67 protein-coding genes and 4 pseudogenes (2 of these 71 running past the window's edge) are annotated in these 55,212 nt (G+C 45.3%); 9 read left to right on the top strand and 62 right to left on the bottom strand.

What is annotated here, in order from left to right:
* The 27 genes and pseudogenes from VSQ61_RS10405 to VSQ61_RS10280 form a co-directional block, all read right to left on the bottom strand.
* Positions 1-325, bottom strand: partial view of a DKNYY domain-containing protein gene (locus tag VSQ61_RS10405; RefSeq protein ID WP_334344357.1) — the start only. It extends 641 nt beyond the left edge of the window; 325 of the gene's 966 nt are visible here — the first part of the coding sequence; it begins with the start codon at positions 323-325; its stop codon lies off the left edge, out of view.
* 185 nt (positions 326-510) lie between these two features.
* On the bottom strand, positions 511-837 hold the full coding sequence (locus VSQ61_RS10400) for a hypothetical protein (RefSeq protein WP_160564984.1): 327 nt from the start codon (positions 835-837) through the stop codon (positions 511-513).
* 76 nt (positions 838-913) lie between these two features.
* Positions 914-1,348, bottom strand: a complete 435-nt coding sequence (locus VSQ61_RS10395) for a DUF6985 domain-containing protein (RefSeq protein WP_502877031.1) — start codon at positions 1,346-1,348, stop codon at positions 914-916.
* 100 nt (positions 1,349-1,448) lie between these two features.
* Complete coding sequence (locus tag VSQ61_RS10390; protein ID WP_160564989.1) at positions 1,449-2,168, bottom strand: hypothetical protein; 720 nt, start codon at positions 2,166-2,168, stop codon at positions 1,449-1,451.
* A gap of 39 nt (positions 2,169-2,207) precedes the next feature.
* On the bottom strand, positions 2,208-2,591 hold the full coding sequence (locus VSQ61_RS10385; protein ID WP_334344355.1) for a hypothetical protein: 384 nt from the start codon (positions 2,589-2,591) through the stop codon (positions 2,208-2,210).
* 164 nt (positions 2,592-2,755) lie between these two features.
* Entirely contained in the window at positions 2,756-4,201 is a 1,446-nt protein-coding gene (locus VSQ61_RS10380) for an SMI1/KNR4 family protein (protein ID WP_334344354.1), read from the bottom strand.
* A 12-nt stretch (positions 4,202-4,213) separates the two neighbouring features.
* Entirely contained in the window at positions 4,214-4,795 is a 582-nt protein-coding gene (locus tag VSQ61_RS10375; protein ID WP_334344353.1) for a hypothetical protein, read from the bottom strand.
* A 216-nt stretch (positions 4,796-5,011) separates the two neighbouring features.
* Entirely contained in the window at positions 5,012-5,695 is a 684-nt protein-coding gene (locus VSQ61_RS10370; protein WP_334344352.1) for an SMI1/KNR4 family protein, read from the bottom strand.
* 11 nt (positions 5,696-5,706) lie between these two features.
* Positions 5,707-6,942 carry a tetratricopeptide repeat protein gene (locus VSQ61_RS10365; RefSeq protein WP_334344351.1) on the bottom strand — a complete coding sequence of 412 codons (1,236 nt, stop codon included), beginning with the start codon at positions 6,940-6,942 and terminating at the stop codon, positions 5,707-5,709.
* Positions 6,935-8,161, bottom strand: a complete 1,227-nt coding sequence (locus VSQ61_RS10360; protein ID WP_334344350.1) for an MraY family glycosyltransferase — start codon at positions 8,159-8,161, stop codon at positions 6,935-6,937. Before VSQ61_RS10360 ends, VSQ61_RS10365 begins: the two co-directional genes overlap by 8 nt.
* A 46-nt stretch (positions 8,162-8,207) precedes the next feature.
* Positions 8,208-9,089 carry a hypothetical protein gene (locus VSQ61_RS10355; RefSeq protein WP_334344349.1) on the bottom strand — a complete coding sequence of 294 codons (882 nt, stop codon included), beginning with the start codon at positions 9,087-9,089 and terminating at the stop codon, positions 8,208-8,210.
* 4 nt (positions 9,090-9,093) lie between these two features.
* On the bottom strand, positions 9,094-10,017 hold the full coding sequence (locus VSQ61_RS10350) for an SMI1/KNR4 family protein (protein ID WP_334344348.1): 924 nt from the start codon (positions 10,015-10,017) through the stop codon (positions 9,094-9,096).
* 230 nt (positions 10,018-10,247) lie between these two features.
* Positions 10,248-10,826, bottom strand: coding sequence for a hypothetical protein (locus tag VSQ61_RS10345; RefSeq protein ID WP_334344347.1), 579 nt, complete (start codon positions 10,824-10,826; stop codon positions 10,248-10,250).
* A 190-nt stretch (positions 10,827-11,016) separates the two neighbouring features.
* The gene (locus VSQ61_RS10340; protein ID WP_334344346.1) at positions 11,017-11,898 is read right to left on the bottom strand and encodes a DUF4299 family protein; all 882 of its coding nucleotides are present in this window, start codon (positions 11,896-11,898) and stop codon (positions 11,017-11,019) included.
* A gap of 126 nt (positions 11,899-12,024) precedes the next feature.
* Positions 12,025-12,486: an Imm51 family immunity protein gene (locus VSQ61_RS10335; protein WP_334344345.1), complete on the bottom strand. Its 462-nt coding sequence runs from the start codon at positions 12,484-12,486 to the stop codon at positions 12,025-12,027.
* 356 nt (positions 12,487-12,842) lie between these two features.
* Positions 12,843-13,190 carry a hypothetical protein gene (locus VSQ61_RS10330; RefSeq protein WP_334344344.1) on the bottom strand — a complete coding sequence of 116 codons (348 nt, stop codon included), beginning with the start codon at positions 13,188-13,190 and terminating at the stop codon, positions 12,843-12,845.
* A 48-nt stretch (positions 13,191-13,238) separates the two neighbouring features.
* Entirely contained in the window at positions 13,239-13,829 is a 591-nt protein-coding gene (locus tag VSQ61_RS10325) for a hypothetical protein (RefSeq protein WP_334344343.1), read from the bottom strand.
* Positions 13,830-13,859: 30 nt separating this feature from the next.
* On the bottom strand, positions 13,860-14,192 hold the full coding sequence (locus VSQ61_RS10320) for a hypothetical protein (protein WP_334344342.1): 333 nt from the start codon (positions 14,190-14,192) through the stop codon (positions 13,860-13,862).
* 93 nt (positions 14,193-14,285) lie between these two features.
* A complete protein-coding gene (locus VSQ61_RS10315) occupies positions 14,286-15,404 on the bottom strand; it encodes a hypothetical protein (RefSeq protein WP_334344341.1) in 1,119 nt (372 codons plus the stop codon).
* Between the two features lie 747 nt (positions 15,405-16,151).
* Positions 16,152-16,505, bottom strand: coding sequence for a hypothetical protein (locus VSQ61_RS10310; RefSeq protein WP_334344340.1), 354 nt, complete (start codon positions 16,503-16,505; stop codon positions 16,152-16,154).
* Positions 16,495-16,824 (bottom strand): type II toxin-antitoxin system RelE family toxin, encoded by a 330-nt coding sequence (locus VSQ61_RS10305; protein WP_334344339.1) that lies wholly within the window; start codon positions 16,822-16,824, stop codon positions 16,495-16,497. The genes VSQ61_RS10310 and VSQ61_RS10305 overlap by 11 nt, the downstream gene beginning before the upstream one ends.
* A complete protein-coding gene (locus VSQ61_RS10300; protein WP_334344338.1) occupies positions 16,821-17,144 on the bottom strand; it encodes a type II toxin-antitoxin system Phd/YefM family antitoxin in 324 nt (107 codons plus the stop codon). Before VSQ61_RS10300 ends, VSQ61_RS10305 begins: the two co-directional genes overlap by 4 nt.
* A gap of 367 nt (positions 17,145-17,511) precedes the next feature.
* Positions 17,512-17,823, bottom strand: a pseudogene (locus tag VSQ61_RS22940) (IS1634 family transposase); the annotation flags it as partial.
* A 112-nt stretch (positions 17,824-17,935) separates the two neighbouring features.
* Positions 17,936-18,247 (bottom strand): hypothetical protein, encoded by a 312-nt coding sequence (locus tag VSQ61_RS10295; protein ID WP_334344337.1) that lies wholly within the window; start codon positions 18,245-18,247, stop codon positions 17,936-17,938.
* Positions 18,248-18,518: 271 nt separating this feature from the next.
* Complete coding sequence (locus VSQ61_RS10290; RefSeq protein WP_334344336.1) at positions 18,519-18,698, bottom strand: hypothetical protein; 180 nt, start codon at positions 18,696-18,698, stop codon at positions 18,519-18,521.
* An 18-nt stretch (positions 18,699-18,716) separates the two neighbouring features.
* Positions 18,717-18,956: a hypothetical protein gene (locus tag VSQ61_RS10285; RefSeq protein WP_334344335.1), complete on the bottom strand. Its 240-nt coding sequence runs from the start codon at positions 18,954-18,956 to the stop codon at positions 18,717-18,719.
* A 64-nt stretch (positions 18,957-19,020) separates the two neighbouring features.
* Complete coding sequence (locus VSQ61_RS10280; protein ID WP_334344334.1) at positions 19,021-19,266, bottom strand: hypothetical protein; 246 nt, start codon at positions 19,264-19,266, stop codon at positions 19,021-19,023.
* A 146-nt stretch (positions 19,267-19,412) separates the two neighbouring features.
* On the opposite strand from VSQ61_RS10280, the gene VSQ61_RS10275 reads away from it, so the two are divergent.
* The 3 genes and pseudogenes from VSQ61_RS10275 to trxA form a co-directional block, all read left to right on the top strand.
* The gene (locus VSQ61_RS10275) at positions 19,413-19,610 is read left to right on the top strand and encodes a 4Fe-4S binding protein (RefSeq protein WP_334344333.1); all 198 of its coding nucleotides are present in this window, start codon (positions 19,413-19,415) and stop codon (positions 19,608-19,610) included.
* Positions 19,607-20,200, top strand: a complete 594-nt coding sequence (locus tag VSQ61_RS10270) for a 4Fe-4S binding protein (protein WP_334344332.1) — start codon at positions 19,607-19,609, stop codon at positions 20,198-20,200. Before VSQ61_RS10275 ends, VSQ61_RS10270 begins: the two co-directional genes overlap by 4 nt.
* A 45-nt stretch (positions 20,201-20,245) precedes the next feature.
* Positions 20,246-20,560, top strand: a pseudogene (gene trxA / locus VSQ61_RS10265) (thioredoxin); the annotation flags it as partial.
* A gap of 82 nt (positions 20,561-20,642) precedes the next feature.
* Here the strand turns inward: trxA and VSQ61_RS10260 are convergent.
* The 13 genes and pseudogenes from VSQ61_RS10260 to VSQ61_RS10200 form a co-directional block, all read right to left on the bottom strand.
* On the bottom strand, positions 20,643-21,317 hold the full coding sequence (locus tag VSQ61_RS10260) for a Crp/Fnr family transcriptional regulator (RefSeq protein ID WP_334344330.1): 675 nt from the start codon (positions 21,315-21,317) through the stop codon (positions 20,643-20,645).
* Positions 21,318-21,584: 267 nt separating this feature from the next.
* Positions 21,585-22,238 carry a TetR/AcrR family transcriptional regulator gene (locus VSQ61_RS10255; RefSeq protein WP_334344329.1) on the bottom strand — a complete coding sequence of 218 codons (654 nt, stop codon included), beginning with the start codon at positions 22,236-22,238 and terminating at the stop codon, positions 21,585-21,587.
* Positions 22,239-22,358: 120 nt separating this feature from the next.
* Positions 22,359-23,693, bottom strand: a complete 1,335-nt coding sequence (locus tag VSQ61_RS10250; RefSeq protein WP_334344328.1) for an MATE family efflux transporter — start codon at positions 23,691-23,693, stop codon at positions 22,359-22,361.
* Positions 23,690-24,529 carry a GNAT family N-acetyltransferase gene (locus VSQ61_RS10245; RefSeq protein ID WP_334344327.1) on the bottom strand — a complete coding sequence of 280 codons (840 nt, stop codon included), beginning with the start codon at positions 24,527-24,529 and terminating at the stop codon, positions 23,690-23,692. Before VSQ61_RS10245 ends, VSQ61_RS10250 begins: the two co-directional genes overlap by 4 nt.
* A gap of 110 nt (positions 24,530-24,639) precedes the next feature.
* Entirely contained in the window at positions 24,640-25,410 is a 771-nt protein-coding gene (locus VSQ61_RS10240) for a sulfite exporter TauE/SafE family protein (protein WP_334344326.1), read from the bottom strand.
* Positions 25,411-25,421: 11 nt separating this feature from the next.
* Complete coding sequence (locus VSQ61_RS10235; RefSeq protein WP_334344325.1) at positions 25,422-25,862, bottom strand: MarR family winged helix-turn-helix transcriptional regulator; 441 nt, start codon at positions 25,860-25,862, stop codon at positions 25,422-25,424.
* Positions 25,863-26,042: 180 nt separating this feature from the next.
* On the bottom strand, positions 26,043-27,281 hold the full coding sequence (locus tag VSQ61_RS10230) for an ATP-binding protein (protein ID WP_334344324.1): 1,239 nt from the start codon (positions 27,279-27,281) through the stop codon (positions 26,043-26,045).
* Positions 27,282-27,570: 289 nt separating this feature from the next.
* Positions 27,571-27,876: a hypothetical protein gene (locus VSQ61_RS10225; protein ID WP_334344323.1), complete on the bottom strand. Its 306-nt coding sequence runs from the start codon at positions 27,874-27,876 to the stop codon at positions 27,571-27,573.
* Positions 27,877-27,912: 36 nt separating this feature from the next.
* Positions 27,913-28,803: a hypothetical protein gene (locus VSQ61_RS10220; RefSeq protein ID WP_334344322.1), complete on the bottom strand. Its 891-nt coding sequence runs from the start codon at positions 28,801-28,803 to the stop codon at positions 27,913-27,915.
* 231 nt (positions 28,804-29,034) lie between these two features.
* Positions 29,035-29,910, bottom strand: a pseudogene (locus VSQ61_RS10215) (ABC transporter ATP-binding protein).
* 135 nt (positions 29,911-30,045) lie between these two features.
* Positions 30,046-30,504, bottom strand: coding sequence for a hypothetical protein (locus VSQ61_RS10210; protein ID WP_334344321.1), 459 nt, complete (start codon positions 30,502-30,504; stop codon positions 30,046-30,048).
* 105 nt (positions 30,505-30,609) lie between these two features.
* The gene (locus tag VSQ61_RS10205; RefSeq protein ID WP_334344320.1) at positions 30,610-31,008 is read right to left on the bottom strand and encodes a hypothetical protein; all 399 of its coding nucleotides are present in this window, start codon (positions 31,006-31,008) and stop codon (positions 30,610-30,612) included.
* A 15-nt stretch (positions 31,009-31,023) separates the two neighbouring features.
* Positions 31,024-31,941, bottom strand: coding sequence for a histidine kinase dimerization/phospho-acceptor domain-containing protein (locus VSQ61_RS10200; protein WP_334344319.1), 918 nt, complete (start codon positions 31,939-31,941; stop codon positions 31,024-31,026).
* 278 nt (positions 31,942-32,219) lie between these two features.
* Between VSQ61_RS10200 and VSQ61_RS10195 the strand changes: the two genes are divergently transcribed.
* Positions 32,220-32,621 carry a bacteriohemerythrin gene (locus tag VSQ61_RS10195; protein WP_334344376.1) on the top strand — a complete coding sequence of 134 codons (402 nt, stop codon included), beginning with the start codon at positions 32,220-32,222 and terminating at the stop codon, positions 32,619-32,621.
* Between the two features lie 203 nt (positions 32,622-32,824).
* Here the strand turns inward: VSQ61_RS10195 and VSQ61_RS10190 are convergent, their stop codons facing one another.
* The 13 genes from VSQ61_RS10190 to VSQ61_RS10130 form a co-directional block, all read right to left on the bottom strand.
* Positions 32,825-33,385: a response regulator transcription factor gene (locus VSQ61_RS10190; protein WP_334344318.1), complete on the bottom strand. Its 561-nt coding sequence runs from the start codon at positions 33,383-33,385 to the stop codon at positions 32,825-32,827.
* Between the two features lie 29 nt (positions 33,386-33,414).
* The gene (locus tag VSQ61_RS10185; protein WP_334344317.1) at positions 33,415-35,382 is read right to left on the bottom strand and encodes a LysM peptidoglycan-binding domain-containing protein; all 1,968 of its coding nucleotides are present in this window, start codon (positions 35,380-35,382) and stop codon (positions 33,415-33,417) included.
* A gap of 200 nt (positions 35,383-35,582) precedes the next feature.
* The gene (locus tag VSQ61_RS10180) at positions 35,583-35,993 is read right to left on the bottom strand and encodes a type II toxin-antitoxin system VapC family toxin (RefSeq protein ID WP_334344316.1); all 411 of its coding nucleotides are present in this window, start codon (positions 35,991-35,993) and stop codon (positions 35,583-35,585) included.
* Complete coding sequence (locus VSQ61_RS10175) at positions 35,977-36,243, bottom strand: hypothetical protein (protein WP_334344315.1); 267 nt, start codon at positions 36,241-36,243, stop codon at positions 35,977-35,979. The genes VSQ61_RS10180 and VSQ61_RS10175 overlap by 17 nt, the downstream gene beginning before the upstream one ends.
* Before the next feature lie 233 nt (positions 36,244-36,476).
* The gene (locus tag VSQ61_RS10170) at positions 36,477-36,716 is read right to left on the bottom strand and encodes a Uma2 family endonuclease (protein WP_334344314.1); all 240 of its coding nucleotides are present in this window, start codon (positions 36,714-36,716) and stop codon (positions 36,477-36,479) included.
* Positions 36,717-37,044: 328 nt separating this feature from the next.
* Positions 37,045-37,863 (bottom strand): hypothetical protein, encoded by an 819-nt coding sequence (locus VSQ61_RS10165; protein WP_334344313.1) that lies wholly within the window; start codon positions 37,861-37,863, stop codon positions 37,045-37,047.
* Positions 37,864-38,101: 238 nt separating this feature from the next.
* The gene (locus VSQ61_RS10160; RefSeq protein WP_334344312.1) at positions 38,102-38,371 is read right to left on the bottom strand and encodes a hypothetical protein; all 270 of its coding nucleotides are present in this window, start codon (positions 38,369-38,371) and stop codon (positions 38,102-38,104) included.
* Positions 38,372-38,521: 150 nt separating this feature from the next.
* The gene (locus VSQ61_RS10155) at positions 38,522-39,163 is read right to left on the bottom strand and encodes a UbiX family flavin prenyltransferase (RefSeq protein ID WP_334344311.1); all 642 of its coding nucleotides are present in this window, start codon (positions 39,161-39,163) and stop codon (positions 38,522-38,524) included.
* Positions 39,154-40,320 carry a UbiD family decarboxylase gene (locus VSQ61_RS10150; protein WP_334344310.1) on the bottom strand — a complete coding sequence of 389 codons (1,167 nt, stop codon included), beginning with the start codon at positions 40,318-40,320 and terminating at the stop codon, positions 39,154-39,156. The genes VSQ61_RS10155 and VSQ61_RS10150 overlap by 10 nt, the downstream gene beginning before the upstream one ends.
* Before the next feature lie 46 nt (positions 40,321-40,366).
* Positions 40,367-41,203 carry an MBL fold metallo-hydrolase gene (locus tag VSQ61_RS10145; RefSeq protein WP_334344309.1) on the bottom strand — a complete coding sequence of 279 codons (837 nt, stop codon included), beginning with the start codon at positions 41,201-41,203 and terminating at the stop codon, positions 40,367-40,369.
* A 26-nt stretch (positions 41,204-41,229) separates the two neighbouring features.
* A complete protein-coding gene (locus tag VSQ61_RS10140; protein ID WP_334344308.1) occupies positions 41,230-41,994 on the bottom strand; it encodes a ChbG/HpnK family deacetylase in 765 nt (254 codons plus the stop codon).
* Complete coding sequence (locus VSQ61_RS10135; protein ID WP_334344307.1) at positions 41,994-42,299, bottom strand: hypothetical protein; 306 nt, start codon at positions 42,297-42,299, stop codon at positions 41,994-41,996. Before VSQ61_RS10135 ends, VSQ61_RS10140 begins: the two co-directional genes overlap by 1 nt.
* Positions 42,296-42,988 carry a PTS sugar transporter subunit IIC gene (locus VSQ61_RS10130; protein WP_334344306.1) on the bottom strand — a complete coding sequence of 231 codons (693 nt, stop codon included), beginning with the start codon at positions 42,986-42,988 and terminating at the stop codon, positions 42,296-42,298. The genes VSQ61_RS10135 and VSQ61_RS10130 overlap by 4 nt, the downstream gene beginning before the upstream one ends.
* Positions 42,989-43,055: 67 nt before the next feature.
* On the opposite strand from VSQ61_RS10130, the pseudogene VSQ61_RS10125 reads away from it, so the two are divergent.
* Both VSQ61_RS10125 and VSQ61_RS10120 read left to right on the top strand, forming a co-directional pair.
* Positions 43,056-43,214 (top strand): annotated as a pseudogene (locus VSQ61_RS10125) (hypothetical protein); the annotation flags it as partial.
* Positions 43,200-43,868 carry a MurR/RpiR family transcriptional regulator gene (locus VSQ61_RS10120; RefSeq protein ID WP_334344375.1) on the top strand — a complete coding sequence of 223 codons (669 nt, stop codon included), beginning with the start codon at positions 43,200-43,202 and terminating at the stop codon, positions 43,866-43,868. The pseudogene VSQ61_RS10125 and the gene VSQ61_RS10120, both read left to right, overlap by 15 nt.
* On the opposite strand, the gene lpdD is transcribed toward VSQ61_RS10120, so the two are convergent.
* Positions 43,865-44,230, bottom strand: a complete 366-nt coding sequence (gene lpdD / locus VSQ61_RS10115) for a prenylated flavin chaperone LpdD (RefSeq protein ID WP_334344305.1) — start codon at positions 44,228-44,230, stop codon at positions 43,865-43,867. The two genes, VSQ61_RS10120 and lpdD, sit on opposite strands and share 4 nt — an antisense overlap.
* A gap of 231 nt (positions 44,231-44,461) precedes the next feature.
* Entirely contained in the window at positions 44,462-45,793 is a 1,332-nt protein-coding gene (locus VSQ61_RS10110; protein WP_334344304.1) for an MATE family efflux transporter, read from the bottom strand.
* Between the two features lie 247 nt (positions 45,794-46,040).
* On the opposite strand from VSQ61_RS10110, the gene VSQ61_RS10105 reads away from it, so the two are divergent.
* From VSQ61_RS10105 to VSQ61_RS10095, 3 genes are all read left to right on the top strand, one after another.
* Positions 46,041-46,871 carry a MerR family transcriptional regulator gene (locus tag VSQ61_RS10105; RefSeq protein WP_334344303.1) on the top strand — a complete coding sequence of 277 codons (831 nt, stop codon included), beginning with the start codon at positions 46,041-46,043 and terminating at the stop codon, positions 46,869-46,871.
* 168 nt (positions 46,872-47,039) lie between these two features.
* Positions 47,040-47,891, top strand: a complete 852-nt coding sequence (locus tag VSQ61_RS10100; RefSeq protein ID WP_334344302.1) for an RNA polymerase sigma factor — start codon at positions 47,040-47,042, stop codon at positions 47,889-47,891.
* Positions 47,892-47,953: 62 nt separating this feature from the next.
* Positions 47,954-48,637: a DUF2461 domain-containing protein gene (locus tag VSQ61_RS10095; RefSeq protein ID WP_334344301.1), complete on the top strand. Its 684-nt coding sequence runs from the start codon at positions 47,954-47,956 to the stop codon at positions 48,635-48,637.
* Positions 48,638-48,901: 264 nt separating this feature from the next.
* Here VSQ61_RS10095 and VSQ61_RS10090 read toward each other — a convergent pair whose 3' ends face one another.
* The 7 genes from VSQ61_RS10090 to VSQ61_RS10060 all read right to left on the bottom strand — a co-directional run.
* Complete coding sequence (locus VSQ61_RS10090) at positions 48,902-49,627, bottom strand: hypothetical protein (RefSeq protein ID WP_334344300.1); 726 nt, start codon at positions 49,625-49,627, stop codon at positions 48,902-48,904.
* A gap of 506 nt (positions 49,628-50,133) precedes the next feature.
* Positions 50,134-50,676: a rubrerythrin gene (gene rbr / locus VSQ61_RS10085; RefSeq protein WP_334344299.1), complete on the bottom strand. Its 543-nt coding sequence runs from the start codon at positions 50,674-50,676 to the stop codon at positions 50,134-50,136.
* 160 nt (positions 50,677-50,836) lie between these two features.
* A complete protein-coding gene (gene glpK, locus VSQ61_RS10080) occupies positions 50,837-52,333 on the bottom strand; it encodes a glycerol kinase GlpK (protein ID WP_334344298.1) in 1,497 nt (498 codons plus the stop codon).
* A gap of 63 nt (positions 52,334-52,396) precedes the next feature.
* Positions 52,397-52,573 carry a hypothetical protein gene (locus tag VSQ61_RS10075; protein ID WP_334344297.1) on the bottom strand — a complete coding sequence of 59 codons (177 nt, stop codon included), beginning with the start codon at positions 52,571-52,573 and terminating at the stop codon, positions 52,397-52,399.
* 103 nt (positions 52,574-52,676) lie between these two features.
* Positions 52,677-53,723: an aldose epimerase family protein gene (locus tag VSQ61_RS10070; RefSeq protein ID WP_334344296.1), complete on the bottom strand. Its 1,047-nt coding sequence runs from the start codon at positions 53,721-53,723 to the stop codon at positions 52,677-52,679.
* A 144-nt stretch (positions 53,724-53,867) separates the two neighbouring features.
* Positions 53,868-54,929 (bottom strand): acyltransferase family protein, encoded by a 1,062-nt coding sequence (locus tag VSQ61_RS10065; RefSeq protein WP_334344295.1) that lies wholly within the window; start codon positions 54,927-54,929, stop codon positions 53,868-53,870.
* 25 nt (positions 54,930-54,954) lie between these two features.
* Positions 54,955-55,212, bottom strand: the 3' end of a protein-coding gene (locus VSQ61_RS10060; protein WP_334344374.1) for a YqeG family HAD IIIA-type phosphatase. The gene runs 267 nt beyond the window's last position; only the last 258 of its 525 coding nucleotides appear in the window; its start codon lies beyond the right edge, outside the window; the stop codon is at positions 54,955-54,957.

Below are 55,212 nucleotides of genomic sequence, written 5' to 3'. Positions count from 1 at the left end.
CCAGTGTTTCAAAAGTTTCCGGATGTGCAATCTTTGCGTCACCGTATGGGGTATAAATAACCTGATGGTTCCCGATATAGGCCGGATTAAAAACGTGGAAGCCCTCCGGCGTAATACCGCGCAGCAACACACCTCTTCGGTAAACACGCTGCTTATCTTTTATAAAATCATGGTTAAGGACTTCCATTGTATCAACATCAATTTTGATACGGCGGAAAATATTTTCATACGATTGCTGCTTCGGCATAAAAGCCACTTCGCCGTCACATTCACGGTAACCGGATGGTTTTCCATCGTTATCTTTCAAAATACGCGCATATCCCATTGTATCAATCCCTCTGTTTTTAATTTTTTGAAGACAGCATAGATTGCAGATAATTATCTATACCATCGAAATTCATATCATACACAGCCACGTCTGAATAATTCAATCCCTTTTTTGTATTGTACTTAATAGATTTCTCCCATCCCAAACAAAGCTGTCCGTCATAGCCCACACCACCGATTACTTTATATTTTCTGGACGCCCATTTGCTTCAGCCAGCCTTGCAGTTTTTTCACAGGGAAGCCGGTAACTGTAAACTTTTCTTTGGCTTTGCTATGTATCGTTACTTTGGTAGCAAATAGATGTTTTCCAACTGTAAAGCCTCTGATTTCTGAAAGTTTAAGCTCAAATTCCATATGGCTTGTCCAGGAAATGCGAAAGCAAACTCTCTTATTTGTAACAAAGATTGTACCACGCCACACATCACATGAACCTCCCAGCACTGGCTCCCAGTAGGCCATCATGCCCTGTCCAATCAATGACTCGCCCGGTTCAAGTTGTATATCTGCCATAATTGTTTCCTCCACATTCCTAACTGTAATTATCTTTCACCGCCTACTTTGGAATAATTTGCCCCAAAGCTCTAATTTACAATAGAGCCATACGGAGGTAATTGTTTTCGCTCCAATTCTCCAGATAAATGCTCTCGTCAGCGTGGGAACCAAGTCCCTCACATGCTCCCACATATAAAGGCTTTCCATTTCTCACAACCCACTGTAATCCATGTTCCGGCTCCCACGCACATTCTAAAAAAACAGATATTGAGTAACATCCTGCAATCTCTTTGTCAATATACATTTCAACTGGTATGATATAAGGCAAGATATTCATGGGTGCATCTAACTCTTTTGGATATTCCATATCCTCAAACTCAAACATAAATGTGAGTGGTTCTCCATGACATCTTTCCGCATCATAAAAAAAGCGGATACTTGCCTTTAGGAGCTGCTCAATGCTGGATTGATCTAAATTCAATAATTGTGAAACACATTTTTCTGCATACTCAGTTGAAATTTCCTGCAATTTTTCATTGTTTCTTATACATTATCAAGTTTGGGACATTTTGTCCCAAAGAGCCAAACAATCCCAAACAAAACTGTCCGCCATAGTCTGCGCTTTTGACTCACTCGCCATGGGTGGGAAGCTTGCATTTTGAAAAAGCCTTTTTGATACCCCACACAATCACAGCTGCAGCCACGCACACGGCGATCCGAACCAGAACATCCAACATCCAGCTTACTTTCCCATGCCGGTACATATCCAGTATATAAACCGGATCAACATCATAGTCCTTCGCCATCTGTTTCAGCATCCGGCGCTCCTCGGTGGTGGTATAGCGGACATAGCCAGTCGGATAATTGTCCGCTCCCGTCAATACCAGATAATTGTCAAAATATACACAAAGCCAGGAACCATCCTCCAGTTCTGCCAGATAATAGCGGTTATAGTACCCGCCCACAAAGCCCTGGATAAACCGCTGTAAAGGCGGGAGAGGATAGTCGGCATAAATGTATTCAGAAACGCTTACTGACCTTTTCACGCCGCTGTTATGGTGGGTATGTATGCCCGCCTGCCCCACATCCCGCAGACGAGCCAGTGGGCAGGCTACCAGAGTGCCGCCATTCACAGTGGACGGGGTACTGCTCAAAAAGCAGGTTTCTATATCCTCCTGTCTCTGAAGCCGCTGGACATCCGCGCCGGGCCGCTGGCCTTGCCCCATTCCCTCCCCAGCCCAAAGATCGTACAGCCAGCCGGTAGGAGCAGATAACATCACCAGGAGAGCAAGTATGACACATACGATATTCCGCAGGATTATGAGTAAGGGGAATGATTCTTTTTTCATAGTTAAAATCCTTTTCTTTCATCTTGAAAAATCCGTCTATCATAAATTCCCGGTTTGCAGATAATGGTTTAGAGCTGCCAGCAATTCTTCATTCGCAGCTTTCGGCTTTTTCTGCAATACCCCGGTTATCACTTTCATAAAATCAGCTCCGCTGCATAGAACGTATAACGGTTCTTTCTTTGCAGTAACAGGGCAAATACTTTCCCCATTTTCTCCTTTCTGGGGAGACTTATCCGCCTGGCAGTAATCGGACAGGCTAACCTTTGTTTTAGGAGTTTTTGTATAAAGATGATATTGACTTATTTCATCATCCCTTTCCTTGTCCTTTATGCACAGCCTGGCTTCTTCAAGCAGATATTCCAAACTGTCAAGGTCTAAAAAGATATGCTCTGCCTCACTGCAGTTGATCGCAGACAGGGACATTTCCCCTTCGGCTGTGGAACCAACAAAAAAGGCGTTTCTGTTCTCATCATAGCAGCAAAAGGCCTTTCCGCTGCTGGCTTTGTATTTTTTGATGGCAGAATAATCAATTGACTATACTTCACACCGTAACTCATGCTCTTTTTACTGTTGTCACAAAAGACTCCCTACCCAAAAATATTAACAAGTGCTTCCAACCGTTCCTGTGTTGCTTCATCCTTTGTCACAAACCAAAACGTACCTTCCTCACTGTCATACAGCCCAACGGCCTGCCCGTCCATGGCCTGATAAAGCCGCCGGGTATTGCCTGTAGCAATCTGATCTGTAATTCCTGCAATGGAAGACAGGTATGGACTCAACTTCCCGCCTTCAGACAACATCGATGGCTCAAAATCCGGAAGCTCCCAAAGGATCAGATTCAATTTTTCATCACAAGCCAGCGCCCACAAAAATTCCGCCGCAAGAAAACCGTCTAAAATACCATATACGTTCCATTCGCCAACGCCGTCATTGGCACGGCGGTATAGAAACGGGCTGTTCAATCCCGCCGCCCAGTGATACATCGCCTGATTTTCTGTGAGAAAGTTCATTTTGCCATCCTTTGCCTGCTTCAATCCGGAAAGAGGACGGACCACGTTATAACTGCAATAAAATTTGCCTGGCAGATAGTGGTAAAACTCTTCCAATGGAAGTGGAAGTGAAGCTCCCAGGCGGGCGCCTGCCCGTTCAATACTTTCCTCCTTCGCTCCCTTTCCCTCAATCCCGGCAAATTTGCAGAGAAACTGTAATACCGGGGCAATGGATTTCAGTTCCCGCTCCTGTGGCGGCTGGGGTAGAGCCGAATTAAAAACAGGATGTCCGTCTTGGCTTTTCATCCAGACATATTTGAATCCCATCTGTTTCATAAGCTGTTCCAGTTCCTCATCAGTCCTGCCGCCAAAATAAGCCATCTCTGAATAGAGAACACTTCCGCATAAAATCCTGGATGGTTCCTTCGCAAAGTTTACGCTAAAATTTGTTCTGTGACTGGAAAGCTGCTCCGGCGGAACATGGTAAAATGTATCCGGAAGATGCTCCCGCATTTTTTTCCAATAACTTTCTGCCTTATCCTTGTTGATGGCCGCCACGCTGGGCTGGGCCAAGGTCTGCTGGTATCCTAGCCATTCCATGATCCACTGAGAGAGTTTTGACTGATTGCACGGCACTTCACGGCCTTCCAGATGCTTTTCTTCCCTGCGTGTTTCCGGCAGCACATAAAGCCCCCACATCTGCGGATCTTCCGGAACATTGCTGCTCATGGTATCCTTGCTTTTGCGATACCGGCTTACTTCAAATCCATAGCCGTATCTTTCATGCCGGCAAAAAGGCAGGATAGTAATTATGGTATCAGTCCAATAGACACGTTTGTAAATTTTTAATTCCTCAAGCGGAATCAGATTCCCCTTATCCGTAAAAGCAGGATCATCCGGATGAAAGGTAAGATATAATTCCTGCAAAGCTTGGGGCAGCATAAACCCCAGTTCTTTTTCCTTGCTCGCAATATCCTCCGGTGTCACGGAGCTTTCCATACTGCTGCCAAAAGATTTGATTTTTTTCAGTTCTTCTGATATCATGATGCCGCCTTCCTATTCTTTATAATAAATCACCGGGACTCCTTCAAACGCCAGTCCTTCTTTCCTGCACAATTCGTAAAAATCGCCGTTCCTGTTATTGTTCTGCCATTCAAAATAAATCTGATACAGTTTCACATAATACTCAAACTCTTCCACAAGCGGCGGATCTACTGTTTTTTCTAAAAGGATTTTCTTTGCCGCACCCACAATAGTTTCAAATTCCTCTTTTGTAATGCGGATGCTCTCCGGAAAATGATGCTGCCCCCACCATAAGGAATCAAGTTGTTCTCTGAAATAGAGCTGAACCGTCTGAGGATCACATTTTTCATGCATGTATGCACGTTCCAGGATGGGATAAAAATCATGTTCCAGCTTTGGATCATGGGGGTTGTAAATGTTTCCAAAAATCTGGTACGTCCACCGCATCTGCGGCATCTGATCCTTCTCACATTCACGGCTTAAATAATCGTCAAGCAGCTTTGTTAATTGAAATGGCAGATGGCGCCTGGGCAACGCATCCCCCGGAAATTTCATCTCGTCCAGGTATTCCCTGCAAAACCGAAACAAAATAGCGTCTGCATCCGCATCCGGCACATTTTCTTTAAAAGATTTTGTAAATGAGAACAGAAAGCTGTTTGCCTGTTTTTCAGTCCCTTTTTACGCAGATCCCAGTATTTCTGTATCTCTGTGATAAACTGCTCATAATCCATGTCCTAACTCCTCTGGAAGATTCTTTCCGAACAATTCTCTGATCGGAAATTTTGGAACCAGTTTTGAATGATCAGTGGCATGCCGAAGTTCTCCAATCTGTTAACAGGAATAATCCTGCTCCAATTCCTCCTGCGTTGGGAATCTCGCTTCATCCTCGTCAAGAAAGTCGCCAGTACAAGCAAAACGGAGAAAGTCATTAAAGTCCTTACAGATATAAAGTTCCCGTGTTTCCATATACTTCCTTACTTCTGATCTGCTGTTCCATTCTACCCCGGTGCCCATCATGTCATATACGCCCTCCTCATGTATCGTGACGATGCCGCCGCTTACCAAATCCAGATATACCAAATACCCATATACATTTCCGACCCTGATAAACCCTGCCTCCAAAAAGCAGGGGCAGTAATCCTGTGTTTTCTGTTCCTGCTGGAGGTTCTTCAAAAATTCTGCCCCACTGTTTCCCTGGATATTATGCCACTCAAATTCAACCGTTGGGCCAATGTCAAATTCAGGCCGGGGAATATAGCCATTTTTCTCCCGTGAGAACGTTTTACTCCATGAACAGGCAAAGGAATCGCCGCAAAAGGAAACAAGTACAATAATATCCTTCGGCATTTCATAACTTAACAAAAATTCACGGTATGGCACCGGCAGCTTATATCCAAGCCCTTTTTCAATATCTGATAAATCTTTCTCTGTAAAGCCGGATTCTTTGAATGGCTCTTTCCATAACTGCGGTTCACATTCTCTCAATATCCCCAAATACTTTTTTGCTGCTGTCATAAAAGCCTCCCTTATTTTCTTCGCCACACCCCAAACAGGCTTTTCTTGTAATGTTTCAATGCCTCGATTGCCGGCCCGTAATTTCCCGCCGCTTTCAGATACTCCACGCCTTTTTCTATATCCTCCCGTACGCCGATCCCCTCGGCATACATCATCCCCAGACCATAGCTTTTATAGGGCGAATCCTGACTTTTCTCCAAAAACGCTTTTCCCCGCGCCGGGTTCTGCTGGCAGCCGCGCCCCAGCAGATAGCAGATCCCCAGCAGATCATATTTGATACCTTCCGGCTCCTTATCTCTCTCCAGCCATTGAATCGCCTGCGCATAGTCCACAGCCGTACCCCAGCCGTTGAAATACAAACGTCCCAACTGTCGGCAGGCATAGCTGTCGTTACCATAGCTGGCAGTCTTTTTGTAGCACTCTAAGGCATAGGGCAGATTGCGCTCCACTGCCCTGCCGTTCCAATAAATATCCCCTATGATATGCCAGCTCCAGAGATGTCCTGCCTCTGCCGCTTTCAGCGCCCAGGGAAGAGCTTCTTTATCGTTATCCTCTGTATAGGCCAGATAATGGGCATAGGCATACATCCACTCCGGGTAGCCCCGTTCTGCGCCCTGGCGCATAATGGGCACTTCCTTTCCCGGCTCCGGCGGAATGTATTCTCCCCGTCCATACTGGTAATAATGACCATAATTCCGCCCCGCCAGAATCATTCCTCCGGAAAATGACTTTTCAAACCAGGGTAGGCACTTCTCGATCTGCTCCCGCTTCCAATCATTCCATGCTTTCTTATTTGCAAATTCCCTTTCCTTACGGTCTTCGATCTCTATGATGTCCAGAAAATAATAGGTGTTCCCAATCATGTACTGGCAGAAAGCGCAGCCGTTTTCGGCTTTTTCATAGATCACATCCCATGCTTCTTTTATGCTCTCAAAAGGCATGATCTCCTTAAGCTCCGGTGTCAGCAAATCCATACGCAGCGCCCCCAGAACCGCGGCAGCGCTGCCCAGGGAGATTGCCTGATGGAGCATGGCATAGGCCGCCGCCTCGTTTTCTTCAAAGGGGTGGTATTCCCAGCTGTAGCAGGAGCCGGAAAAGCAGCGGGAGAGGATATAGCAGGCATCCCCATCGTCTTCCTTTGCCGCAAGCAATAATGCGTCCGCAGCCGTTTTTGCCTTGTCGTTATCACAACAATAATAGAGGTCCTCAATGGCCTGATCCACTACATCGCTAAAATACTTACCCATGCTTCTTTTTGTCCTTTCTCTTTTCCTTTTCCATCCTGGCAGTGAGCTTTTCTATTTGGACGGTAATATCAGACCAACTGTCCATTTCTTCAAAAGAGCCCCGATCCAGATAATGGACCAGCCAAAATTTCACCTGTGTCACTGTTCCTTCTTTCGCCAGAAACCTGGTATTCCCTTTTCCTGTGTTATTCGTACACCAGATCACCATCAGGTCATTTTGAACGCCGGGGAAGAAATCAAGCGCCTGCGTTCCCCATTCCAGGACTACCTTTGTGTATTTTCCCTCATGGATGCCGTCAATGGCCAGTTCCACATCCCTGGCGGAGAAAAATGTGTGTTCATCATGCCAGCTCTCTCCAAAAATCACCAGAAGCTGGCGCCAGTTCCGCATTTGGCCTTTCTGTTCCCTTTGAAGCTGCTGCCAGAAAGATTTTATGTTTTCCTCAGTCTGCCGGGTATCGGCTTCGCTTTTCCTCGCCCCAATCTCTTCTGTATTTCTCAAAGAGTCCGGTTTGTTAAAATCAGCAACCGGTTCTGCTGCCTCATCTGTATCTTCCAGGCTGTCCTCCGTTTCGCCTGGACAGATGCTGTTTTCCTCCCATTCGGCGTCATCTTCCCCGCTGCTTTCCTCTTCATCGTCATATCCATTCTCATTTTTTTTCCACCCCGAAAGATCAGCGCTGCCAGTCAGGAGTTTTTCAAACCAGTCCTTCGCCTCGTCAAACTCTGCGCTTTTATGGTATGATTCATATCCGCCCTTAGATTCATCTAAAAATACTGTTAATCGAAAGAGTTCGTGATATATGCAGAAAATCTGACTTATGTTCCCTATCTCCTGTACAGCAAAAGGCGGCAGGATCTGAAGTTTGAAAACGCCCCCTTTATCACTTCCCATCAGGCTTTCCATCTGTTTTTGTAAAGCCTCCGCCGTAACATTGGAGGTCCTGTTTCCAGATACGTCCGTAAGGATAAACTGGCTGGCCTGCGCCTGTTTCGGTTTTTTATCCGGCCTCACCAGATCACGCACCCCGTCCCATATTCCCAGCAAGCCAAAGCCCGCCATGCCAATCCCGATCAGGAGCCGGACAATGCCAATCCCTTCCTTCATTTCAGCAAGCCCGATCACTGCCAGACCAAAACCCAGAAATGCAGCATAGCCTCCCAATATAAGAGGTATCAGCCGCAGCCGTTTTCCTGTTCTGTTATTTTTCCTCATCATCTGCTCCCTGCAAGCTTTCTCATTTTCTTGTCCTGCCGACTTGTTCCTAAAATCCCACATGAAAAGCCAGACCAGTCTGTTCCTGAACCCTTTCAAGCAAGCCGCTCCCTGCAGCCGTCTTTGTCAGCAGCATAAAGCAGACCGGTTCCTGCCCCAGAATCAGCAAGGCTTCCTGATTTTTGTGGACATATGCCATCTGCAAAGGAAAATCGCCCAGACTGGTCAGTTCCGGATGGTCTGAAAGGGGCTTAAAATCATCCCTGATCCGATCTGCTATGTTTTGAAAATATTCCTTTGAAAACTTTGCAGGAAAAAAATCACTGAACAGGCAGGTTCGATCATTGGCATGTTCACGCCATGTCATTTCTTCCCATTCACGGATGGCATGAATCACCAGGAACAGCCCATATGCGTCCAGGGCATGGTTAAACCTGGGTTCATGTTCCAGCTTATGAATGTTCAGGGGAGCGTGGAGCAAAGGGATATTCCGCTTTTTCCAGTATTTCTGGTAAGCTGCCACAGCCTTTCGCTTTCCGTCCTCGTCCCCCGCCTTACAGGCATCTGCCAGTTCATCCTCATATTCCCAGGCTATGTCTTTTGGATCATTTTCTTCCCATGCGTATAAACCACCAGAAGTTTTGCCCTTTCGTATCCCGATGATATCTCCTTCTCCGGGGGCAAGAAAAAGTCCCAGATATTTTCCCTCCCAATGAAGAAGCTCCAATGGACGCAGATAACCGCTGGTGACTAACAGGTCTGCCATGTGGCGGTAAATATCCCGGATGGGAATGGGGAGTTTTACATGGAGCCGCTTCTCTGCCGTAGAGATTTCATCCTCCGAATAGCATTTCCATTTTTTCAAGCCGTCCATATGCTTCAGGCTGATGAACTGCCGGAGTATCTTTAATTCCTTTTCAATCGTGTACATAGTTTCACCTTTTAAACAGGCCCGCCGCCTGCATTTCCTTTTCTTTTTCCTCCATCCGTTCCCGGCCCTGCCCATTCCAGGACCAGAACAGCATCCCGGTCTTTTCTTCCACCTGTTCGGCAAAGGAATAGTGGACCGGCTCCTTAGTGATCATCCCATACTTTTGCTGGGCGCTAAAAGATAGGATCAGCAGAGTTTTCTCCGGGTCCGTATAAGCATAGACCATATAATCCTCCGGATCTGTACTTTTTATGGATAATTCCACCCGTATAAGCTCTGCCTTTGTTGAGATGGGAAGCAGCCATTTCTCCATTCTCTGACGGACTTCCCGCATTTCGTCCAATTTTTTTGGCAGGGAACAGCCAATGTAAAAAGGAGACATTTCCTCTGTCATCCGGGATTGGTGCAAATTCCACCAATCCTGCAAGACCTTATCCAGCACATGATGGATAATAAAAATATCCCAATAAAAGCAGGATTTCGAGAAATACTGATTGTACGCACTTTTTCTTACCACCTCTGATTTCGGCTTTTCATCCTTCTCCTCGCCATAACTGTTGACCCCGCTTCGCTGCCAGTTATACACCGAGAGATAAGGGTCTTTTCTGTAGATTCCCCAGCCCTGATTGGTTCTCTCCATAGCTGTCACCAACAGATACTTACCGCTCCAATGAAGTTCCTCCGGGCGGCAGAACCAGGTATCTTTCTTATCGCACATATAGTCGCCCAGCACCAGATAAAGTTCCCGGAGAGGCTGCGGCAGTTTAAAGTTCAACCGTTTTTCTACAGCGTCTATTTCTTCCTCTGTGTAGATTTTGCCTGCCTCCAGTTTGGGCTGCCAGCAAAACTCCCTGATCAGTTCCAGTTCCTCACGGATGGAGTACAGCGGGCGTACTTCAAATTTGGGTTTTTCTTTTTTTAAAAACATAAACCAGTTCTCCTTCACCTGCTTTTGAGACCACGAATCAAATTTCTAACAGCTTTGCAGCATATTCTTCCGGAAAAATCGTATACCGGCGGTATTCTTCCCGCAGAGCCGGATACTGCTCCGGCACAGCAGACAATGCGGCTTTCAGCCCGTTTTGAATATGCTCTATAACCTACCGGAACAGCGGTGTCTGGGAAACCTGTTCCCATGCGCTCATCACGTCTGCTGCTTTAGTTAGATGAGAGTGGCATACCGGTAAGCTCAATGCCGGCATCCGCCAACATATTCAGCATTTCATCCATTTCAGAAAAATCTATTTCCTGTTCATAATCCTCAAATTCTTCAAAATCCAGCCGCCCTCCACAGGTGGCGACCACTTCCATCAAAAGAGTAGAAAGCCATGTGAGTATCTGCCATTCACAGGTTTTTCCCCAGGGTATATCTACGAAGTTTCTGGAAAATTCTGCCTGTGCATCCGCTATTTCTTCCCCCACATTATAATCAAGGGCAGCGGCATAAAGGTTATTGGCAAAGTCCTGAAAATCAGAGACTGCTTTCTTTCCCTCCAGATAGTCCCAAAGAGGGTCAATCGCCTTCTGAAGAATAACCGGAACCATCCTGCCCTGTTCCGCCAGGCCCTGGCGAAGTGTGTGCATATATGATTTCAGAATTAAAAGGTTCCCTAAAAGCCGTGAATGGCTGCCGCTGTCTGCAAAAGCATCGTGGGCTATATCCTGAAAGCCCATCATCCAGTTAGCCGCCTTTGGCCCGTTCAGTGATGAAAAATCTGTATCAAGAGTGTATTTCATAAATTCCCTTTATTTTTCTAAACCAGAGGTTGTGTTCCCTCTGAAACCAGATGTCCTTCCTGACGCATTTCCTCTGGGGATAGGAGATCACTTTTTCGCCAGTAGCTTCCTGTTTCAACATAACATTGGTTTTGATCATTTATATACTATTTCTCCGGCCATGTAACGGATATAATAATTATTCTCCCTTTCAGTGCAGTTTCCCGGCCAGTTCTTCCAGCTCCGCTTTTGTCATTGGCGGGATCAGGATATGGTCCGCATCAAACTGCCGGATACCATCATGCCTTCTCATTTCCTCAATAAAACGCTCGTAAGGGAACATCCCCTCCAGCACACGATTCTCACTGTAAAGTACAAACTGGACGAACCCTTCTGTTATTTTCAGTTTACTCAGATTCAGGAACCCGTCAGCACGGACAGGAAAAACACTCTCACATTCTTCTGTCAAGGCATAAAAGGCTCCTATCTCCTTTGTATCGTTTTTCTGCAGAAGCCTCGGCTTTGCGTAATAGACATCCAATGCCTGAATATCATGCAGCGTCTGCTCGAAGTCTGAAAGATCTGTACATGCCTCCCATGCAGCTGCCTTGTCCTCCGTCAGCGTATAAGGCCACCTTGCCAGCGTAAGGATATAGCTCACAAATTCTTTATTGCCGCAAAACTGGTTCAGCGACTTCCGATTGAACATGGCAAAATTCTCAATCCCCTGCTCCAGTTCCCTGATGCTGAAAGCCCTCTCTTCCTCCACACAGTACATTTCCACTCTGCCCAGGCGCCTTTCCATTTCACCTGCAAGCCTGGTAAAATCCGCAATCTCTGCCTTGGTGGTAGGGATATTATAGCTTATCTCATAATATCCTTCCCTGGCTTTGCCGCCATTAAAAAAGATCCCCCGCCCTATACGCTCAGGATTATAAAAAACAGCGGTTCCCTGGCTCTGCTCATTTTCCTGAAGTATATAAAAATCATTATTAGAACCATAGCAAAAGCCGCAGGCGTGAGCCAGGGACGGGATATCAAGTACCGTCTTTCCAAATAGTTTCTTCTGTCTGATCTGCAAAGTAAAGGCCATAATAAAATCTCCCTGTAAATTTATATAAATGAATGTGTTTTCAGCTTTTCGTATCTCCTTTTTCGGAAAAGTGCAAACTGAAATTTTTTGTGATGTATGATGTCTTTTGGGAGACAACTAAAACTGTTACTCCAGCTTCCTTAATTTTCCGAAACCACGTTCAAGGAAAGCACGCATCTCCTTTTCATCATTGCACATCTTTCTGAACCACTTGGCAAACAAGGCAATATCATCTATGTACTGAGAATATACACAAAAAATTTCCTCATCGGAATCGAAGTGGAACATATCTACACCACTATTGTTTTCCTCCCATTCTTCGATAAAGCCCATTGCAAGTGTTTCCCAATCTTTGCTACTTCCATGAAGCCCTACTTTACGGAAAGTATCCGCCTGAAATCCATCATCGATTTTTAATAAAACAGACAAGGCATAAGGGTGGTGTTCCACAAAAAAGAATGGTGCAATATCTTCTGGCTTGGTGTGCAGTTTGAATGGTGGGCGGGTCTCCGGCGGCCACCATGGAAGCCAAGGGAACCAATCCCACTCGTCATCTTTCAGTTGTCCATATTGTTCAATTTTTTTCATTTGCACCTCCACAACTTTCGATTTATATTTAACTATATGTATTGGTTCTCATTCTTGCTGATTTCCCAAAATCCTATCCAAATACCTCATTGAAAATATCCTTAGCGGCATTTTTATCAAAATTGAGAGCACCAGGGCTTTGGGCAGGAAATCCTCTTTTCTTAAGCATGTCTACAAATTCACTGCTGCCTGCTATGCGGGGCGTAACAGCAATCTTCCTTGTTTTCTTTTCATCCTGAAAGTAAAAATACCATGCGGCAGGAGCGGAGGGATAAAATATGTTCGTCTTTACGTTTTGAAGTTCTTCCCACAGAAATTCTTGCTGATCTTTATGGGATAGGACAAAAATGATTTTTTCATCGCCAAATACTCCTTGTGGTGCTCTTGATGGTTATGCTTGTTTCCGGCCCTTTCGTGTTATTGAAACATAATCGGCCTGTTTTCTTGAATTGCCAAATCGCATAATCCAATACATATTTATATTCATTCAAAAAGTCTTTTAACTCCGGACTTAATTTGCATTTCCGAGGAATACTCAGCCGAAGAATAGCTTTTTGCCGTTCTGCCTCCTCGGCAAGATTATATATTTGATATGTTAAGTGCAGTGTTAAACATGACTTTCCAAGTATCCAGCCATTCCCACTTTTCTTTTGTTCGGGAAGACTTCTCCTTCTTGTTTGCCAGCGAGTATATTGATTTTTCATTCTTCCTATATTCCTTCTAATCGAGATTTATATTCTGATTATTCTCGTTTACATTACGCCATGAGATAAAACTTCAAACTCAAACTCATCCTCCAGAGAAGCAATTTCCGTAACCAGGTCAAGGCTCATATAATCTTCTTCCTGTCCGCTTTCCATTCCGGTCAGCCCAACCTGGATAAAAATGTTATAATACTTGTTGATTTCATTGCTATCCAAAGGGAGATAGTTTTCCTGCCGTTCATTTCCTTTATAACTTACATTTCTATATTGTCCGTTTTTAATGCGGTAAGGACGGTGATGATTGTCCCGGTAAGTGAAACTGTAACTCTCGTACACAACATAGTAATTCCCCGTAAAATAACGGATGTCGGGGAAACTTCCAACCTCTGATGAGAGGTCTTCACTGGTTTCATCAAGATAATTCCTGAAAATTATCTCTTCAATCTGCTCCAGCATTTCCTTATGCCTCCCTGCAAGGAGCTGATATGCCTCTTGCGGAAATCCCTCATCAATAGAAATCCGGGGCTTTATCTTCAATTCAAAATTCCCATAATCATTATCAGCATTTTCTTTTTCAAAAACAATCAAGTTTGGTTTTTTTAATTCCTTTTTCTTTTTGAGCTTATCAAAAATTCCCATTATTCAATCTCCCTGGTTTTAATATGATGATTATTGGGGCAGATAGCCTGAGCCGCCGCAGGTCTTACAGACCTTCCCCACATCCACCTTCAGCAGCGGAAGTTTTTTCAGGTGCAGCCCTTTTCCCTGGCACTCCGGACATACCTCCACATAACAATTGCCCTCCATAAAGTCCAGCATCTCCCATGAAAGCTTGGCCACAAACTTCATGGGCTTGCCGCAGTCAGGGCAGGGGGTGTATTCCCAGTCTTGAATCCAGAATGGAAAGCCGCCGATGGTGCTGGTCTCGTCCCAGTCCGCCCCATACTGTCTTGCCTTCAGTTTTTCACTGATTTCTGGTCTTGGGGAAAATCTGTTAATCATGTTCTGTCCCTCCTCTGGCTATTGTTCAGTGAAATATTTTACTTCATCACAGACGCAAGCCATATCTTCACGGCCAGGATTTTAAGATACAGATCAGTCATTATCCCAGGACGTACTAAATCCGGTAATTTCAAAAAACGGCATATAAAAATGGAAGTGTCCGTTATGAGTGTCAATGTTCCAGCCTCCTTTGAGTCCAATCACCGGTCCCCGATACATCCAGTCGGTTTCGTCCTCCACTCCAACAGGGTAGCCGTCCCGAAGATGATACCATACCGGCAGGGTGATAGTCTCGTTATTGGCCCAGTCCATCTCCTTTTCCTCCCAAAAGCTGTAGGAAAATTCGTAGGAATGCCCATCTGCGCCGATGACGGTAAAATGCTCCGCCGTACCTTTCACATCAAAATCCAGACGGACCAGCAGCGTATAAAGGCCGCCATAGTTAATAACACCGCTTTCCAGGCCGATGCCGGCCAGCAGCTCCGGCGGCAAAGCTTCCTCTCCTTGCCGGACTCTGGGCTTCGGAGCCCAGGGCCAGGCGTTCACTGCGTATTCTTCCAGCTCTGTCTGAGAAAATTCATCACAGGGCAGCCGGTAAAAAGCGTAATATTTCTTTACGGAATCCTCCAGGGCTTCCTGAACCGCTTCCGCTTCGTCCTGCGGCCCATGGACAACCATCTCTTTAAAGTTGTGGAACTGTGGGGAGTAGATCCGCCAAGGCAGTTCCGGCTGGAACTTATACTGTCCCTTTGGTATGAGCTGGGCCAGAGGCTTGCCCTCTATCCAGGCGTAAAAGGCGGACAGCTGTTCTAAAGCTGGAGTAAGATCGGCGATAGAAGTATACCTGGTATCCAAAATTTCGTCATACAATTCCCAGGCGTCTAAGCTGCCTCCCTCTTTCTGATATTGCTCCAGATAATATGCCGGGATCACCTCTGCTTCATCAGAAACCATCCGGGAGTAGAGCATTGGCACCGGATCGCCTCCGCCCTGGCCTACCCAAACCTGAAAAACCGCATCCGGCAGTTCGTCAAACCAACATTCCCATGTCTGAAGTCCTTCTTGCCGGATATGGATCGTTTCATCTGGGTATCTTCCTGTCAGGTATTCCTCTACATCAGCTCTGGTATAGGGACCCCGGTATTCATAGCAACCCACGAGCGACAAAGCCAGCAGGCAGGCCATCCCAGCAGCAAATATTTTCTTACCCATTTGCGAATACTTTTGTTACCTCCTGACTGATTAAAATATAAGTGTTCTCTTTCCGAATAAGTGGATAAAATACCTCCAATATTTAAAACAAAAAGGCGCTCTTTGCCACACAGTTATCTGCAGGCATAAGAACGCCACTCTTGACGATATAAAATTGAACAAAACAACACTGCAGGGCTATATACTATAACTCTGCTTGCTTGAGAATGGCACAGGTTATTATGTTTGTCAAGCTCTCTTTTCAAAAAATATATATTTTAGTTATAGCAGAAATTTGCCTGTTTTGCAAGGGGTGGGAGACTTACCGATTCATGCCCATTAAAGATTTAGCAATATAACTGAGATTTCCAATCTTACATATAAAGATTTGTATCTCGTTTAACTCATCATTTTGAAAATTTTGTTTAAATAGCAAATGTTTCACTATATGATACACTTATCATTCTGGAACCAGTCAAACATTTTTTAATGTTATTTTTTCTTCTGTATATTCATCTAATAATCTTTTTTGTAAAATATCTCCATTCCGCCGCCAAGCCAGCAACACAAATAGTAATGAAAGTCTTCCAACTCTTCACATTACTACTAAATACTTTTACTACAAAACACGGGAAAAATTGCAAATTGGGTTTCCGTCATACTCATACCGGAAGGACAGAAGGATCTCATCCCCGTGCCTTGTTGTTCACTCCACACGTGGACGGTTGGCTAGATAATCCACATAGTTTTCTTTTGCGGCCACTATATTTAGCTTCTGCTCCAATGCTTGGGTAATAAATTCGGAGGCGTTCCAATGGCAGCATGTTGATGATAAACTTCATACTCCAACAAATTTTTTGCATCCGGAATGTCTTTCAGGAGCTGTTTTATCAGCTTCTTCTGTGCCATCGTGACCGGAAGATTCTTTTTGCTCTCATCTACCTTCTCTGCTCCTTCACGAGTACTGATGTATTGTGTATAATTCTGTAGATGGGATAAGGTGTATCTCGAACGTGGCGGCTGGTGAAGATTAATTTTGCCATATCCTTCTCCCTCCATTAAAAAAACGCTACTAAGAAATTTCCTTATAACGACCTTATTGCATCTTCTGTTATAAATCATGTTTGTCTCGCCTTTTTGCTGCTTCCTTATATACCTGCTCATCGGTTCTGGCAGAAATTACAATAATCTTCATTACTCCGTCTACACGCTCCACCTTATAAACAACTCTGATTCCCAAATCCCTGAACTTTATTTTCATAAGATTCGTAAGATTTGTCCCACTCTTGTTACCCAAAGGTTTTCCATATCCACCCTCCTCTGCGGATAATGGATTTCGACTAACTTTTCGGATACCCTTTAAGACTTGAATCTGAACTGAATGATCGAGTTTCTTCATGTCCTTTTCCGCTTCATCTAAAAACTCAATATTCCATGTCATTCGATATCTACGTCCTCCATATCCAAAAGTTCGTCTTCGCTGATTCCTAAATCGCTCATTACGGAATCAAATGAAATTGTTTTATTATTTCCATTGTCCCCCATGCGTTTATTTGCCTCTAACAAGAGAAAATAATCTTCCTCAATTTCCATTAGCCTTATATATTCTTCCGGTGACAAAATAACTGCTGAAGGTTGATTATTCTTTAAAACAATTAATTCCCTTTCAGAATGAAGTCTGTCAAATATCTTCGCTGCTTGACCTTTATTGAATTGTGAAATAGGAACAAGGCTCTGTAAAAGATCTGCTGTAATTGCCATAACAAACCCCTCCATTGCTTTATTTTACTTTTATTATATGCAAAAATCAGCGAAAAATCAATAATATAGATTGATAATTTATTATTAAATTTTCATTATAATTTATTGTTATTTATAATCTTTGTTTTGTAAAGTATTTGAAATCCCGTCTTTAGCAGTTAACACCATATTCTTTCGAAGCAAACTGTATATCCAAGCATCCTCAAACGCATTGAAATAAGGCTTTTTTATTTCTCATAACTCTTGCATTTTTATTTTTTCTGTGCTATAATCTCATTTTTAACAGTTGAGAAAAAATAGAATCGCTACAATGCTTGAAAATATGGGCAGTGTAGCGATTTTTAGCGTTGTTTTAGACTATGGTATTTTATTTTCTTCCTTTACTTTTTTTCTGAATTGTTTTCATATGACTTTTGGTGATGAATTTAAAGTCGGTATCAAATTCACAAATCTCGTGCAAGGCATCGGTTAACTTGTCACATGTATAAAGCGGGATAAAGCCTTGTTCCTGTATGTCCGCAAAATTTATTGTCTTTAGTTTATCCAGAATCGTCTCACAGGTAAAGGCGTGCTTCAGCTCTCTTTCGAGATATCGGTATATGACTAATGAAAGGAAACAGATGAGGAAATGTGCCTTTATACGTACATCATCATGAAGAAATACGGGTCTCGCTTCAAAGAAGCTTATATTGCAATTTATTTTTCTCTGCATTTCGTTATAAAATCGACAAGCAATTTTACATATCGAACTCTTATCAGAGGAACTTAATTTCCCATAGACACAGAATTTTTTACGCCCTCTTATAAAATAAAGAAATACACTTCAATTTTTCACAATAATTATATAACACGATATATCCCCTATTAATTGATACATTCTGAACAAGATATTCTCCTTCAAATTTTACATTTACTTTATCTTCTTCTTTTATAAGAGATACTTTTAAATGTTCTTCATGTCCTATTGAATACAATGATTCTTCGAAACATTCTTCAATAATAGCCCACGCTTTCTTCTCCTCACCGGCCTCCATATAATCTCTAATCCTTATAACGTTTATATTATTGATTGGATCATCATACTTGCTTTTATAAGCAATCACTGTATAAATAGCTGCTTCTGCATCTTTTACCTCTGCTATTACTTTTTCCTATCTCAATGTATTTCATATATAATATATTTATTATTTTGTGGTTCATTGACTAATGAAATACAATCTTCAGGGTAAACTCCTTGATACAACAATATGCTCCCATCAGAATCCTTTTCTAATTTGCACTTGCTATCATCTAATATACTTTTAATTTTATTAATCAATTACAATTTCCCCTTTATCTATCAAATCTAAATTTAATTATATTTACTTTTGACCATCAGGTTCCCAATCTCTTTTGCACCTGCCCATTGGGCAGATGCAAGGACAATCGTAATTCTATACCATAAACTTCTTCTATATTATGTAACAAAGTATTTTCTTTATCATATACATTTACAATATCCCCTGTTAATTCTTGAGCATATTCTTCTCTTATCAAATTATCCCATCTAAGCATAACCTCTTTTACTTCATTTTAGATTCTTTCATTGCAAACTACAACCAGTGGAAAAATCCAATCATTATCATTACAATCAACACATATGAACTGTCCTTTTTCTTCTAAGAAAAATAAATTATTCTGACTACTTTTATCTTTCTCCAACACTGCTTTTTCAATACTTGTTTCTTCTATATGCAAGCTCATTACTTCTGCCAAATCATATAATATTTCTTTCGTATATTCATTTGTAAAATACATTTCATATTGAACCATTAAAATAACTCCTTAAAATTTATTCTATCCTAATTGGTGTGCAATATCTTCTAACATTTTTATATCATACTTCTCCCATCAGGCTCAAATATTGCCCCATATTATCAATATCTCCTTTAAAAAATACTTCTATATACTGTTCACAATCTTTTATGTTTTTATAATTGACCATACCTATAGATTCAACGGAAAAAATATTTCCCATTTCATCTTTTAAATTCAGCCCATTTTTCAACAGCATTGCATCCCCCTCTAAAGAAACACAACATTTACTTCCTACCTGAAACTTTTGCAATACCTTGTAAACCATTATGACATTCCTCTTCACATTCTATAAAGATATTTTTCCCCTCTGGCTCTCGCAGTTCCTGCTCTGCAACCGTCAAATGGTGACTTCATCACAGAACAAATCATTTTTCCCCTATATAATAGAAAAAAACAAAAGGAGTTTTTACCATGGCAAAAAAGAAAGCGGCTGTCAGTATCCGGGAATGTGTTGCCTGCGGATCCTGCATAAAGGTCTGTCCAAGAAATGCAATCTCCATTCCCAATGGCATCCATGCAATCATTGATAGGGAATTGTGTGTGGGATGCGGAAAATGCGTAAAGGAATGTCCCGCAAGCATCATCGCATTGGAGGTGGCGGAAAAATGAAACAAAAAAAGAAATGGTATGATTACCTGTGGATCTTCTCTCTTACCTACCTGATCCTTGGTTTTTTCAATATCCTCTTTGCATGGCTGGGGCTTCTCTGCTTCTTTATCCCCCTTGCCATAGCGATTATCAAGGGCAATAAGGCTTACTGCAATAAGTACTGCGGCAGAGGTCAGCTTTTTTCCCTGATCGGAGGGAGGTTCGGGCTGTCACGAAAAAAGGATATCCCCAGGTGGATGAAATCCGGCTGTTTCCGATACGGATTTTTGATCTTTTTCTTTGCAATGTTCTTCCTTATGCTGTGGAACACCTGGCTGGTATTCGCCGGAACCAAAAGTCTTGGCACAGCGGTAACGCTGCTGTGGACATTCAAGCTCCCGTGGCATTGGGCTTACCACGGAACGCTGTTCTCTGACGGCGTCGCTCAGTTTGCTTTCGGCTTCTACAGCGTAATGCTCACCTCCACCGTACTGGGCTTTCTTACCATGATTTTATTCAAGCCCCGTTCCTGGTGCGTGTACTGTCCAATGGGAACCATGACACAGCTTATATGCAAAGCCAAAAATGTGACCTCATCACAGAAACAGTGAGCAGAAAATGATACACTGTGAGCAGATAAAACAAAAAGAAAGGAAAATAAAATTATGTCCATACTTCATGTAAACAAAAATAACTTCGATTCCGTAAAAACCAGTGAAAAGCCCGTGCTTCTGGATTTCTATGCCGACTGGTGCGGTCCCTGCCGCATGGTGTCTCCCATAGTGGAAGAGATCGCAGAGGAAAATCCGCAATACCTGATAGCCAAAATCAACGTAGACCAGGAACCGGAGCTGGCACAGAGATTCGGTGTCTTTAGCATCCCCACGCTGACTGTGATCAAAAACGGCAATATTCTAAGTCAGTCAGCAGGCTTAAAGTCGAAAGCGGAGATCCTCTCCATGCTGGCATAGCGTCTCGAAAATAACCGGACTAAATGTTAGGACATCATTGCACTTCAGGCACCATTTACTTCAAACTGAATGCAGCGATGTCCTAAAAAGTCAGTTCCCGCAGACGTTTCTTATCAAGGATTGCAACGCCGCCCCTTGTAACCTCCACAAGCCCCTCGCCGGCAAAATATTTCAGCATCCTGGATACCACTTCACGGGCAGAACCCATATACCGGGCAATCTGCCCGTGGGTTAATGGAATAGTATCCAAACCCGTTCGGGCGGATTCGTCAGAAAGAAAGATTGCCAGCCGTTTATCCATGCTCATAAACAGGATCTGCTGCATCACCCACATCACGTCCGAAAAGCGGCTGACTGCGGTTTCCAACGCAAATATGCGGATGTCCGGATTCCGTTTTGACACTGCCGCAAAAGCAGGCCCGCTTACCACGCAGCACTGACTGTCCTGCTCCGCATCTACAAACACCTCAAACGTGATGGCATCCAGCACACAGGAAGCGGACAGCATACACAGATCGCCTTTATGGAGACGGTAAAGCGTAATCTCCTTTCCCTCATCCGACATCATGTAAAGACGCAGGCATCCCGAACGGACAAGAATCACGCCGGAACATTCACTGCCGTCATGAATATTCTTGCCCTTAGGATAAGTAACATCGTATGAATTCCGGCAGATGTACTCCCTCTCTGCGTCCGGAAGCTTCTCCCAAAAGGGAAATATCTCCCTGTAAATAGATTCAAATACGATTTCAGACATATCGTCTCCTCCTTTTCTCCCACACAACACATTTTCTGAACCATCCTACATTCCCCTTACTTTGCGGGCAAGCAGTCCAATCACACATACCATAATACCTGAAATTCCCGGCCTGATAAGGCAATTTTATAAAGCATTCCAACAGTGCCGTAATGAAAAAGCACAGGACACTTGCATACATGACGGGCTTCAAGCCAACTGCTGCATACAGAATCCCCCCAGCAAAAGGAGCGTAAAATTCCTCGAAAATAATCTCTGCTCCATCCGTCATCCTTTCCTTTCTTCCCGGCAGCTTCCCAATATCCCCTCTGCCCTCTCACACATCTCATTCTCGATGATTGGAAGCCCCATTGCCGAAAGAACCTCCGCAACAAATCCGCACTTGTGAAGTATCTCCTCTGCATCCGCCGGAAATACGGAGGGCAGCAGCCAGAAATTCACAAGCGGCAGCAGTTCGGAAAGCTCCTTTGCGTATTCCGTCCGGATTGAGTCGTCACGCCGGCCCTCCTCAATCAATTCAAACCATAAAGGAGTCAGCACCCGCCGGTTCGCCGCTACCGCAGCCGCCAGAATATGCGGGTCTTTCAGGATGGAGACTGCCTGAATATTGATCTCTTCCCGTTCCGTGTTGGCCCTGTCAAGGGCAAGCACCTCCCGTATCTTCTGCAGTCCGTTCAGATCAGAACGCTTCCTGACCTCTTCAAAAGGATTATTGGCAAAAAACATCTGATCCGCCAGGGCATGCATGACCTCTTCCTTACTCTGAAAGAAACGGTAAAACATCCCCTTTGCACCCCCCGCTGCTTCCATAATATCCGTAATGGCAGTTTCTTCATAGCCTTTTGATAAAAATAATTCCTTTGCCGCAGCTAAAATCTCTCTCTTCCATTGTTCCGGCTGTTTTTTCACTGGCCTGGCCAATTTGCACCGCCCCCTTTTTCATAGTTATTGACTTATGGTCAATAACTATTGTACAAAAGATCCGCTGCAATGTCAACCGCTTTTACAGAATTACTTTTACGGGTATTACTTTTGCGGATATCATGATGCCGTCTTCCCATGCCCGAAGAGGAAACATACCGTCAGGGTCAATGTGAGTGCTTCCGCAAGGGGAACCGCAAGCCATACGCCTGTCACCCCGAAAAATTTCGGCAATATCAAAAGAAAAGCCATAATAAATCCAAATGTCCGCAAAAATGAGATCATTGCCGAAACTTTTCCATTTGACAGTGCCGTAAACAATGCCGAGGAAAAAATATTGCATCCGGAAAAGAGAAAACCAAAGGCAAAAATAGTAAATCCTGCTTTTGTAATTTGGAATACATTCTTATTATCCCCTGCGAATATCCGTGCAATATTTTCTCCTGCAAAAAAGGAAAACAAAAATACGCAAAGAGAAACAGCCAGGATAAAGGAAAAACCGATGCGGACGATTTTCTTGAGCTGCTTTGTATTTTTGCTGCCGTAATTATAGCTTATGACAGGAGCGATGCCCATAGAAAATCCAATATAAAGAGCTGTCAATAAAAACTGTGAATATATCATAACGGTAATGGCCGCCACACCGTCCTCGCCTGACAGCTTCATCATTGTCCCGTTGAACAAAAAGGTAGTCACGGCAGCCGCAAGCTGACTTACCATTTCAGAAGCACCATTGGAACAGCTTTTTGCCAAAACCGCAGCATCCATCCTGGTCTTGCAAAAATGCAGCTCGCTTCTTCCGGTGAAAAAAAATATTGTTCCTGCAATCGTTGGTATCATATACCCCATGGCCGTTCCAAGTGCCGCCCCTTTGATCCCCATCTGCATCACGGGGATAAAGATATAATCAAAAACGATATTGGCAAGCCCCGCCAGCACAGAGAGTACAAGTCCCAAATCCGGCTTTCCCGCCGTCACGAAAAGATTCTGATACAGAACCTGCATCATATTGCCCGCAGCAAACAAAAGCTGTATCATCAGATAATCCTTGCAATAAGGGAACAGTATTTCACTGGCCCCCAGACTCCAGATGATTCTGTCAATAAAAATAAGGCCTGCCACCGTGATAACAAGACCCGTTACAATACCCGTTACAATAATGAGCGTAAAGCTGCTTCGGGCCTCCCCGGGCTTTCCGCTTCCCATTTTTTTTGCAACAATGGCACTTCCGCCCGTTCCCAGCATGGTTCCCAGTCCAACAATCATGTTTATGACCGGACACACGATATTGATGGAGGACAGGGCATCTGTGTTTACAAACCGGGCGATAAAAACCGTGTCTACAATGGTATACAATCCCATAAAAAGCATCATAACCATACTGGGAAATGCAAACCTGATAAGAGATAGGGCGTTAAAATTATCTGACAGGGGATTTCTCTGTGTTTCCGTCATAATAAGCTTCCTCCCAGAAGCACAAAACGCTGTACAGGATACCCGTACTCCACAAGCAGTTCTTTTTCCGCAAACCCAAGGCGGCTGTATTCTTCACGATAACCCGTATCCGCCCTGTCGCCCGCACGGTAGGTCGTCAGGGTGATTTCTCTCCCGCAAAGCAGTTCATCCATGAGCTTATGGAGAAACAGCTTTGTGATGCCAAGGTGCCGGTATTGCGGATGAACGGCCAGGAAATCCACGCTGCCCCTATGGGATGAAAATCCCATCACGCCAATCGCCATATCTTCATCCCGCAAAATCAATGCTCTTTTATCATCCATATACTGCTGCAGCTTTTGGATATATTCATCTTTATCAAGACACGGGTATCCGTCAATCGTCAGGTTCACCAGCTCCATCCAATCCTCTGCATCGGAAGATGCGGCAAACCTTATATCCTCTTTTGTAAAATCCGTCCTGACCGTCTCCTCTTTTAAATGGATCTCAAGCTGTAAAGGGTAAAATTCCTTTACCTCCCGAAATTTTGCAGGCGTAGTTTTATACATGGCCTTAAAGACACCCGTGAATGCCTGCTGACTCTCATATCCGCTGACAAGGGCAATCTCGAGAATCGGTTTTTGGGAAAATGTCAAAAGCTTTGCCGCTTCTGTCAGCTGCCGTCTTTGAATATACTCATGGACCGTCAGCCCAACTGTCTTTGTAAAAATACGGTGCAGGTGAAATTGGGAATAGTGCAGTGCCGCCGCAACCTTGTCAAGCTCCAGCTTATTGTTGAGATTGTGTTCTATATACCGGATAGCCTGCGAAACAATGCGAACCGTCTGATCCTGCATCAGGATCCCTCCTTTCTGAATAAAATGGGTTTGCCCGGAAATAAGACAAACCCATTGTAACATAAAGAAATTTTTGTTTTTTCATTATTCTTGCTGCATTTTCATAAATATCATCCCAAATACTGAAAACCAACCATCACAACTCCAAGTACCGTAAGCACCACGCCGGCAGCCCGGTTGAGCACTGCCGGCTCCGCCTTATTGGCAAAGCGTGCCGCCACTCTTGCCCAAAGAAGCGTACTGAGCACACAGAGCACAAGACAGGTCAAATCGCCGATTCCTCCAATGGCAAAATGGCTCACAGAACCGGTAAAAGCCGTAAAGGTCATAATAAACACACTGGTACCCACCGCCGTCTTCAAATCATATCCCAGGAGACTTGTAAGAACCAGAAGCATCATCATGCCGCCGCCCGCACCTACAAATCCGCAGATAAATCCCACCAGCATTCCGCTTAAAATCGACCGGATAAGGCGTTGTTTCAGATCACACTGCTCACTGCTTTCCTTTGTAGTCATGACCGGGCGGACAATAAATTTGATTCCCATCATCAAGGTCATGAACATAGAGAATCCGCCCATAGTACGGTTGGGCACAAAGCTGGACACATAGCTTCCTGCCAAAGTGAATAAAAGCACTGCGGCCATCATCACAGCTCCGTTTTTAATATCCAGATTTTTATTCTTTCCATAAGTCCAGGCGGACACGGCACTGGCAAGAACATCACTGGCAAGGGCAATTCCCACCGCCTGGTAAGCTTCCATTCCAAGAAATGTAATCAACATAGGGCTGATGGCCGCTGCAGCACTCATTCCCGCAAAGCCTGTGCCAAGTCCTGCTCCCATGCCTGCAAAAAAGCAGACGAAAATTTTCGCCAACATATGTATACCTCCTATCCAAGTTCTTTTAATGCCACCACCACATTCTCATCAATCCTCCTGAGACTTTGATTCAAAATCTCCCACTCTTCCTCCGAAAATCCCTGCAACATTCTTTTAAAGCACTGACTTTGAACCTTTTTTAGTTCCAATGCAAAGTTCTCCCCCTCTGGCTCCAGAAAAATCCTCTGGATTCTCCGGCTCTTTGGATCCTTCTCCAGTCTTACCAGCTTCCGCTCCCGCAGTTTTTCCAGGGCATTGGAAACATTTGACTTGGACAGACCTCTGCTGTAAACAATATCCCGGGCCGTGTTCAGAGCAGGATTGTTCTTTACAAATAAAAGGATGTGAACATCAATCATTTGGAGATCATATTCTTTCGCTATTTCTTTGAAAGAAAGATCATAAAGCTTCTTAAAATGGTTCGCATGGGAAATGTAAGTGCCTGTATCCATTTCCGGTTTCCTCCTATTATAGTCACTGTGCGACGACACTAAAGGGCAAAGTCACTTCTTGCTCACTGAAGATAATGATAAGGCAACAGTGTTATAAATATAACTGTTATATTTATAACACTGTTGCCTGTAAAATGCAATACAAATTTTTCAACACCCTACATCACAGATTAACGTTCACTATATCATCCAAATGGGAATCATCAAATCATTACTGTTGAAAGCAGACAAATCCGCCCTTAAGCAGAGCACTCCTCCCCTCTCCCGTGGAAGAGATGCCTTATCCAGAATCGAGAATACACGGATGCCTTTCAGTTCCGGATTGGCTGACCGTTTCACCTCCAGGGGACACAGCCACCCGTCACGCTCCAATATCAGATCAATCTCTTTGCCCTCTTTGTCACGGTAATACCAAAACCGGCAGCCGTTCCTGTCAGCGGCATAAGATTTCATAATCTCGGCTACCGCATAATTTTCCAGAATTCCGCCGCTTAGGGCACCGTTCATCAAAATATCCGGGGAAGCATATCTGGTCAGATAAGCAGCCAGACCCGTATCAAAGAAAAAGAGCTTTGGTGCCTTAATCACACGCCTTAACTTCGGATCCTGATATGGGTAAAGGCAGAACACCAGATGCGTCCGTTCCAATACCTGCAGCCATCTTCTGGCTGTATCGTCAGAGATCAGAACCTCCTGTGCTATCTGATGCAGGTTCAGCATCTGTCCCACACGGCAGGCAGCGGCACGTATAAAATCACCAAACTGCATTTTGTCCGCCAAAGACACCAGCTCCCCTGCATCCCGTTCTATATAGGACTGTAAATAACCGTTGTAAAAGGCATTCCAATCCCCTGGCTTACCACTCTTCGCTGCTCCACAGATATATTCCGGCATGGCTCCTTTCCAGATTCGTTCATACAGATCTTTCAAATCAGCCGGGCTGTGGGTACGCTTTCTCTGAACCAATGCATTCAAATGCACGGAAAACGGTGCCTGCTTTCCGCTTCCGTACATCTCATGCTGAGACAAAAATGACAGAGAACAGGCCGCCACGCCCTCCATGGAGGATTCGCAGAGGGAGGTAAGCTCCGGAAATATCTGAGAGGAAGCCAGCCAGAATGTTCCCGGCTCCGCCCCATTGTCCACCGCAATCTTTATGTAAACCAAAAGCTCCGGTGCATACTGAACCTCATCAATAAAAATGGGCAGGGGATGCATCTGCAAAAACAACACCGGCTCTTTCTTAGCCATCCTCCGTTCCTCAAAATCCTCCAGATTTACATAAGTTCTTTTTTCATCCATAAGTCCCTTTAACAACGTAGTCTTTCCCGCCTGCCGGGGACCCGTCACTACAACACAGGGATATTTCTCTGATAAAACAGGGATTTGCTCCTCCAAATCACGTTTGATATAGTCCATATGCCCTCTCCTTTTTCCGACTATTATTCGATATATTCCAATTATAGTCCAGTTTATCAATTATGTCAACGCATGATTAAATCGTATTTTAGCCATATTCCGCCGTAATGCAAGGTACATTGCTCCATCTACATTAATTGAAATCTTCACTCTGTAAATCAGCCGTTTCCGTAAATCGTTTTCCACCACAGCATATAGCCGATTTTATCTGTACATGCAAAAATCCCGACCTAAGACAATTGCATATCTTACATCGGGATTTTACCATCTCTCTTATCACGTTTTGTCCTTACCGCTTTTTCCAGTAAAGTTCCACTTTAGCTTGTGCTTCCTCCTTGTCCAATGAAAAAACATCTTCCAGAGCTTCTTTCACTTTCTCTTGATTCCTGCCCTCATTTTCCAGCCTTTGAATCAGTTTTTTGATTCCGATTTCCAGCTTCTGTTCTTTGCTTTGAAGCTGTTTTTCCTTGTCCTGTAGCTGCCTATTGCTGTCTTTTAATTGTTTGCTGCTATTTCGTAATTGTCTGTTCAACTCTTTTTTATCATCTTGCAGTTCTTTTATAATTTCTCGATTTAACTTGATTGCTGGTTCCATACTTTCATACACCTCCTCAAGCAATTCCGGTTCTTCTTATAACAGATGCCCGCACGCTTTATAAAGGAACTCCAGAATATCATTCCGTGCATGCTCTGTCAAAAAGCCTTCTTCTTTTCCACGATTTAATATCATGATACATTCTGCCAGGAATTCTGTCAAATCCTCTTTCAGCTTTTTTCTGCCTGTTACCTTGCCGCTCTTTATTCTTCTTGCAAAACGAATCGGCAGAAACGGAATCAGTATGTTCAGGTGTTTTTCTTCTATCTCATGCAGGGAATACTTCTGCACTTTCATCACCGGCACTTGATACAGATGTCTGGAACCATCCTGAAAGTGAAGCGTACAGCTCTCATAATCCGGTGTATTTTTAGAGTGATTCAAATACAACACCACGGATTTTGGAAACGAAAGCTGATTTTCGTTGGAGCTATGTCTAAGGGCTATGTGAGTATCATACTCCAGCATTCGAAATACCATACTTTTATTTGATTTCATCTGGCATTCAAAATGATATAACTCTCCCCCGATACGCAGCAGCAAATCTGCACGGATGGAATGCAGCAGCCTTTCTCCCTTTTCGTGAATGCGGCTTATGGTGTATTCGGTAGAAAGCAGCTGAATCTTTATATTTCTCTGGTATTTTTTATGGAAGTTTTCTTCTATCAACGGCAGTGTAAGCCAGGGATAAAGTTCTACTTCCCTCTTTAGAATCTCATCCCAAAGGAAATACTGTCTTCGAATTTCCGGTGTCAGTTCCTTAAGAATTTCTTCCGGAAGCTCGTCTGTGAACAAGGTTTCTTCTTTCAACAGCCCATCTTCTCTCTGTTTCTTATCCTGGTTCTTATCCTGGTTCTTATTTTTACTCGCATATCCTCCTTTTCCGGATTTGTGAATATCAGCAGCCCTGCGGAAGCATATAGACATCAAGAGATAAGCACCATTTCTCCATACTATCTTCTATTCACAATCCTGTTATTATGATTTGAATGAAAACTATGGCGACCGGCCATAACGGTTGAATAAAACGTATCCAAAGCCTTTAAGAATAACCAGATATGTTACAACGTCATCATAATAACAGATCCATGAATTATATGCGAGCTTTTTCCATCCCTAAAGATATCTATCTAAAATGCACGCTCTAAACAGCCCTCTCTAAGACTTATAATTCGTAATGTAAATATAAGCATCCTCCAACGAAGCCTCACAAGGCTCACATTCTATCTTCGGCCTCTCTTTCGAAATCAGCCGCATCCGAAGCCCTCCATCCATATATTGCTTGGAAGATATCGGATAGCTTCTCTCAAGCTCTCTTGCCTTTACATCATTCTCCACATAACAATTCCACACATGCCCTCTGGCCTTTTCCAAAAGCTTTCGCATTTTACCGGAATAAAGAATTTCTCCCCGCTTCATGACAGCCAGATATTCGCAGGCGGCCGCCAGATCCTCCACCACATGCGTAGAAAACAATACCGTTCGGTTTTCCGAGAAATCCACCAGAAAATTCCGTATTCGTATGCGCTCCTCCGGGTCAAGCCCCGTGGTTGGCTCATCAATAATCAAAAGCTCCGGCTCATGAAGAAGAGCCTGCACAAGCCCCACTCTGCGCTTCATGCCTCCGGAAAGCTGCCTCATCTTCTTCCTGCGGTGCTTTGCCAGATCGACTTTCTCTAAATAATATGCAATGCGTTTCCTGCACTTCTTTCTCGAAACTCCCGACAAATCTCCCATATATTCCAGGCATTCCTGCACAGTCAGATTGGGTTACAAATCAATCTCCTGAGGCAGATACCCGATTTTTCTCTGAAGCTTCTCATAGTTGCTTTCCGTATACGAAATCCCGTCCATCGCCACAGTTCCCTCCGAGGGCGCAAGCACCGTGGTCAGCACCCTCATCAGGGTAGTCTTTCCGGCGCCGTTTTCCCCAAGAAGTCCGAAAATCCCCTTTGGAATCTCCAAATTCCCATGCCTTACTGCAGTTACACCGTTTTTAAAGGTTACTGTCAGATCCTTTATTATAATACTCATCCTTTTTCTCCTTTTCATCCAATCGTCCATACTTGAGGTTCCCATACATATTTCAGGAATATATTTCCATTTTCACAGAAAGGATCTACCCTAGCTTCTTCAATAATTTCGGCATCATCACTGCCATGAAAGCACTCAAACCAATACAAAGAAGCTTCCCGCACATCCAGTCAAAATCTCCCCCGTCCTCAATATTCCGAAACGTATAGGAAAACAGATTCCATTTTCCCAAAAGTCTCTCTCCAAAGGTGGAAGCTCATAAACGGCCCGTAGCCTTTGAAACAGATGAAACATTCCATAGCCCGCCATAGAGAGAAGCTGCAAAAACAATATTTGTATCACCATCCGCTTTCCCACTGCCGCAGCACGCTTATTTATGGGGCAAAGTCTTTGTATCTCTGACCTTTTGCTCGTTATCTCCTGTACATAGGCATCCCCGCAAAAAACCGCAGCAAGCAGCGCCATAGGCGTCTCCAGAGCAATTCCAATCTCGTAAGCGTATGTGACGCCCCTGACAAAGCTTAAAATCATCACAAAAAATACGGCATAGCCAATCTTATAGAGGGGCAGACAGATTTTCAGCTCCTTTTCCATCACATCCTCCTCTTTCTCCACAACCGGATAGATGCTCCTATCAGCGCCAGGGACACAAGCAGCAGCATACTCTGGTTAAACAAAGCCATTGGCGAAGCCTCCGTATCAAAAAACCGCCCCGGAAACCGGACCATAATCGCCAAGGGGCCTCCCATAATACCCGAATACGCCCTCTGCATTCCTGCTTCCCATATTGGAATACACCATATGGAGAATCAGAAGCGGCAATGCCGGCAGAGGATTTTTAAACCAAATGGAAATCAGGCTGTAAATACACACAATCATCAGCATGTTCGGCAAAATATAGAGACAGTCCGCCGCAAGAAAATCCCGGAAGTGTACCTCAAATCCATTTCCCCTGGTACAGATGCGGCAGGCGGCATAAAACACCACATTTAAAATCCCCAGTGCAATCAGACAAACTGTAAATCCTCCTGTAAGCTTTCCTATCACATAAGCTCCGGCACTGACAGGCTTCCAAAATATCCATTCCCATTCCCGCATGCTTGAGACTGTCCTTTACATTCCTTTGATAAAATGCTTTCGTAACCTGATCCATTTCCTCCAAAAATCCGTTTCCGGAACCTGCAAAATAATCCGCTTCTTCTCTCCCTGCCCCAGGATATCCAGTTCCGCCTGAATCTCTTCCTGGAGGCTCCCTGCCGTGACCGGACCCGGCAGCAGTGTTCTCTGCTCCAGACTGTTGAGCTTCTGCATGGTTTCCACAAATACATCCATGCGCTCTATCTGCTTCCTGCTTTCTGCCAGCATTTCCAGAGCCTTTGCGGGATCAATGGTTCCGTCCGGAAGATAGGCGGTCAGCATTTCCAAGTATCCCTTTAAAACGGCCAGGGGCGAACGAACATCATGTGCAATGGCTGCCCGAAGCTCTCTCTCATCCTCAAGCATCCTCCACATTTCCCGATTATTGCCTGCCAGCTCTCCCCGCATCCGTTCAAACTCCCGGCACAGGCTCCCCATCTCATCCTGATTATCATAGGTAATCACAAAGTCCAGCTCATTCTTCGCAATCCGCTTGGAAGCCTGCCTAAGCTCCTCCATGGGAATTCTAAGCTTATGGCGGTAAAAGAGAAATACGGCAAGGCAGGTTCCCGCTATAGACAAAATCAAAACCGTATAAGTATCCAGAAAGTCACAGACTTCATTGAGCGTCCGATCCCATGGGATCATTTCCAGGGAATCCGGTCTTCGAATCTCTGCCAGATAACCGCCCTCTTCCTTTTCGATTGCTTCAAAATAACGCTCCTGATCCGTATACTTCCACCAGATCCGCTGCCGGGTTTTATAAGCAAGCCTTGTAATGGCGGCGGACAGCAAAAAACTGCAGACCAGACTTATTGCCAAATACAAGATAATTGTTTTTCGCACGGAAAGATTTCGTATTCTATCCCTCACGATACGGATTCCTTTTTCCATCGATATCCCATCCCCACACAGTATCAATATATTCCTCTTTTGCATGCCCCTTAAGCATCTTTCGAATCCGGCGGACCAACTCTGTCATCTCCGGCCGTATCCGCTTATTCTACTGACTATTTTAGTCCTGTAAAAATGCTTATGTCCAGCAAAAATTCAGTTCTATGACTGGAGAGCTTTCTTTGCACTAAAAAATAAACTGGTAATTTTTGTACCGGCATGCTATAATGGAAAATCATAAACGCCGTAATAAAGGAGGTTTTCACGTGGTACATTATATGGAGTTTACAGATGATCTGGTGACAGGAAACACCTTGATTGACGGGCAGCATCAGGAACTGATCGGAAAAATCAACGATTTGCTGAGAGCCTGCGAAACGGGGGACGGCAAGGTAAAAGCCTTAAAAACCCTGGATTATCTGGAGGAGTACACGAATTTTCACTTTTCCCAGGAGGAAGCACTCCAGGAGGAAATCGGATATCCGGGTCTTAAGGAGCATCAGGCAAAGCATCAGGAGTTTGTACAGAGCGTAAAGGAACTGTATGAGATGCTGGAAGATCAGGAAGGTCCCACAGATGCCTTTGTTCAGCAGGTGAATAAAAACGTGGTGGATTGGTTTGTCAATCATATCCAAGGCTTTGACCGTTTGGTAGCGGAGTATAAGAAATCTGCAAAATAATCGGGATTTCTGCAAAAAATTGAAATGGCTGAAAAAGAGGGCTGTCGGGAAATAAGACAGAAGACTTTTCTGATACCCAGTGTCCGGCTGTTTGTGTACAGACTGTCCGAACGTTGTAATAAGGAGGGACCCACAAGGTGGGAGGATTCCTTATTGCTAAGGGTATAGAAATGGCTGATGTCTTATTTCACGCCAGCCCCTTTTTATTCCTTTCCCCAGCAATATCCCGTCCCCCACACAGTCTCAATATATTCCGCCTTTGTATGCTCCTTAAGCTTCTTTCGAATCCGGCGGACCAGCTCTGTCACCACCCGGCTGTCCCCCTCGCCGTCGTATCCGCAGATTCGCTCATAGATCCGCTCTCTGTCAAAAACCTGTCCGGGATGCATGGAAAGAAACTCTATGATGTCATATTCCAATTTGGTCAATACCAGACAATTTTCTCCCACCTGCACGGTCCGTGCGGTATAATCAATGGACAATTCCCCCAAAAATCGGTATTTGGACTTTGTTCTATGCCGTTCCTCCCGCTTTAAACGGGCAATAATCCTGGCTTCCAGCTCCTTTAGGCTAAAGGGCTTTAAGATATAATCATCCCCGCCGGAAAGCAGGCCGTTTACCCGATCCTGCTCATCCTCAGCCCTCTTTAACGCCTCGTGACCGTCCTCTGCCGTAAGTACGGAATATTTTCGAATCTCCAGATAGCTTTTCAACATTTTCAAAAGTGCTTTATCATCATCCACAATGAGAATGGTGTAGCTCATGTGTTCTTAACTCTTTTCTCCTATCCTCACTATACCAGCCACTCCCTTGGAATCTTAAGCATCTGCCCGGGAATCAGCAATTCCGGATTCTCAATCTCATTGACAGCCATAAGCTCCGGATAGCGGTTCCCGTCTCCCGTATATTCCTCCGCCAGTGTATACAGACAATCCCCTCTCTCCACTCTGCGTTCACAGGGCATCCAGGTAAAATCCGTTAAAAATTCATCCACCTCAAAGAGGGAGGGCCGATAATTATCTCCCTTATTTGTAAATACCATCAGCCATTCCGCTTTATAGCCTGTCTCTTCTGAATACTGAATAGGCAGTGCCACTACGTTATCAATCATTCCATATCTGTCCCCAACCGCCGCACGAGCCAGCATATCATCCCGATAGTGTACCAGCCAGGTCCCCGGCTGCCTGCTCTTTTTGGAGATCATGGTTCTCACATGAACATCATCCTTGTAGCTCTGTCCCGGGTGGAGCCAGTGAGCCCCTTCGATTCCAAGCCATACCTCATGTCCCGTATCCTTTACAAAGTTTCCATGCTCATCCAGATAATCCTCAATATCCGTAAGATCCCCCGGAACCCGCAAAAGCCATACCTGTAATTTTGAAAGCTCCCCCTCCGGCTCTTCTTTGGTCTCCTGCTCCATGCAGAGGGCATAGGGCGACACCTGACGAATGGAATATCCGGGCTCTCCCTTAAGAAAGAACTCCTCACACAGATACGCATCCTCCCGTCCCGCCGTAAGCTCAGATTCCGTCACTCCAAGAGGAATCAGCGGCAGCTTCTCTTTCGCTTCCTCCAAATCAAACTCCCAATTATTCCCAACACCGGAAACACTCTCATGATCCGCCATCCAGCGTTCCAGTTCCTCCGGATTAAGCTCCGTCACACTCTCATGACGCATGGAGCCTTTTGCCGTACCCTCTAAGGTGACACAGCCGCTGACCGTATGAATCCAGAAAAGGGTATCTCCGGCAATGGCATAGGTATCCTCCACACCCTCCTCCAGAATGGAAATATTCCCTTTATTATAGCAGTTTTCCAGGTTATTCCACCCCATATGGCCACAGATTCCCCCTGCCCTGGCTCTCTCATACCAGTCCGGTTCCTCCGGATAAATATACCCTTTCTGGTATTGAACCGACACCTCTCCCTCATTTCCGCACTCATAGATATTGGCACAGTCATTGTAGGCACAGATGCCCCCGGCCTCCCATGTTCCACGCACATTTCCATAATTCACACAATTTCGAATCTCCGGAACAATGGGGTCCTCCTCACTCTCTCCCTCCAGAACCTTGCATTTGCTAAGGCCTGCAATGCCTCCGGCGCCATAGTCCCCAAGGCTCTCCACCACAACCTCCGCCCGGTTCACACAATTCTCAATAAGGCCGCGGTTGATCCCGGCCATGCCTCCCACATAGCAGTCCGTTCCCTCTACCCGCCCCCTTGTCTCACAGTTTCGGATGGTTCCATAATTTATCATACAGAGCATGCCTACGCCATACTCATCCATTTCCCACACAAGGGACGGTGCCTCAAAGGTAAGGTTTCTCACCTCCCCCTGCCGTTCGATGCAGACAAACATTCCATTGCCGGCCTCCATAGCCCAGGTGATTGTATGACCGTTCCCCTCAAAGGTTCCGTTGTAATTCAAAATCGCCTGGCGGATATAGGGGTGCCCCTTTAAGCGATACCTCTCATCCTCCTGCATATTCAGATCCGCCATCAGCCTGGCATCCACCGCCGCAGCCGCCTCATAGTCCTCTTCTTCCTTTGAGGCCCGATTCATATAGCCTGCAAAGCGAAGATAATCCTTGGCATTATAGATCTCAAATACCCCATCCGCATAGCAGGGATCTTCCTCTATGGATGCACATAGGGGATCTTCTGCAGTCTCCCGAAATCCCAGCGGTACGGGAAGAAAAAAGGCAGCTATTGACAGCAACAGTACGGCTCCCAAAATAACTTTCCAGCGTAATGTCATGTTCTGCCCTCCGTTTTATGGTATTTGGCATTTTATTTTTTCCTGGTTTTACATTCCAGTTATTTTCCCTTTGCCATCTTTATTATGACACTTGTTTTTCTTAATGCCAATAGATATTTCTAATATTTTATCGTCTTATTTCGTAATGCAGGCAATGAAAAAGCACTATCCAAATCCATGAATAATGCTTCCTTTCATCCCTATTTCATAACTGTCAAAAAATCCTCCGGCGAAATTGCCGGAACCTCCGAATTACTAAAATCAGCCGCATTTCTTGTAACAATATATTTTGCTCCGACATTTTTTGCACACCGATCCTGCAGGCAGTCTTCAAAATCCTTGAACTTCGTCATTCGGATTGCCCTTAGCACCTCATCATGATTTACTCCTGCCACTGTCAGAAATTCACATATATCAATAAGCCATTTTCTTCTCATATCCTCCGGAATCTTCCGTAGAATATACCACAAATTCGGAATCGAATGAAATGCCATATATCCTGTTAATTCTCCACTGGCACATTTTTCAATCACCTTTGAAGACGCCTCAAAGAATGGCTCTCTGGTAGTAAGAAAATCTATGATTACATTTGTATCAATTAATATTACCATATCTCTCAGCTCTCGCCTCCTCCAACTCCCGTTCCGGATCAAAATCCTCCGGCAGATATTTCTTTATTTCAGTTCTGGCATCCTCCAGCCGCATAAAAGCCCGCATCTTAGCATTTTCATTCATGGGCCTGACAGATGCCGCATAGGATTGCTGGGGCATCAGTCTTTGGATAATCTCTATGAGAAAGCGTATATTATCATCTGACAATCCACTTATCATCTGTACTGCCTGCTTCTGTAAATCCGACATAACAACTCACTCCTTTCCTTAGATCTGCACATGTTTTTTGTGCATAAAGGGATACCCGTAGGGTGTTTCCTTAGATCTGCACATGCTTTTTGTGCATAGAGATACTCGCAGGGTGTTTCCTTGCCTTTCATTATAGCTGATCCAATTAAAAATGCAACCGCCATCCCTATCCCCACCCACAAAAACGGAGCTGCCGCTCCAATAGCTTAACAGCTATTTTCACAACAGCTCCCCTATTCTTCTATCTCCTGCTGCCTGTACAACTCCATCTTCTCGCCACGATCATAATTTTCCGTAGTAGGTGAAATTACCTCCATAACAAAGCGGGGCGCATCAATAAAGGTATTTCCACGCCTTGATTTTATACGGCAATTTATGGATGCATCTGGAATAACGGCTTTTTCTTCTTCGTCATCTGTTTTGAACCTATATTGTACATTATCTGAAAAAACGTAGCAGGTACTATTTTTCATCTGTTTTCATTACTAGTAGTCCGTATCGGAAATATGCACAAGGATTTCCGGTACGGACTACTAGGATTTCCAGAAGTACCAGGGTCAAAGCCCGCAGGAAATCCGTTATCAGCTGGGAGAAAAGATTTGCATGAACATAATAATTCACAGTTTGGGGCAGACCATCGAAACCATTAAAAAATACTCATCATTAAAAACGGCTTTTCAGGAGCTTATGCACAATTGCGGCTATCTATAAAAAGTTGTAAAGTGCTGCGTATAAAATCAAAAAAGGATATTTAAAGGAAAACGAGAGGTGCACTTTCAACCTCCCGTTTTGCTTTTCTCATTATACGGATACAATCTCTTTCCCTGAAAGAACGGCTTCTACTTCCGCTTCTTCCTTATCCAATATGTTCGCTATCTCTTTCGGAGTGAAGCCCTTTTGTCTCATTTGCAAAATCATGTTCGCCAAGGCTTTTGCCTCTCCCTCTGCTTTGCCTTCCAATAAAGCCGCTTCCCAGATACCTTCGCTTAAATTGCACATATTGTCTATATCCCTCCTTATCTCATCTTCCACCGGGATCTCAAACTCCCTTTCCATGATTCCAAGCTTCTCCTCTGCATCCAGCTCGGCGGAAAACAACACGCCCAGAAGCCGATGAAGCTCCTGCTCCTCCTCTGGCTCTTTCAATTCCTTCGACAATCCAATTAATATGACGTTGAACATGTTCATATTCCCATCCGGTTCGTAAGAGCCCAGAAGCTTATCCTGAGTAAGATGCACATGGGTCAGTGAATTATCCTCCATGTTCATCAAAAGCCAGATGGAATATACGGGCAGAATGTCATTGAAATTTGATTTTTCAAAATCCCTTCCCTTTTGTGAGGATATGAGCCGGCTCACATAAAAGCCCGCACGGTTTAAAATGGAATACTGCAAAGGCTTTTTCTGCTGTGCTTCACAATTAATAATGATCTGTGAAAGGCCGTCTTTCGTCCTCACATAGAATACAATATCGAACCTTACCAGCCCTTCATTGACTTCCCCATTCTCCGTATTAAAGCCAACCAGTCTCTCATTGCCTTCCTTGTTCCTTCCGTTTCTTCCATTAGTAAGCCCCGGCTCCACCGGGACACTGCCAATCATTGGCGTCCCCTCAATCAAAGGAACAACCTCCTTCGGGGACATGCCCTTAAATTCAGGGACCGTTTTTATCAGGATATGCGCCAGTATGATTTTCTGTCCCAGCAGCCGTTTTGCCGTCTCGTCATACTACGCCTTCTGCCCTGCCGAAACAACGGCATTTTTGATCTCTGTCATAAAATATCTCCTTTTATGCCTTTTATTATACAGTACATGCCGGTTTTATTCAATCCTTATCTAATGCTCACTCAGGGTTGTTTCATGAAGGATTCCAAATGACAACTTTTATTATGAACCTGCTGTCAGTCGGTTCGGAATCCGTTTTCAGCACATGGAAAGGTCCACCCCCGTTTTTTTTCAGCAGCCGTTCCTGTTCCGGCCTCAGTTTCCTTTCTTTTGTAAGGTAAGTTTCCGGTGACCACTTCCACAGGATGGTGGAAAGGACATCCTCCCAGTCATCTCCCAGGGGCTCTTTCCACCTTTGGGGGCAAAGCTGCCATACTGCCTGAGAAAATCCGTATTCCTTCACTTCGATCCCGTCCAGGGATATTTTTTTCTTCCCGCTTTTTATGACCCCTTCCGGCGTAATGATACCGATATAGGTATCTACCGGCTGGGGGTATTTCTTTCCGGGGACACGTCTGGATGTCCGCTTATAGAGATAATAGGTATCACATACCTATACTATATAGATATTATACCTATACGAGACAAAAAAATCGAGGGATATGGAAAATATGTATAGCTTCCATATCCCTCGTAAAAATGCCGTATCCTCACACAAGCCAAATTGCCCAAGTATCCGCTCCGCCACATACCCGGTACATTCTTCCAAAGTAACGGGTCTGCGGTAATAGGTCAGCATGGGCGGCATAATCATTATCCCCATCTGGCTAAGTTCATACAGATTCTTAAGATGAATAGTACTTAAGGGCGATTCCCTTGCTACCAATACCATCTTCCTGCCCTCTTTTATCGTCACATCCGCAGCCCGCAGCAGCAGATTGTCACTGTATCCGGAGGCAATTCCCGCCACGGTTTTCATGGAGCAGGGAACAATCACCATCCCCTCAAACCGGAAGCTTCCGGATGCCGGCGCAACCCCTATGTCCTCATTTCCATAACAGACATCCGCAAGGTCCGCCAGCTCCTTTGGCGTAAGGTCTGTCTCCTGCTCCAGTGTAAGCCTTGCTCCCCGTGTCACAATCAAATGGCTCTCTACCGTATCTATTTTCCGCAATTTCTTCAGCAGCTCTACAGTAATCGGCGCTCCTGAAGCTCCGCTCATGCCGATCAGCAGTCTCTTTTTCCTCACAGCCATTTGTTTGGGTCCACCTCCATAAATTCCGCACGCTTAAAATGATCTTTCAGATGAAACGGCACCGTACAGTCAAAAATCGTCTTACAGCTAATCCCAACATCCGTAATCGAGGGATCATACTCCGGACTGGCGCTGGGGTCCAAAGGATGACAGCGCACGCCGGGAATCGTGATAATGTCCCGATCTCCCTGAAATCTGGTATTCATAGCCCACAAAACATCCCTGGAATCAAAGATATCCACATCCTCATCCACCAAAATCACATGCTTTAATTCCGGAAATGCGGAAAATGCAAGAAGCGCCGCCTGACGCTGCTTTCCCTCGTCTGTGTGAACAGTCTTTCTGCATTGCAGCACCGCCATATATTTTCCGCCGCCGGATGCATGGGCATATACATTGGTGTCCTTGCCGGGAAGCGCCTTTTCAATCATCTGGAAAATGCTTGCCTCCGTAGGAATCCCTGCCAGATTCACATGCTCCTCGGAGGGACCGATAACCGTCTGCATAATGGGATGCTTTCTTGTAGTCACTGCCTTTACCTTAATGAGCCAGCATTCCCTGGAAGCATGGCCGTTATACCCCGGAAATTCCGGCATGGCAAAGCCTGTGTGAGAATTCTGATCCTCCACCACCTTTACTCCGGGCACAATCTCCCCCTCAATCACATACTCCGCATTGGCAATGGCATACTCATTTACGGAAACACATTTCACCATCTGAACCGGCTGCTGGCGCAGAGCGCCTGCAATGGACAGCTCATTAAAACCAAGGGGCGTGGTAGGCGGCTCGAAGCAGGAGCCAATCTCAATAGCCGGATCTACACCAATGGAAACAGAGATGGGCAGCGGCTGATTTAACTCCGTGGCCCGCTCCGCCATAGCCCCGATATGGCGGCTTCCCGGCTGCAGGAAAATGGATAATTCGTCTCTGGACTGAATGCACATCCTATGAATGGTCACATCGGAAAGTCCCGTATCCGGATGTGTGGCATAGCACATTCCCATAGTAATATAGGGGCCTGCCCCCACATAGCGGTACACGCCGGACAATTCCGCCGCCGGATCTACCTCAACCTCCGTCTCCGCCAACTGCCCCGGAACCCCTTTCAGCACCTGAAGCGCATCCCGAAGTGACAAAATATCCGTTCTGTTGTTCATGCTCTCACTCCATTTCTAATCTGTTCTTGTCATTCGCAAATAGCTGCTATCGAATCCTTTCGGGCAGATATAGAATATTGCCCTCTTTTCCGTCTACACGCTTCCGGCTCTTAGGATCTGTCTCCATGGCACGAATACATTTTACATCCTCAAAGCTTGCAGGAACAGCGTCATCCGTTCCCGTAAGAATTTTCTCACACACTTCAATGTTGTCATCCAGCACGCTGCAGGGAGATTCACAGGTTCCGTGATTCCGAAGCACCCGATCATACTGATCGGCAAAGGACCGAAGCCGCTTTAAGCTCTTTTGGTACATTTCAATGGTAGTCGTCTCCTGGGCCAGCATAAGCACCTGCACCCCGCAGGCATCTCCAAAAAATGCAATCCGTTCCTCCACGTCAAGAACCACCATAATTCCCTGTGTATGTCCCGGCGTATGAATCATCCGGAGGGTAATTCCTCCCAGGTCAAATTCCTGCCCGTCAGAGAGAGGAAGATAGGGCCTTGTGCGTACCGGAATAAAATCCTCTTCCTCAAATTCCGGCATGGTGCCGGGAAACATTTCCCTCCAGTGGGCAAATGAACTTTTCCGGTGTTCCACCGTACAGTGGCTTAAGCTTAATTCATAATCCAATTCACTCATATACACACGGTCAAACTGATCCGCACCGGAAGCGTGATCCACATGCCCGTGGGTCACAATCACGTCATAAGGCTTTCCCATCAGCAGTTCTTCCACATAGCCCTTAAGATCGCCCACGCCGTTGCCCGTATCAATAAGAGCCGCCCGTTCATTTCCCTCCACCAGATACATGCACACATCCGGCGTACTGCGAATGCGGCTCACTGCAGGCGTAATCTTTTCCCTCTTAAATAATACCATGTTACCTAACGCTCCTTTTTTGCACTTTACAAAATGTCACAGTACCGGCAAAGCTCCACTTTCTGCTCCTCAAGCCAAGTTCTCATTGCGGGATCACAGAGCATTGCCGTCTCCTTTGTTCTGTTTATGGTCAGGCTTGAGTTATTTAACAAAAACCAGTCCAGATATCCGGGATGGCAGACAAACACATTGGGCATATCCTCCCGCATGGAATTTACCGCACGCTTCAAGCTCTGCCAGGGATCATAGTCCTCTTTCATACTTTCCATGGGACAATGGGTGATGGGCTTTCCTGCAAAAAGCCCCGTCTCATCCATGGGAGATACATTGCTGTACTTAAGCCCATACTTTGCGGCAACCATTTCCAGGCCCTGATACAAATGATCCGAAACTACCGCATGGGCCTCAAAGTATCCCGGCTGTTTTCCTGTCAGTTCCGCAAACCGCCGATACTGAGCCTCTATCTCCATAATCATCTCATCCAAACGGGTAAAGCTTTCGCCCCGCTTATAAGCCTTCCGGTATTCCCTGCTGCTCTTTAATCTTCCCTCCGGGTCCAGCAGGCTTGGAATTCTCTCCTGCGGAGCGCAGGGTGTGCCCAGACATATGTTCACATGCAGGCCCAGACACACATCCGTATCCGCAAGAAGCTTCAATCCGTGGGTGACTGCCGGCATATTCGGCATAATTCCCACACTTCCAACCAAACCATCTTTCACCGCCTTGGCGATTCCATAATTTACCGCCTCCGAATACCCTAAGTCATCTCCACGAATAATCAGCTTTCTCATTATGCTTTCCCAGTCTCCTTTTGCTCCTTAGTAAATGCGAACAGATAAGTAAGAACTGCCGTAACGACTACGGAAATCACAACTCCGATAATGCCGTTTACCAGGTTTGCCGTACCGCCGCCGGCATACTGGAGCAGTGACAAAAAGTTTGTAGCGCCCATTACATAGGTTCCCACATGAGTAATGCCCGCATACAGTCCGCCGCAGAAACCGCCGATTGCCATAGCCAGCAGGGGCTTCTTATACTTAAATCCAACGCCGTAAAGGGCCGGCTCTCCAATTCCTCCAAAGAAATTGGAAATCATATATCCACTCCGTTCTGTGCAATCATGCTGATACCAAATACAATCAGCACATGATGCATGCCTGTCATAACAAGGAAGCTCCATGTTGCCCCAATAATGGCAACCGCAATAAATCCAACACTTGATCCCAGCGCAAGAATGCCATTTCCAACATAATCCCCAAGCACGCCGCCGATAGGAGCCAGCAGACAGTATTCAAAGGGCAGAACTATGAGCATAGACAAAAACGGCACAAACAGCGTTGACAGTGTGTCCGGAAGATGCTTCTGGAAAAATTTATAAAGCACTGCAAATACCGGCATAATCAGCACAATCGGAAGAACCGTCTGGCTGTAGTCCGCCGCCCTTGCCGGAATCCCATACACGGAGAATGCCGCTCCGTCCACAGCTAACTGCATAAAATCCGGCACCAGCAGGGACGCTCCCACGAAAATACCCATAACCGGATTGATATCCAGCTTTTTTGCCGTAGTAAATCCAAGGAAGATGGGCAGAAAATAGAAAAAGGTGTCATACATGAAATCACACATAACATAGAAATTTCCTGTATTCGAGATAAGGCCCATGGTATCTCCAAGCAATACATATAAGGTCTTAAACATAGCCGCCGTTATCATGGCCGGAATCATAGGCGTCATGGAACCGGACAGGTAATTCAAAATAATCGAGCCAAGACATTTTGCGGTCATCTTCTCCTTTGGCCCGTCTTCCGTCTTCTCGGAAGCCGTCTGATTCTCAAATCCTCCCTCCGAACAGGCAGTTATCGATCATATGGCCGCTGACCCGAATTGTGTGGTGAACGCCTCCGTAAAGGAGCTTGCCGTAGCCGCCTACACTTCACCGTCTACCATTGTTCGGTTATTTAAAAAACTGGACTGCAACAGCTATGCCGAATTTAAGGTGCAGTTTATAAGCGCCATACAGCAGCAGAAAAACCGGCCCTCCATAGACGCCAATGTCCCTTTCGGGGAACAGGACACCCTGCCCCAGATCAGCAAAAATCTGGAAGCTCTGTGCTCCGACGCACTACAGGAAACCCTGTCCCTTTTTGATGAGAAAAGCTATCAGAAAGCCATAAAGAAGCTGAACCTTGCCCAGGTTATTGACATTTATGCTCTGGGGGCCAACCTGTATTTTGCCAGAGACTTTCAGTTAAACCTTATGCGTATTCATAAAAACGTAATCGTTCATGACAATCTTGTAGCCATGGAGCTGAATGCTTTCAGCTCCGACAGAACCCATGTTGCCCTGGTCATTTCCTATTCCGGCGAGAGTAAAACACTCATCGATTACTGCCAGATTCTCCGCAAACGGGGAACCTTTATCATCTGCATCACCAGCATGGGCAGTAACTCCATCTCGGATCTGAGCCATCTGTCTCTGGACATTGTTTCCAGAGAAAAGGTCTTTTCCAAAATCGGCCTTTTCTCTTCCAAATACTCTATCCTGATGGTGCTGGATCTCCTTTATTCCGGAATCTATCGGGAAAACTATGAGGAAAACCAACGGCTTACCAATATGGAAAGCAGCTTCCTGCAAACCGGCCCCGGCAAGTCCCGTCCCCTCTAAAGACTTTCGGCTATGTCGGCGGCCGCTCTTTGTACCTCCTTTATCTGTTCCCCGGTGATGCCGTCCTTATGAAAACCGCCCGTACACACCGTCACCCGGTTGGAACTCATGCATTTCTTCTCTGCCAAAAGGCGCAGAAGTTCCTCATCCTTGTGTCCGCTTACATTGATTACGGAAGAGGTACAGCTCATCCCCTCCCCGGTCAGCGATGGGCGGGGAACCGCCAGCACGCTGCCGCCTATATGGGGGCTGTCTCCCCCCTCAAGGACGATGAGATAGTCCTCTCCAACGGAAAGCACACGAACCGCAATTTTCGAAAACGAAAGCTCCCGTTCTATTACACATTCTATTCCTTTCTCCATAGCCAGCCTCCTAACCTTATTTTCATTGCGAATCATTCCCAGTATACCAAGAACTGCACCGCCCGGGCAACCCAAAGCTGAAATGCCTGATTCAGACCTTTAAGTTCCCCGGACAGTTCGGAACCCACATTGATTTCCCCGGACATTTTGAAAAGGGAAAATTTGCACCTTTTTATGCCATTTTACCGTTCATTATCTTACGCATCACATAATTCACTCTCCCGGCCTCCCTTAATACCCATACTTTCTTCTATACCTCAAAAACATAACCCCCGCCAGCCCAAGGGCCATCAGCTCTGCCGCAGGTGTTGCCAGCCAAATCCCGTTCACGCCAAAAAATGCCGGAAGCACAAGCATTGTAATCAACATAAACACAAAAGACCTGGAAAACGCAAGAACAGCCGAAGCAATCCCGTTAGATAACGCCGTGAACATTCCGCTGGCAAAAATATTAAAACCAATAAAAAACAAAGCCATTGTACAAACCCGATTCCCCCTTACCGCCAGAGCATAAACCGGATTATCCGGGCGGGCAAAGACAGACACCAGCGGCCTGGTCAGCCCCAAAGAAGCAGCAGCCGTTATCACAGAAATAAATCCAATCACTTTCAAGCTAATCCTCACCAGCCTCTTAAGCTTCTCAGCATTCCGTTCCCCATGATAAAAGCTCAGCATGGGTGCCACTCCATAGGAATACCCGGTATAAAGAGAGCTTGCAAACATCAGCACATACATAATGATCGTCACAGCCGCAACCCCATCCTCCCCCACATAATAAAGCATCGTCCAGTTGAACATCATCGTAATAATCCCGGTAACAAGAGCAGTTGCCATCTCAGAGCATCCGTTTCCGGCGGCATTTGCAAGGACATCAAGCCGGAACACAGGCTTTTTAAAATGAAGCAGGCTCTTTTTCCCTCCAAAAACCGCCAGACCCACAACTGCCGTCACGGAATATCCCAGTCCCGTTGCAACCGCCGCACCGCTGATCCCCATGTGAAATCCTGCAATAAGCACATAATCCAGAACCATATTCACCAGACCGCCTGTCACTGAGCAAACAAGAGACAGGGCTGCCTTTTCACTTGCTATCATATACAAGGTAAAATTATTCATCAGCAAAATAGGGATTGTAAACAACAGATAGCAGCTTAGATAATCCCTACAATACCCCTCCACATCTGCCGAAAGCTTCATTCCCCCAAAGATATGCTCCATTGTCCCATAGCCAAGAACACACATGACAGCCCCCGCCAGTACATTCACCAAAATCAGGGCCGTAAAATCTTCTTTTGCCTCCTCACTTTTCCCCTCCCCCATTTTTTTCATAATAACCGCACTCCCCCCTGTAGCGAGCATAGTGGAAACGGCAGTGACAAACTGGATCACCGGCGCCGTCAGGTTGATGGCCGAAAGGGCATTGGTGCCAATCAGATTTGATACAAACAGGCCGTCAACCATTGTATAAAAAGACATAAACAACGTCATAGCAATGGTAGGCACTGCAAATTTCAAAATATTTCTTACAGTTACAGGCTTTAAATATACATTCTGGTTTTCCATTTTTATATCATTCCTTTCACTTCGCTCAGGCACAAAACACGAAAAAATAACTTCTCTTTTTCAATCATATTTTTCTTTTGGATTTCTGCCTTGTAATTTTCTCCTGCATACGGTATCATAAACCATACAGTAACAGTACAGTCAACAGCAAACGAGAAAAATTTTTACTTCAAAAAATATTTCAACCTTGATTTGAGGGTCATATGGATATGCGAACATGTCCGTTTCGGCCCATGGAGACAAAAACATGGAAGAAAATGAAAAATTACTTACCATCGGACAATTCGCCGCACTTCACGGCATCAATAAAAAAACACTGATGTGGTACGATGAGATCGGCCTTTTTGGCCCTGCCGCAGTCAATCCTGAAAACGGATACCGCTGTTATAACTACCGCCAAAGCCCCATGCTGGAAACCATCCTCCTGCTGCGGGAGCTGGACGTATCCATTCCGGAAATCAAAAGCTTTATGAAAAACCGCTCCGCCGAAAGTCTGAAATATCTTCTTGATGAAAAGATAACGGAACTGGACTTACAGCTTATGCATCTGCAGGCAGTCCGAAAAACCCTGGTCAATCACCAACAGAACATGTCCACCCTCCTGACCATGGATTTATCGGAAATCAGCATTATAGAAAAAGAAGAACGCTGTCTGGTAACAGTAGACATAGAACGGGATATCTCCTTTGAAAAAGAAGTGGAGTTAATCACCGCCGAAACAGCCAGATACCGGCTTGGCCGCCTCCATGACGCTTCCTACGGTTCCATGATACCCGTCGCCAGTCTCCTAAGGGGCAATTTTGATAACTACACAAAACTGTTTATTGAAATCCCCTTTCTTGGTCACAAAAACGGTCTGCATATACAGCCCAAAGGCAGCTATCTGAGGGCTTTCCACAAAGGGGACTTAAAGGGGCTGCCCCTGCGGTATGAGAAAATTTTAAGCTGCGCCCACGATCAGGGCATGATACTGTCCGGCTATTCCTATGAAAAAGGAATCAACGAAGCAGTCATTGATCGGGTGGAAGATTATATTGTGCAGATTGAAATCCCCATTATCCGAAAGAGAATTATATGATGCAAATTGAAATCCCCTTTATCTGGAAGAAAATTTCCATCTCTAATTCCATAACAGAATGGGAGCAGAACTTTTAGACACATCCACAATCCGAATTTGCAAAAAAAATAATGTTTTCTGTCACACAAACAAAGAAACCTTGTCTAATAAAACAGGAGGTAAAAAACTATGAAGAAAAAAACAAATGAAGACTTACAGACTTTGGTCGAAAAAGCCACAGCAGGGGATAAAAATGCCCTGGAAGCCCTTGCCGCAGATATGCAGGACATAGTATTCAATTTATCCCTGCGGATGCTGGGAACATTCCAGGATGCGGAGGATGCCACACAGGACATTTTGCTGAAAATGATTACCCATCTGTCCTCTTTTCGAGGTGACAGTTCCTTTACGACATGGGTATTCCGCATTGCCGTCAATCATCTGAAAAATTACAAAAAGCATATGTTCGCCCACCATCCATTGAGCTTTGAGTTTTATGGCGCTGACATAGAAAACGGAAACATACGGGATGTGCCGGATCTGACCCAGAATGTGGAAAAAGAGCTTTTAGCGGAAGAGCTGAAAATGTCCTGCACCAACGTGATGCTCCAATGCCTTGATGCGGAGAGCAGGTGCATTTTCATATTGGGAACCATGTTTCAGCTTGACAGCCGCCTTGCAGGGGACATTCTGGAAATCACCCCGGAAAACTATCGCCAGCGTCTTTCCAGAACACGCAAAAAAATGGCGGACTTTCTGGGGCAGTACTGCGGAGAATACGGCAGCGGCAAATGCAGATGCAAGGACAGAGTAAATTACGCAATCCAAAACCACAGGATAAACCCCTTGCAGCCGGATTATACTTCCGCCGCAGAAATCCCCGTGGAAACCATGCTTGACGTAAAAAACGCCATGGAAGCCATTGACGACTTATCACAGGATTTTTCTTTCTGTAAGCCGTACGAATCCCCCGAACGGACAAAACATCTCATACAGGAATTTTTAGCTTCCACACAGCTTTCTACTGTCCGAAACTCATAAAGTTTCATGACTTTACCCTTTCATACCATTGCGCAGCAACTTAAAAAAGGAGACAATCACTTATGAACACACAGTTAATCATAGATTACTTACAGGCACTGAATCAAAACAACAACCGTGAATGGTATCATGCCAACAAGGAGGATTACAAAAGAGCAAATGCTCAGTTTGAAGAGCTGCTGCAGGCTTTGATACTGGAAATCGGAAAGTTTGACAGTAGCATTCTCCACAACAATCCCAAAGATCTTACCTTTAAGCTTGTAAGGGATACCCGTTTCAGCCACGACAAATCCCCCTATAATCCTGCCTTCCGTGCCCATATTTCCTCCAAGGGAAAGCTGCCTGTTCCCGTGGGATATTACCTGATGATAAAGCCCGGCGGCCAGTCCTTTTTAGGCGGCGGCCTATTTGCGGATATGTTCAAGGATGCTACAAGAATGATACGGGATTATATTACGGAAAACGGCGAAGAATGGGAACAAATCATCCATGAGCCGGAGTTTGAAGCACATTTCACCCCACAGGGAAATGCACTTAAAAATGTTCCTGCCGGTTACGAAAAAGAACATCCCCAGGCAGAGTATCTAAAATTTAAAAGCTGGTATCTGGAATATCCTCTGAAAGATGACGAACTGAAAGACGGAGAAGCATTTCTTGCAAAAGCAGCCCGGCTTTTCCGAATTATGAAACCATTTAATGACTATCTCAATAAGGCTCTTGCGGGCTTTCAGATGCCTGCAAGGTGATGAGGGATTATCTGCACTGTGCCAATCCAATCACTTATCTCTTTATTTTACTCCGAAATCTCGTCATGCCTATCGCTCCAATTGATTTGAGGTTATGCGATGTTCGAATCAGGATCTTACATTTGAAGCAGCACAAAAAGAATTTGTGCTGCTTCAAATGTAGACACTGTTGATTTTCTCTAAAAAGTCAATGGAAATAAAAGAAAATAATTGTGTTTATCATTACTCCTCAGTCCAGAGTATTCTATGGAAATGACAGATGGCTTATTTTGCTGCATCCGCCTCTATCCGAATCCCCGTCTCCTCCAAAAGCCCCATCACCCGCTCCCGAATCCCTGCATCAAAAAATCCAAACGCCTCATCCGGAAGATCCTTCTCCGTCAGATTCCTCTGAAACCGATCCTTCCGATAAAATCCAATGGTGTACAGGGTAAACCAATATACTCTCTTGGTATTTCCCGATCTCTGTGCAGCAGTCTTCTTTTCCTCTCCCCGGCTAATCTTGGCAATATCCGACAGCCGGACCAAAATAGCGTAAGGCGTACTTCCCTCCAAAAACGCAAAATGCGGCGTCAGCACAAACCGCCCCGGCGTTCCCTTAGATCCCGGCCCTGTAATCGTATAAGAAATCTTATGCCTTTCGTCCGCTCCCAGCATCTCCTGCGCCAGCAGCTCTTTCTCCGTCTCACTTAAAGAAAGCCCTTTTACACTCTTTTCAATCTTCTTAGCATACCGCTTTGGGTTCAAACCCGGAAGCAGAACCAGCAGATAAATGGCGCAGATCATCACCCCGGCCATAAAACCGCCAAAAGCTCCATATCCAAAGTCCTCCATGCTTCCGCCGCCAAGAGCTGACATACCACCTATAATAACAGCCGTTCCCGCCAGAATTCCCGGCGTTGTAATGAAAAGAGCCTGTCTGCGGATCTTACTGCAATAAGTTCCAATCCACGCCTTTTCTTCCTGAATCCATCTCTGATAAGTTTCCATAATTCCTCTTTACTCCTTATGTATTTCTTTATTATGTCTCCTGAACTTAAATTGACGATTGTTCATGCCATTCATAGTAAACCCACATGCACTCCAGTGGCGCACCACCATAAATGAAAGTCGGCAGTGGCGCATGGGGCATCCCTGAACTTAGTTTTCTGCTACGCAGAAAAGGATCTTTCATAGCAATACAAAACAGTAAAATTTAAACAATAAATTGCACTTTTCCCAACCGCCCATCTCATTGCGCACAGGGAAAATTCGCACCTGCCCTCTGCGGCGGTGCGAATTTTCCATCACTGTAACGCTCCAATATCTTCTCAATTATCAGCAAAATCAATTTCATATCACCTGCGCCGATAGGATTCTAAGCACCAGCGGTGCTTGTTCAGAACCTGCCCAAGCGAAACATAGACCTCTGCACTCCTGAATCATGCCCTTAGATCTTACCGGCAAATGCTTTGACCTATATTGAATAATTACCAATCATCCTATACAGCATATGATTAATAATTCTCCGCTTTCACCTGGAAATAAGCCTGAGGATGAGCGCATACCGGACAAACCTCCGGCGCTTTCTTTCCAACGCAGATATGTCCGCAGTTCGAACATTGCCAGATCACATCCCCATCTCGGGAAAATACCACATCTCCCTGAACACGTTCCAGAAGCTTCCTGTATCTCTCCTCATGCTCTTTCTCAATAGCTGCAACCCCCTCAAAAAGTGCGGCAATATGGTCAAAGCCCTCTTCCCTGGCTTCCTTAGCAAAGCCTGCATACATATCCGTCCACTCAAAGTTCTCGCCCTCAGCCGCTGCCTTCAAGTTGGAAATGGTATCCTTGACGCTGCCGCCCTCTAAGAGCTTAAACCACAGCTTCGCATGCTCTTTCTCATTGTCGGCAGTCTCCTCAAATATCTTCGCAATCTGCACATAGCCGTCTTTCTTGGCTTTGGAAGCATAATAGGTATACTTGTTCCTTGCCTGAGACTCTCCTGCAAATGCAGTCATCAAATTCTGTTCCGTTTTCGTTCCCTTTAAATCTTTCATTTCTTTTCTCTCCTTTAACTTTTATCTATCTCACCCTCGCAGCATTGCCCCATAAACCGGAGCGGCCTTGCCAAATAGATGCCAAAAACATCCTGCGGCCCATGCTCACGAGAATCAGCCCTGCAATAGCATTACACAGCTTTTACACCGTCTTTTCTACTTAAGAATTCTTCGCCCAGCCAAAAGCGCAGCCTACGGCTTTCTTCCATCCCTGCACCTTTTCTGTCCGCTCCTTTTCCTCCATCTGCGGTTCAAAACAGCGATCCATCTGCCAGTTCTTACGTATATCCTCCTGATCTTTCCAATAACCTGCCGTCAGCCCCGCAAGATAAGCGGCGCCCAACGCCGTAGTCTCCACACAGGCCGGACGCTTCACGGGAGATCCGGTAATATCAGCCTGAAACTGCATAATAAAGTTATTAGCGGAAGCCCCGCCATCCACTTTCAGATCTCTCAATGGAATTCCGGAATCCGCCTCCATAGCTCCAATCACATCATTGGTCTGATAGGCCAGCGACTCTAAGGCCGCCCGGATAATATGTTCCCGATTCACACCTCTGGTCAGTCCCACAATGATCCCTCTTGCATACTGATCCCAGTAAGGCGCTCCAAGACCGGTAAATGCCGGAACTACATAGCAGCCTGCCGTATCCTTTACACGCAGAGCCGCTTCCTCAGAGGCAGGCGCACTGTCAATAAGCCGCAGTTCATCCCGAAGCCACTGAATCACCGCTCCCGCCACAAAAACCGACCCCTCCAGGGCATAAGTAATCTTCCCGTCAAGTCCCCAGGCAATCGTAGTTACCAATCCATTCTTGGAGGATACCGGCTTTTCTCCCGTATTCATCAGCAGGAAACAGCCCGTCCCATAGGTATTTTTCGCTTCTCCCGCGCCAAAGCAGGTCTGCCCGAAAAGCGCCGCCTGCTGATCCCCTGCTGCGCCTGCAATGGGTACGGAACCACCGAAAAACGCCGGGTCCGTCATCCCGTAGAGACATCCCGAGGGCTTTACCTCCGGCAGCATACAGGACGGAATGGAAAGCTCCCTTAGAATCCCTTCATCCCACGTTAGGGTATGTATGTTAAACAGCATGGTCCGGGAAGCATTGGAGTAGTCCGTCACATGGACGGCCCCCTTTGTCAGCTTCCAGATGAGCCAGGTTTCCACGGTTCCGAAAAGAAGCCCGCCTTTTTCCGCCCGCTCTCTGGCGCCCTCCACATGATCCAGAATCCATTTAAGCTTCGTTCCGGAAAAATAAGCGTCAATCTCAAGCCCCGTCTTCTCCCGGTACACTTCGGTCAGTCCCTTTGCACGAAGCTCGTCACAGTAGGCGGAGGTTCTGCGGCACTGCCACACAATGGCCGGACAGACAGGCTCTCCCGTAGCCTTGTCCCATACAACGGTCGTCTCTCTCTGATTGGTAATGCCGATAGCCGCCAGATCGGAAGCAGATGCGCCAATCTTAGACATAGCCTCCACCGCCACGCCAAGCTGTGTAGACCAGATCTCCCTGGCATCATGCTCCACCCAGCCCGGCTTGGGAAAATACTGGGTAAACTCCTTTTGCGCCACACTGCACATTTCTCCCTTTTCATTAAAAAGAATACAGCGATTGCTGGTAGTTCCCGCATCCAGCGCCATGATATACTTTTCCATGGTTCCCTCCATTCCAGTTCCGCAGCATCCCAAGCAGCGCCTCCTATATAGAAGAAATTCCGGTCACTTAATGCTTGTGCCCGTAATTCCTTCTGGCACTTCTTTCGATGCTGCTGTTTCCAGTTCCGCAGCATCCCAAGCAGCGCCCTCTATATAGAAGAAATTCCGGTCACTTAATACCTGTGCCCGTAATTCCTTCTGGCACTTCTTCCCATGCTGCTGTTTCCAGTTCCGCAGCATCTCAAGCAGCGCCACCTATATAGAACAAATTCCGGTCACTTAATACCTGTGCCCGTAATTTCTTCCGGCACTTCTTCCCATGCTGCTTCCAACTTTAATTTTCTTACTCTACTGTAAATTTATACCCGGTCATGCTGCAGTACTTATCACCAGCCCGGAATACGGGACTTTTGAAATTCTCATGATGAACCGCATCCGGAAAATACTGAGATTCAAAGCACACAGCACTCCGTTTCCCATATACCCGTCCGTTCTTGCCGCCGGCTTCCTCATCAAGAAAATTCGCACAATAAAGCTGCATTCCCGGAAGATCCGTATATACCTCCATCACAATCCCGGTTTTCAAGGACCTCAGCTTACAGCAGAGAGCATAAGCCCCCTCATTATTCAGAACATAATTGTGATCATATCCCCCAGCCTGCTTTAAAGGCTCGTAATCCTCCTCAATCTGCTCTCCCAGTGCATGGAAGCTCCTGAAATCCATGGGCGTCCCCTCAACGCTGCGAATCTCCCCGGTGGGGATCAGACCGTCATCGGTAGGCGTAAAAGCATCCGCATCCATCCACACCTGATGCTCCAAAACATCGTCAGAATCCTGACCCTCCAGATTAAAATAACTGTGATTGGTCAGATTAAAAATCGTATCCTGGTCCGCCGAAGCCTCATATCCAATCCGCAGCTCATTGTCCTCTGTCAGAGTATAGGAAATCTTCACCTTTGCATTCCCCGGGAATCCCTGATCCCCGTCCGGACTCTCAATAGAGAATTCCACCTTATTGTCATCCGCAATAACGCCTTTCCACATACGGCGGTTATAACCGGGATTTCCGCCGTGAAGATTATTTTCCCCATTATTTTTCTGAAGCTCATACACTTTGCTGTTAATGGTAATCTGTGCTTTGCCGATTCGGTTGGCATTCCGGCCGATGGCGGAACCAAGTCCCGGCGTGTTCACCTCATAGCCGGCAATGCTGTCATAGCCCCAGACCACATCCACAAACCCATCCTTTCCATCCGGCACATGAAGTTCCGTAATCACGGCGCCATAATTGAGCAGTATCGCTTTCATTCCCTGCTTGTTCACCAAAACATATTGCTTTACCTGCTGTCCGTCCGACGTCACGCCATAGTCCTTTACCTCAATACTCATATTCCTTTCCCACCTTTCTTATCCGTACATCAAAAACCTCTACAACCATGATAGGTCATAGAGGTGTGATAGTCAAGAAACGAATTCCGTTATACCGCATATTCTATCAAATATTTTTATACGCAGCTATATATGGTCTGAAAGTCACAGCTTCGGGGTGCGTCCTCCTGTACAAAGTCTGTATGCTTTCGGCGCAAATCTTATTAACAGCCAGCCCATCATTTCGGATAAAAGAGTTATAATTAAAAAACACACCAAACGCCAGACAGTCACAAACACGTTTGTGGTTATCACACAGGAGTAAATCCTGCAAAGCATGGGAACAATCGCAAGAATCAAAAAATAGTGGGCTGCATAAATAAAGAAATTATTCTCCATCCACCATCTGAGCCGGAAAGTAAGCCAGCTCTTATCTATGATAACCCATGCATACAGCGGTCGAAACATAGTCAGACAATAGGCAGCAAAGCTGCCCGGGAGCGCATAGGATGCCGCCCACAAAAGAACGGCCGCCAGTTTTACCTGCCATCGATTGTATTTTTCAGAAATAATCCCTCCGGAAAACCGAACTCCAAGGTAAGCCCCCAGCAAGTACATAGGCACATAGGACAAAAACCGATAGATCTCAAAATCAATATACTGATGAAGAATATTCTTTTCCAGAAACCCCCACTCCAAATAACCACAGACAAAGAACCCAAACAGCACAAGCTCTCCTATAACTTTTTTCCTCATAACCCACAAAATCACCGGAATAAACAGCAGAAAAAAGAGCAGCGCTTCCGAAAACCACATGACTGCACAGTATCGGGACATTACAAACTGAAAAGGAATATAGGAAAAAATAATGTCAAAGCCCTCTGTATTCCACCAATACACAGCACAAAAAATCATCCCAATTCCATTCCATATAATAAAAGGAATCAAGAGGGAAGAAATCCGCCGCCGGAATTTTTCCAGCATATTCTCTTTTGACAGATTATAGCAGAGAAGAAATGCTGAACATATCATAAAAAAGGAAAGACTCACAGTGCCCCCGTCAAAGCATAGCTTAGATATCCACTGGCAAAGATAATCCGAAAATGTTTCTGATGTACCAAGTTCAAAAAAATGATCCGTATCCATATGTACCATCACAATCCCCAGCTGCATCAAAAAAGAAACAACCGTTACCTTCTTACTAAAACTGCCAAACTCACTTTCCATAATCTTCCTCCGACAAAAGCGTGCCCTACAAGCCTCTCTTTTTCCTCCTCAGATAACAATACAAAACCGGCTTCTCCAGATACCGCTTCACTACAATCTGAATCTCTTCCTTCGGATTCATAGGCTTCACCAATATGGAATACATTCCTGCCCGATTGGCCCCCCACACGTCCGTAAAGAGCTGATCCCCCACAAACAGCGTGTGATCCTCATCCGTTCCCATACGCCCCATTCCTTCCAGATAACCTATGCGCTTCGGTTTTCCGGCCTTATACACATAGGG

This window comes from Candidatus Merdisoma sp. JLR.KK006, from assembly GCF_036941035.1.
Lineage (GTDB): Bacteria > Bacillota > Clostridia > Lachnospirales > Lachnospiraceae > Laedolimicola.
The sequence above is the reverse complement of the archived record's forward strand: the minus strand, read 5'-3'. Positions and strand labels throughout refer to the sequence as shown.

Bases quoted from the DNA above. Each gene is read 5' to 3' on its own strand.
- VSQ61_RS10400 (WP_160564984.1), bottom strand. From the start codon at position 837: ATGGCAGATATACAACTTGAACCGGGCGAGTCATTGATTGGACAGGGC.
- VSQ61_RS10390 (WP_160564989.1), bottom strand. From the start codon at position 2,168: ATGAAAAAAGAATCATTCCCCTTACTCATAATCCTGCGGAATATCGTA.
- VSQ61_RS10385 (WP_334344355.1), bottom strand. From the start codon at position 2,591: ATGTCCCTGTCTGCGATCAACTGCAGTGAGGCAGAGCATATCTTTTTA.
- VSQ61_RS10380 (WP_334344354.1), bottom strand. From the start codon at position 4,201: ATGATATCAGAAGAACTGAAAAAAATCAAATCTTTTGGCAGCAGTATG.
- VSQ61_RS10370 (WP_334344352.1), bottom strand. From the start codon at position 5,695: ATGACAGCAGCAAAAAAGTATTTGGGGATATTGAGAGAATGTGAACCG.
- VSQ61_RS10365 (WP_334344351.1), bottom strand. From the start codon at position 6,942: ATGGGTAAGTATTTTAGCGATGTAGTGGATCAGGCCATTGAGGACCTC.
- VSQ61_RS10360 (WP_334344350.1), bottom strand. From the start codon at position 8,161: ATGATGAGGAAAAATAACAGAACAGGAAAACGGCTGCGGCTGATACCT.
- VSQ61_RS10355 (WP_334344349.1), bottom strand. From the start codon at position 9,089: ATGTACACGATTGAAAAGGAATTAAAGATACTCCGGCAGTTCATCAGC.
- VSQ61_RS10350 (WP_334344348.1), bottom strand. From the start codon at position 10,017: ATGTTTTTAAAAAAAGAAAAACCCAAATTTGAAGTACGCCCGCTGTAC.
- VSQ61_RS10345 (WP_334344347.1), bottom strand. From the start codon at position 10,826: ATGAAATACACTCTTGATACAGATTTTTCATCACTGAACGGGCCAAAG.
- VSQ61_RS10340 (WP_334344346.1), bottom strand. From the start codon at position 11,898: ATGGCCTTTACTTTGCAGATCAGACAGAAGAAACTATTTGGAAAGACG.
- VSQ61_RS10335 (WP_334344345.1), bottom strand. From the start codon at position 12,486: ATGAAAAAAATTGAACAATATGGACAACTGAAAGATGACGAGTGGGAT.
- VSQ61_RS10330 (WP_334344344.1), bottom strand. From the start codon at position 13,190: ATGAAAAATCAATATACTCGCTGGCAAACAAGAAGGAGAAGTCTTCCC.
- VSQ61_RS10325 (WP_334344343.1), bottom strand. From the start codon at position 13,829: ATGGGAATTTTTGATAAGCTCAAAAAGAAAAAGGAATTAAAAAAACCA.
- VSQ61_RS10320 (WP_334344342.1), bottom strand. From the start codon at position 14,192: ATGATTAACAGATTTTCCCCAAGACCAGAAATCAGTGAAAAACTGAAG.
- VSQ61_RS10315 (WP_334344341.1), bottom strand. From the start codon at position 15,404: ATGGGTAAGAAAATATTTGCTGCTGGGATGGCCTGCCTGCTGGCTTTG.
- VSQ61_RS10310 (WP_334344340.1), bottom strand. From the start codon at position 16,505: ATGATTTATAACAGAAGATGCAATAAGGTCGTTATAAGGAAATTTCTT.
- VSQ61_RS10305 (WP_334344339.1), bottom strand. From the start codon at position 16,824: ATGACATGGAATATTGAGTTTTTAGATGAAGCGGAAAAGGACATGAAG.
- VSQ61_RS10300 (WP_334344338.1), bottom strand. From the start codon at position 17,144: ATGGCAATTACAGCAGATCTTTTACAGAGCCTTGTTCCTATTTCACAA.
- VSQ61_RS10290 (WP_334344336.1), bottom strand. From the start codon at position 18,698: ATGCTTAGATGGGATAATTTGATAAGAGAAGAATATGCTCAAGAATTA.
- VSQ61_RS10285 (WP_334344335.1), bottom strand. From the start codon at position 18,956: ATGGTTCAATATGAAATGTATTTTACAAATGAATATACGAAAGAAATA.
- VSQ61_RS10280 (WP_334344334.1), bottom strand. From the start codon at position 19,266: ATGGTTTACAAGGTATTGCAAAAGTTTCAGGTAGGAAGTAAATGTTGT.
- VSQ61_RS10275 (WP_334344333.1), top strand. From the start codon at position 19,413: ATGGCAAAAAAGAAAGCGGCTGTCAGTATCCGGGAATGTGTTGCCTGC.
- VSQ61_RS10270 (WP_334344332.1), top strand. From the start codon at position 19,607: ATGAAACAAAAAAAGAAATGGTATGATTACCTGTGGATCTTCTCTCTT.
- VSQ61_RS10260 (WP_334344330.1), bottom strand. From the start codon at position 21,317: ATGTCTGAAATCGTATTTGAATCTATTTACAGGGAGATATTTCCCTTT.
- VSQ61_RS10250 (WP_334344328.1), bottom strand. From the start codon at position 23,693: ATGACGGAAACACAGAGAAATCCCCTGTCAGATAATTTTAACGCCCTA.
- VSQ61_RS10245 (WP_334344327.1), bottom strand. From the start codon at position 24,529: ATGCAGGATCAGACGGTTCGCATTGTTTCGCAGGCTATCCGGTATATA.
- VSQ61_RS10240 (WP_334344326.1), bottom strand. From the start codon at position 25,410: ATGTTGGCGAAAATTTTCGTCTGCTTTTTTGCAGGCATGGGAGCAGGA.
- VSQ61_RS10235 (WP_334344325.1), bottom strand. From the start codon at position 25,862: ATGGATACAGGCACTTACATTTCCCATGCGAACCATTTTAAGAAGCTT.
- VSQ61_RS10230 (WP_334344324.1), bottom strand. From the start codon at position 27,281: ATGGACTATATCAAACGTGATTTGGAGGAGCAAATCCCTGTTTTATCA.
- VSQ61_RS10225 (WP_334344323.1), bottom strand. From the start codon at position 27,876: ATGGAACCAGCAATCAAGTTAAATCGAGAAATTATAAAAGAACTGCAA.
- VSQ61_RS10220 (WP_334344322.1), bottom strand. From the start codon at position 28,803: ATGTCTATATGCTTCCGCAGGGCTGCTGATATTCACAAATCCGGAAAA.
- VSQ61_RS10210 (WP_334344321.1), bottom strand. From the start codon at position 30,504: ATGGAAAAGGAGCTGAAAATCTGTCTGCCCCTCTATAAGATTGGCTAT.
- VSQ61_RS10205 (WP_334344320.1), bottom strand. From the start codon at position 31,008: ATGCGGGAATGGGAATGGATATTTTGGAAGCCTGTCAGTGCCGGAGCT.
- VSQ61_RS10200 (WP_334344319.1), bottom strand. From the start codon at position 31,941: ATGGAAAAAGGAATCCGTATCGTGAGGGATAGAATACGAAATCTTTCC.
- VSQ61_RS10195 (WP_334344376.1), top strand. From the start codon at position 32,220: ATGGAGTTTACAGATGATCTGGTGACAGGAAACACCTTGATTGACGGG.
- VSQ61_RS10190 (WP_334344318.1), bottom strand. From the start codon at position 33,385: ATGAGCTACACCATTCTCATTGTGGATGATGATAAAGCACTTTTGAAA.
- VSQ61_RS10185 (WP_334344317.1), bottom strand. From the start codon at position 35,382: ATGACATTACGCTGGAAAGTTATTTTGGGAGCCGTACTGTTGCTGTCA.
- VSQ61_RS10180 (WP_334344316.1), bottom strand. From the start codon at position 35,993: ATGGTAATATTAATTGATACAAATGTAATCATAGATTTTCTTACTACC.
- VSQ61_RS10175 (WP_334344315.1), bottom strand. From the start codon at position 36,243: ATGTCGGATTTACAGAAGCAGGCAGTACAGATGATAAGTGGATTGTCA.
- VSQ61_RS10170 (WP_334344314.1), bottom strand. From the start codon at position 36,716: ATGAAAAATAGTACCTGCTACGTTTTTTCAGATAATGTACAATATAGG.
- VSQ61_RS10155 (WP_334344311.1), bottom strand. From the start codon at position 39,163: ATGGCTGTGAGGAAAAAGAGACTGCTGATCGGCATGAGCGGAGCTTCA.
- VSQ61_RS10150 (WP_334344310.1), bottom strand. From the start codon at position 40,320: ATGAACAACAGAACGGATATTTTGTCACTTCGGGATGCGCTTCAGGTG.
- VSQ61_RS10145 (WP_334344309.1), bottom strand. From the start codon at position 41,203: ATGGTATTATTTAAGAGGGAAAAGATTACGCCTGCAGTGAGCCGCATT.
- VSQ61_RS10140 (WP_334344308.1), bottom strand. From the start codon at position 41,994: ATGAGAAAGCTGATTATTCGTGGAGATGACTTAGGGTATTCGGAGGCG.
- VSQ61_RS10135 (WP_334344307.1), bottom strand. From the start codon at position 42,299: ATGATTTCCAATTTCTTTGGAGGAATTGGAGAGCCGGCCCTTTACGGC.
- VSQ61_RS10130 (WP_334344306.1), bottom strand. From the start codon at position 42,988: ATGACCGCAAAATGTCTTGGCTCGATTATTTTGAATTACCTGTCCGGT.
- lpdD (WP_334344305.1), bottom strand. From the start codon at position 44,230: ATGGAGAAAGGAATAGAATGTGTAATAGAACGGGAGCTTTCGTTTTCG.
- VSQ61_RS10110 (WP_334344304.1), bottom strand. From the start codon at position 45,793: ATGGAAAACCAGAATGTATATTTAAAGCCTGTAACTGTAAGAAATATT.
- VSQ61_RS10105 (WP_334344303.1), top strand. From the start codon at position 46,041: ATGGAAGAAAATGAAAAATTACTTACCATCGGACAATTCGCCGCACTT.
- VSQ61_RS10100 (WP_334344302.1), top strand. From the start codon at position 47,040: ATGAAGAAAAAAACAAATGAAGACTTACAGACTTTGGTCGAAAAAGCC.
- VSQ61_RS10095 (WP_334344301.1), top strand. From the start codon at position 47,954: ATGAACACACAGTTAATCATAGATTACTTACAGGCACTGAATCAAAAC.
- VSQ61_RS10090 (WP_334344300.1), bottom strand. From the start codon at position 49,627: ATGGAAACTTATCAGAGATGGATTCAGGAAGAAAAGGCGTGGATTGGA.
- rbr (WP_334344299.1), bottom strand. From the start codon at position 50,676: ATGAAAGATTTAAAGGGAACGAAAACGGAACAGAATTTGATGACTGCA.
- glpK (WP_334344298.1), bottom strand. From the start codon at position 52,333: ATGGAAAAGTATATCATGGCGCTGGATGCGGGAACTACCAGCAATCGC.
- VSQ61_RS10075 (WP_334344297.1), bottom strand. From the start codon at position 52,573: ATGCTGCGGAACTGGAAACAGCAGCATGGGAAGAAGTGCCAGAAGGAA.
- VSQ61_RS10070 (WP_334344296.1), bottom strand. From the start codon at position 53,723: ATGAGTATTGAGGTAAAGGACTATGGCGTGACGTCGGACGGACAGCAG.
- VSQ61_RS10065 (WP_334344295.1), bottom strand. From the start codon at position 54,929: ATGGAAAGTGAGTTTGGCAGTTTTAGTAAGAAGGTAACGGTTGTTTCT.